Source organism: Rhizobium nepotum 39/7 (assembly GCF_000949865.1).
GTDB lineage: Bacteria > Pseudomonadota > Alphaproteobacteria > Rhizobiales > Rhizobiaceae > Agrobacterium > Agrobacterium nepotum.
Genome location: NZ_JWJH01000023.1, coordinates 1 through 46,764, shown reverse-complemented (window position 1 = coordinate 46,764; position 46,764 = coordinate 1). Strand labels below are relative to the sequence as shown.

Sequence of the window (46,764 nt, the reverse complement as noted above, 5' to 3'; positions counted from 1 at the left end):
CCTGCCGGACATCTCCCCCACAAGGGGGGAGATCGACCTGCGGCGAGGTCCCGCCCATCTCCACGTTTGAGATTGAAGTGACAAACGAGCGTCTTGCCGATCTCCCTCCTTGTGGGGGAGATGCCCGGCAGGGCAGAGGGGGGTAAGCCCCACCCAGAACCGGAACCCTTGGGAGAGAAACGGTAATGCAGGCAGACTACATCATCGTCGGCTCCGGCTCCGCCGGCTCCGCCATCGCCTATCGCCTGTCGGAAGACGGCCGCTATTCGGTGATCGTCATCGAGGCGGGCGGTTCGGATTTCGGCCCCTTCATCCAGATGCCGGCGGCGCTCGCCTGGCCAATGAGCATGAAGCGCTACAATTGGGGCTATCTCTCCGAACCTGAACCGAACCTCGACAACCGCAGGATTACAGCGCCGCGTGGAAAAGTCATCGGCGGCTCGTCTTCCATCAATGGTCTCGTTTACGTGCGCGGCCATGCGGAGGATTTCAACCGCTGGGAGGAGCTTGGCGCACACGGTTGGGCCTATGCGGATGTGCTGCCGTATTTCAAGCGCATGGAGCACAGCCATGGCGGCGAGGAAGGCTGGCGCGGCACGGACGGGCCGTTGCACGTTCAGCGCGGGCCGATGAGCAATCCGCTGTTCCACGCCTTCATCCAGGCAGGCGCGCAGGCCGGTTTCGAACTGACCGACGACTATAATGGCTCCAAGCAGGAGGGTTTCGGCCTGATGGAGCAGACCATCCATAATGGCCGCCGCTGGTCCGCCGCCAATGCCTATCTGCGGCCGGCGCTGAAACGTGGCAATGTCACGCTGGTCAACGGCTTCGCCCGCAAGATCGTCATTGAGGGCGGCCGTGCCGTGGGTGTCGAAATCGAGCGCAGGGGCGTCGTGGAAACCATCACGGCCAATCGCGAGGTCATCCTTTCCGCATCCTCCTTCAATTCCCCGAAACTGCTGATGCTTTCCGGCATCGGCCCGGCTGCGCATTTGAAGGATATGGGCATCGAGGTGAAGGCGGATCGTCCGGGTGTGGGCGCAAACCTTCAGGACCATATGGAGTTTTATTTCCAGCAGGTCTCCACCAAACCGGTCTCGCTTTACTCCTGGCTGCCGTGGTTCTGGCAGGGTGTGGCGGGCGCGCAATGGCTGCTGTCGAAGGGCGGGCTCGGCGCCTCCAACCAGTTCGAGGCCTGCGCCTTCCTGCGCTCCGCACCGGGCCTGAAACAGCCGGATATCCAGTATCATTTCCTGCCCGTCGCCATCTCCTATGACGGCAAGGCTGCCGCGAAAAGTCATGGTTTTCAGGTGCATGTCGGCTACAATTTGTCGAAATCGCGCGGCAACGTCGCGCTGCGCTCCGCCGATCCGCATGACGACCCGGTCATCCGCTTCAACTATATGAGTCACCCGGAAGACTGGGAGAAATTCCGCCATTGCGTGCGCCTGACGCGTGAGATTTTCAACCAGAAAGCCTTCGATGATTTTCGCGGGCCCGAAATCCAGCCGGGCGAAAATGTCGCGACGGATGAGGAGATCGACGCGTTTTTGCGGGAGCATCTGGAAAGCGCTTATCACCCTTGCGGCACCTGCCGGATGGGCGATCGCGACGACCCGATGGCGGTCGTCGATCCCGAATGCCGGGTGATCGGCGTGGAGGGCCTGAGGGTCGCCGACAGCTCGATCTTCCCGCATGTGACCTATGGCAACCTGAACGGCCCGTCGATCATGACCGGCGAAAAGGCGGCGGATCACATTCTTGGAAAGACGCCGCTGCCGCGTTCCAATCAGGAGCCTTGGGTAAACCCGCGCGCGGCCGTCAGCGACCGGTGAGGATCAATGGTAATCGTCTTCGCGCTGGTGGCGGATCGCGAGGATGGAGACCGTTTCTGCGTCTTCGATTTGGATGAGAGCGATGTAGCCGGAGGACCCGAACGGAATGAGCAGTTCCCGTAAGAGCGCGTTCTCACCCGGTGCTTTGCGTGAGGCGAAGGGAAACTCGCTCAGTCCTTCGACTGTGGCAATAATCCGGTCGACGGCTTTCTCCGCAGTCGAAAAATCCCTCTCCAGAAGAAAATTGTATAGCCGTGTTATGTCCGCTCTGGCTGCAATCGTGTACCGGAGCTTGAACGTCACTTGTTACGCTCGGCTTTCTTTGCCGCGAGCATCGCCCTCAGTTCGGCATGCACCTCTTCTGCGGAGTAAAAAATCCCGGTTCGTTTGGATTCCTCAAGTGAGGCCAATCCACGCGCGATAAACTCCGCCTGCGATTTGCGGATCTCCACCTGCCTGCGCACGGAATCCTCAACGAAGGAAGATAGCGTCTCGCCGTCTTTCAGCACGCTTTCCGCCGCCTCACGAAAATCCGCTGTCACCCGCAGCGAAGGAAGGTTTGCCGTTTTCATGGATCATCTCTTTGCGTTGCAATTGCGATGCATCTTCACTGACCCAAGACGTAAAGTCAAACGCAAAACTTGCAATCAATGCCCGCGCGGCAGATAAACGGGCATCCCGCCGGATACATTGATACCAAAATTACCGATCTGGACCGCCATGCCCGTCGATTACAAGAAGCTGAAGATGCTCCGCCGTTCCCGTGTCGTCTGGGGTTCCTGGCGGGTGTGGAAACCGAGAGCGGTTTTCTGGATCGGCGCGCTCGCAGTGGGGGTCATCAGCGTTGGGTTCGCATGGGCGGCAGACCGTGCCCAGCATCTTTTCTTTGCCGCGACCTCTTCCGGTGAATGGGCGTTCCTGTTGCCGCTTGTCATAACGCCGCTCGGTTTCACGCTTTGCGCCTGGCTGGCATTGACGGTTTTTCCCAATGCCGGCGGCAGCGGTATTCCGCAGGCGATTGCTGCGCGGCACCTGCGTGACGATGAGGATCGTTCGCGGCTTCTGTCATTGAAACTCGCCTTCGGAAAGGTCGTGCTGACGGTGGCCGGTCTTTTGTGCGGGGCCTCGATCGGGCGTGAGGGGCCGACGGTTCAGGTCGGTGCCTCCATCATGTTACAGGCGGCGCGCTGGGGCGGCATGGCGCAGGCGAAAGGTCTCATTCTGGCCGGATCGGCGGCGGGCATTGCCGCCGCCTTCAACACGCCGCTCGCGGGCATCGTCTTCGCCATCGAGGAGATGAGCAAGACCTACGAATCCCGCGCCAACGGTCTCGTCCTGACCGCCGTCATTCTGTCCGGCCTCGCCTCGCTGGCGCTGGTTGGCAGCTATACCTATTTCGGCGCGAGTTCCGTCATGGCGCAAACGATGCGGGACTGGCTTCTGGTGCTGATCTGCGGCGTTGGCGGCGGTGCGTTCGGCGCGCTTTTCAGCGCCGGGGCGTTGCGTCTTTCCGCCCGCATCCGCCGCTTCGCGCAGACCATGCCGTTGAGGCGGATGCTGGCGGTCGCCGCAGCCTGCGGCCTTGCCTCCGCCGTTATCGGTATAGCGACAGGCGGTGCAACCTTCGGAACGGGCTACGAACAGGCACGGGCCGCGATCGAGGGACAGGCCGCGCCGGCCTTCTTCTTCATCGAAAAGCTGGCCGCGACTTTCCTTGCGATGATGTCGGGTATTCCCGGCGGCATTTTCGCGCCGTCGCTATCGGTGGGCGCGGGCTTCGGCAGCACCATGGCCACCTTGCTCGGCACCAGCATCGGCCTTGGCGCCATTGTCGGCATGGCGGGGTATTTCGCAGGCGTGGTGCAGGCGCCGATGACGGCTTTCGTCATCATCCTCGAAATGACCGGCAATCACGAAGGGGTAATCCCGATCATGGCGGCATCGATGCTCGGATATCTGACCTCCCGCCTGTTTTCCCGCGAGCCGCTCTATCACGGCCTGTCGCGTGTTTTCATCGCTCAGGCCATCCGCGCAAAAAGGGCCAGTCATGCCGCCGATGCCTGAGGGCGTCAGACGCGGCTACCGGCCACTCCGAAATAGCCGAGCCCCGGTATTTTCACGCCAGGGCGGCTGAAATCGACGCCCGCGACCAGACCGAGGAAATTGACCTCGAAGCCGCTGCGCGCACCTGCCGAAATGCCGAACAGGCCGCCAAGCGAAACGCTCGCATCCTTCCAGTCGTCGGCAACATGATAAAACGCGCCGTTCGGCAGATAGTCACGCCCCACCGCGTCTGATGGCAGCACCACGCCGAGTTCCGGCACGCTGCGCAGCACATGGGCGACGAAGGTGTTCGAGTTCGGTCCGGGATAGATGCGGTAACCGCCCGGTCTGCCATAGGGATAATCGGCAATAGCCTGTTCGATCTTCGGGATCAGCTTTTCCGCCTCGGCGCCGTGGATGGCCACGACCTGACGTGGCGTGTTGGAGTACCAGAACGCATCCGCCGCATAGCCATTGCGGCGGATCGGCGTGCCCCAGCCCACCTTGTCGTAGCGGTCATAAGCCGTCGCGCCCGGCTTTTTCAGCACGATCCAGGCATGGCTGGCAACCGAGCCCTTGAAGCCGCCGGTCATGGCGGAGAACACGTAAACCGCTGCCTCACCGTCGGCGCTGGCTTGCGGAAGAGTGCCGGAGGACGACCAGCGGGCGTCGCGCCAGCCCTGCGGATGGTCCCGCATGGCCCACAACCCAGCCGACGCCAGTGCTGGAAGCAGGTAGATAATGGCAATCGCCAGCAGCAGACGTTTTGCAAATTTCACTGATAGCCCCGTGCACCGAAAAATCAATTGCGCTATCAACAGCATGAAATCAGAATTTTTTGAGGCTGCAAAGATGAACAATTCCGTTACCGTCGAAGTCGTCAGGGGAAACCTCGTCGAAAGCCACCATCAGGGCCTTGCCGTGGTGGTGGATGGCGATGGTGGCGTGCTGTTGTCGGTGGGCGATGTCGAGCGCGGCATCTTCCCGCGTTCGGCCTGCAAGGCCATGCAGGCCCTGCCGCTGGTGGAAAGCGGTGCGGCGGACGCCTATGGTTTCGGCAATCGCGAACTGGCGTTTGCCTGTTCCTCCCATTCCGGCGAGGACGCGCATGTGGAACTCGCCGCTGCCATGCTCGCCAAGGCGGGCAGGGATGTCGATACGCTGGAATGCGGCGCGCATTGGTCTTCCGACCAGAAGACCATCATCCATCAGGCCCGCACGCTGGAAAAGCCGACAGCGCTTCACAATAATTGCTCCGGCAAGCATTCCGGCTTCATCTGCGCCTGCTGCCATACCGGCACGGATCCCAAGGGCTATGTCGGTTACGATCACCCCCTGCAGCGGGAAATCCGCGCGACGATGGAAAGCCTGACGGGTGCGGCGCTCGGCCACGACAATTGCGGCGTGGACGGCTGCTCCATCCCAACCTATGCCGTGCCGCTGAAGGGGCTGGCGCATGGTTTTGCCAGGATGGCGACGGGCAGGGGGCTGGAAGCGGAGCGAGCCAAAGCCTCCCGCCGCCTTATCGAGGCCTGCATGGCGGAACCGTTTTATGTGGCGGGCACCGGCCGCGCCTGCACCCGGCTGATGCAGGTTGCGCCGGGCAGGATTTTCGCCAAGACCGGCGCGGAAGGTGTCTTCGTGGCGGCTTTGCCGGAAAAGGGCATCGCCATGGCTGTGAAATGCGAAGACGGCACGACGCGAGCGGCCGAAGCGATGATCTCGGCATTGCTCGCCCGGTATTTCGACGAGGGCAGCGCCGAGCAGCAGGCTCTTAGCGGTATGGCAAACCGGCAGATGCGCAACTGGAACGGCATTCATGTCGGCGATATCCGCGTGGTCGGTCTTTAGAAATAACCTTTGACGCGACCGGTCACCGGCATGATGATGGCCTGCCCCTGCGCGGCATGGCCGAGCCATTTGCCGCTGTCAGGGGGCGGCGTCCGCAATATGAGGAAGTGGGCGTCTTCATTGCTTTGGAGGTCGCACATCCATGTTCACGCTGTTTTTCTCTCCCGGTTCCTGCTCTCGCGCCAGCCATATCGTGCTTGAGGAATCCGGGCTGCCCTACACGGCCCGACGCGTCAATTTCGCCGAGGGCGAGCAACGCTCCGAGACATTCCTGAAGATCAATCCGAAGGGTCGCGTGCCGGCACTGGCAACGGCCAGCGGAGTGTTGACCGAAACGCCCGCCATTCTCGCCTTCATTGCGCAGATGGCCCCGGAAAAGAAACTCGCGCCGCTGGACGACCCCTATGAATTCGCCCTGATGCAATCCTTCAACGTCTTCATCGCGTCGACTGTGCATGTCGCCCACGCGCATGGTCGACGCGGCAGTCGCTGGGCCAGCGAGGACAGCTCGTTGGCGGACATGAAGGCGAAGGTGCCGCAGACCATGACCGATTGTTTCGAACTGATCGAGCACGGCATGCTGCATGGCCCGTGGGTTCTGGGCACCGCTTATTCGGTCGCCGATCCCTATCTTTTCGTCATGTCCGGCTGGCTGGAAAGTGACGGCGTGGATATCGCCCGCTTCCCCAAGGTGCACGACCATTTCCGGCGCATGGGTGAGCGGCCTGCGGTTCAGAGAGCGCTGGCGGGCGAGAAGGGTTGATGTGCTAAAAAGCTTGCTTCGTCATCCTCGGGCTTGTCCCGAGGATCCAATCACATCTCGTAAAATCTAGAGGTTGCAGATCCTCGGGACAGGCCCGAGGATGACGTCGAGTGCGGAGAGAGGTCTGCCAACTATCCCCATCTATCTCCTTCGCTCACGCCGCCTCGGCTGTGCGGCTATCCCACATGGACTTGAAGGCTGTGCGGGCCTGGCAGCGCTCCAGCCAGGCTTTAAGCGCCGGATGGGCGTCAAACAGCGGCTGATGGCCCTGCGCGTAACGGACGATTTCCGCCGCGTTGAGATCGGCGACGGTAAAACGGTCACCCACCAGATAATCATGGCTGGAAAGATGCTGTTCCAGCACCCGGAAGGGTCGCCTGAGCAGACGCGCGGCGACGTCGATCACCGCCCTGCCGGTATCGCCTTCCGACAGCCCTTCGGCGACGGCGGAGGAAATCTTCAGCGAATTGATTTCAACTTCGGTTGCGGCGAAGAAGGACCATTGCAGCATCGCCGCATCTTCCTTCAGATCGACCGGGGCAAGCGGCCCGCCATATTTGCGGGCGAGATAGAGATTGATGGCCATGGATTCGTAAAGCACCATACCGTCATCCTCGATGCAGGGAATGGTGCCCATTGGGTTGATGGCGAGGAAGGCGGGGGACAGTGTGTTGAGCGGCGCGTCCGTGGCCAGGGGATCGGCAAGGCGGCGGGCCTGCACGACAGGCACATGCTTGAATTCCATGCCCAGTTCCCCCGCAAGCCAGAGCGTGCGCGTAGCGCGGGAACGATAGACACCGTAAATCGTCAACATCGAAGTCACCCTTTTATCTTTTCGCTGGCGGCACGTTAAGGTTTCGCCCATTTAAAGTGAAGTTGCGGACGGCGGGGTCAGCTATGATTTTTTCTGATCCGTCAGGAAGTCCGCGTCCGGGGAGAGCCGGTGCTCGAAACGGTCGATGAACCGCTCGAAAAGGCGTGCGAATGTCTCGACATCCTCCGCCGGCCAGCCATCCATCACATCCTTGATGACGCTCATCTTGGTCCGGCGCATCTCCTGCAGCAGGCTGGTGCCAAGCGGGGTGATCTCGACGATGCTGCGGCGGGCATCCTCCTGCGAGACGCCGCGTTTGAGCAGACCGCGCCCGACCATATCCGCCACCACCCGGCTGCCGCGCGAGGGGTCGATGCGCATGCCCTCGGCAATCGCGCCAACGGTTACATCGCCTTCCGCGCGGCGCAATATATCAAGAACGTCGATATGGGAGAGTTCGAGACCCGGAGCCACCTTGGCAAGCGCCATGCGGCCGATCATGCGCCGTCCGATCATGATGCGCATGCGCGTCATCGTATTGCCGATACGCTTTATGTCTTCGGGCAGATCCTCGTTCCAGTCTTCCTCAGTCGCCACGCTCAACCGCTCCTTTCCTTGCCAATTTTGCGATCACATCTAGCGCTATTAGCGCATATGTCAAAAACTTGCTATTGACATATATATGCTAATAGCACACAAATTGTCCCGGCAAAACCGCCGAAACCCTACGAGATTTTTTCATGGATATGTCCGCTGCCCCCGTGGCGCCGCTTGTGTCGGATCATCGGCGCAGGCTCATCGTCTTTCTGTTTCTGATGCTGGCCATGTTCATGGCGACGCTCGACAACCAGATCGTATCGACAGCACTTCCCACCATCGTCGGCGAGTTCGGCGCGCTGGAGCGTTTCGGCTGGATCGGCTCGGCCTATCTTCTGGCGACCAGCGCGGTCATGCCGGTCTATGGCAAGCTCGGAGACCTGTTCGGGCGAAAATACGTGATGATCGCGGCGGTCATCATCTTCACGGTCGGTTCGCTCGCCTGCGGGCTGGCCTGGTCGATGGATAGCCTGATCGCGGCCCGCGTGCTTCAGGGCCTTGGCGGCGGCGGCATCATGGTCTCCATCTTCTCCGTCAATGCGGATCTGTTCGAGCCGCGTGAAAGAGCCCGCTACCAGAGCTATTCCAGTCTCGCCATCATGGCGTCCGGCAGTGTCGGGCCGATCCTCGGCGGCACGATGAGCGATCTGTTCGGCTGGCGGTCGATCTTCCTCATCAACCTGCCGCTCGGGCTTATCGTCATCACCGGCCTGGTCTTCCTGCTGCCCTACCGCCGTCCCGCACGCCAGCCGAAGATCGATTATCTCGGCGCCGTCCTGCTTGCGGCGACGATCGCAAGCGTGGTCTTCTGGGCCGACAGCAGCCAATTGTTCGGTTCGCTTATCGCGGGTCCCAGCCTCGGCATCATCGCTTTCGCCGTCATCGCCGCCTTCCTTTGGGTGCAGGTGGAACGCCGCGCGCCGGAACCCGTGGTGCCGCTCAGGCTCTTCAAGGACAGCACCTTTCCGCTGTTGATGATCGTTTCGCTGACCAGCGGCGGCATCGGCATCGGCATGGTCAATTATTATGCCCTGTTCCTGCAAACGACGACCGGCCTTTCCCCCTCCCATGCCGGGCTTTTCTTCATCGCGGTCACCGGCGGCATCGTCATGGGCTCGCTGTCGGCGGGGCGGCTGATCTCGATCACCGGCGTCTACAAGCCGTTTTCGGTGGCGGGGCTGACGATCAATGTTCTCGCCATGCTTTGTTTCACGCAGGTCCATGCCGGAACGCCGCTGGTGGTGATCGGCGTGCTGATGCTGGTACAGGGTTTCGCCGTCGGCCTCGGCCAGCAGGCACCGATCATCGGTGTACAGAATTCCGCACCGAAGGCGGATATCGGCGCGGCCAGCGGCGCGGTGACGCTGACCCGCATGGGTGGTGCCGCCATCGCCATCTCGGTCTATGGGGCGATCATCACCTCCAGCCTCAAGGGCCTATCCGCCAACATTCCCGGCGTCGGCAGGATTGAGGACTTGACGCCGAAGATGCTGTCCGAACTGCCCGCCGCCTCCCAGACAGCGGTTGCAGCCCTATATTCGGATGCCTTCACGCCGCTGTTCTTCGCAGCCGCCGCAACGGCCGCCATCGGCCTTGCCGCAGCATTGATGCTGAAACCGGTGCGTTTGCCGGCCGCAGTGCAGGCGGCGAAGCCGGCGGAGAGCGCGGGGGAGTGAGGGCGGGGACTTTTGCTTGGACAAGAAAATCCGGAATGCCAGCCCTACGCGGCATTCAACGATTTTTCGACGGCCAAGCGGAAGCCCAGCGCATGCACGACTTTCTGCACGGTTTCGTAGCGAAGCTTCGAGCCCGGCTTGAGGGCCTTGTAGAGGCTTTCTCGACCCAGACCCGAAGCATCCGCAATGTGCGACATTCCTCGAGCCTTGGCGACTGCGCCAAGGGCGGCAATGAAGACATCGGGGTTTTCATCTTCCATCGCGACGGCCAGATATTCAATCATGGTTTCATCGCTGTCGAGGTAGTCTGACACATCGAATTTGCTGAATTCCGTCATGGTCATTTCTTTCCGATTGTTTGTGCCATGTCGATTGCAAGCTTTATGTCCCGCTTATGGGAAGATTTGTCCCCGCCGATCAGAAGAAAATAAACTTTTTTGCCAATGCGGGTGAAATAGACCCAATAACCCGGGCCGTAGTGGATGCGCATTTCTGAAACGCCGCCACCTACCGGCTCGGAATCGCCGAAATTCCCGTGCTCGGCCGCCGTAAGACGGTGAAGGATCCGTACCTTTCCGGTGCGATCCTTCAAAGTCTTCAGCCATTCGTCGAACTCTGCTGATCTCTCGAAACTATTCACAACAATATGTATCCAGCTGGATACGTTTTGCAATCGCAAAAAACATGATTTCCCTCTGAAATAAGCGAACGGATCGTGCGCAGGAGTTCCCCCCTCGATCTCTATACCGGGACTGTGACACACGACCGCCGGTGCAACGCCGGAATGACGGAGAGGTGAGGGCGCAACAAAAACACCAGCCCTGGAAATTTAGCGCTCGTTCCGCGTTATGCTCACAGCACTTTACATTCGCGCGGGCGGCCTTATCTCAATGAATATGAAGCCGGAACAGCTTTTGAATTCCACGCCGAAGGGCCTCTATTGCCCGCCTGGCGACTTTTATATCGATCCCGTGCGCCCGGTGGCGCGCGCGCTGATAACCCACGGCCATTCCGATCACGCCCGTGCCGGCCACGGTGCGGTGCTGGCCACCCGCCAGACGCTCGATATCATGCGCATCCGCTATGGCGAGGATTTCTGCGGCAGCGAGCAGGCGGTCGCATTCGGCGAGACGGTGGAGGTGAACGGCGTGACCGTCGGTTTCCACCCGGCGGGCCATGTGCTGGGCTCGGCGCAGATCTCCGTGGAAATGAACGGCATGCGCATCGTTGCCTCCGGCGATTACAAGCGCGGCATCGATCCCACCTGCACATCCTTCGAGACGGTGCCCTGCGACGTCTTCATCACCGAAGCGACCTTCGCGCTGCCGGTCTTTCACCATCCGCTGCCGCGTGTGGAAATCGGCAAGCTGCTCACCTCCATCAAGCAGTTTCCCGAGCGCACCCATCTCGTCGGAGCCTATTCGCTCGGCAAGGCGCAGCGCGTCATCCGGCTCTTGCGCGACAATGGTTATGCCGAGCCGATCTACATTCACGGCGCGCTGACCCGGCTTTGCGATTATTACGTCTCGCAGGGCATCGATCTCGGTGATCTCAGGCCTGCAACGCTCGAAAAAAGCGATCCCGCCACCTTCAAGGGCGCCATCGTCGTCGGCCCGCCCTCGGCCTTTCAGGAACGCTGGGCGCGGCGCTTCAACGAGCCGCTGATCGCCTTCGCGTCCGGGTGGATGATGGTGCGGCAAAGGGCGAAACAGGGCGGCGTGGAACTGCCGCTGGTCATTTCAGACCATTGCGACTGGCCGGAACTGCTGGAAACCATTAGGGAAATCGAACCGCAAGCCGTCTGGGTCACACATGGCCGCGAAGAGGCGCTGGTGCGCTGGTGCGAGTTGCAGGGCATTGCCGCCAAGCCCCTGCACCTTGTCGGTTACGAGGATGAGGGGGATTGAGATGAAAGCCTTCGCCACCCTTCTCGACCGCCTTGTCCTCACCCCGTCGCGCAACGGCAAGCTGAAGCTTTTGACCGATTATTTCCGAGATACGCCCGATCCAGACCGTGGTTACGGGCTGGCGGCCATTGCCGGCACGCTGGACCTCAAAAGCGTCAAACCCGCCATGCTGCGCGAACTGGTGCTGGAGCGGATGGATGAGGTGCTGTTCCGCTATTCCTACGATTATGTGGGCGATCTTGCCGAAACAATCTCGCTGGTCTGGGGCAATATCGGCGGCGCGGATGATATGCAAGCGCAGGACCCGCGCCTCGGCGAAGTGGTAACGCTGATGAATTCGCTCGGCCGCACCGAGGTGCGCAGCGCGGTGCGCAATCTGCTTGACCGGCTCGATACCTCCTCGCGTTTCGCCTTCCTCAAACTCGCCACCGGCAGCCTGCGCATCGGCATTTCGGCGCGGCTCGCGCGTCAGGCGCTGGCGGATTTCGCCGGTAAGGACATCACCGAGATCGAAACCCTTTGGCACGGGCTGACACCGCCCTATACGCCGCTCTTTGCCTGGCTGGAGGGCAAGTCCGATCGTCCGGTCCTGGCGACACCCGCCATCTTCCATTCGGTGATGCTGGCGACGCCCGTTGCCGATGGCGATCTCGATGCATTGGACCCGGCCGACTATGCGGCGGAGTGGAAGTGGGACGGTATTCGCGTACAATTGTCGCGGGCGGGGGATACGCGCAAACTCTATTCCCGCTCCGGCGATGATATTTCCGGTGCCTTTCCCGATGTGCTTGATGCCATCGATTTCGAAGGCGTGATGGACGGCGAATTGCTGATCGGCGGCACGGCGCGCTCCAACAATCTCACCCGCACCTTTTCCGACCTGCAGCAGCGGCTGAACCGCAAGACGGTGACGGCCAAGATGCTGGACGATTATCCGGCCTTCATCCGCGCCTACGACTTGCTGTTTGACGGCGAGAACGACGTTCGCGCGCAAACTTATCTGCAACGCCGCCGCCGCCTGTCGGATATCATCGAACGCGCCCCGCATGACCGCTTCGACCTGTCGCCGCTTATCGGCTTTTCAAGCTGGACGGAACTCGACAAGCTGCGTGCCACGCCGCCAGATCCGGTGATCGAGGGGGTGATGATCAAGCGCCGCGACAGCGCCTATCAGGCCGGGCGCGCCAAGGGACCGTGGTTCAAGTGGAAACGCGATCCCTATAATATCGACGCCGTGATGATGTATGCGCAGCGCGGTCATGGCAAACGCTCGAGCTATTATTCCGATTTCACCTTTGGCGTCTGGGCGGAAGGTGAGGATGGCGAACAGCTGGTTCCTGTTGGAAAGGCCTATTTCGGTTTTACCGATGCGGAGCTGGAAGTGCTGGACAAGTTCGTGCGCGACAACACCGTGGAACGCTTCGGCCCCGTGCGGGCGGTGCGCGCCACGCCCGATTTCGGTTTCGTGCTGGAGGTGGCCTTCGAGGGCATCAACCGCTCCACCCGCCACAAATCCGGCGTCGCCATGCGGTTTCCGCGCATTGCGCGGCTCAGGGCTGACAAGTTGCCGGCGGAGGCGGATCGCCTGTCGACGCTGATCGCGATGATCGACGGTGTGGAAGGGTAGCAGGGCGCTTCCGTCCAGAAATTGCCACGATGCCTGCGAATACATTGTTGTCATTCGCGAATCCGTGACTGGACAGTATCCCGCCGCAGTGCTGAACTGCTTCTAATGTTTTGATTGCTCAGGTGCGCATATGCCAGACAAACGCTTTCTCTCCTCAACCTTCGGACAGGAAGAGAGCGGCGTGACCTCAAGGAGCCTGACGCGGCGCAATCTGCTGGCCGGCGCCATGGGCCTGTCAGCAGCGGCACTTTTGCCGCCGGGTGCGAAAGCGGGTATTGCCGCGCCCGAGGTTCTGCCGCTGGAAAGGCAGGATTATGGCGAGGCGCGCAAACGTTTCCACACCCATCTGCTGCGCAAAATGGCCGCCCCGGAAAAATCATCGCCGCTCGGCACACCGCCCGGTGCGGAACGGGTGACCTATCGCGGCGGGCCGGATGGCTCCATCGAGCTTGTGGCCTGGCTTTCCCATTATCAGCCCTCGACGGTACTGAAACCCGCAGTGCTTTTCCTGCACGGCGGCAACGCCACCGGGGACGGCCATTGGGCGATGATGAGGCCCTATTGGGAGGCGGGTTTCGTGGTGCTTCTGCCGTCCTTCCGGGGCGAAAACGGCCAGAACGGCAATTATTCCGGTTTCTACGACGAAACATCGGATGCGCTGGCGGCGGCGACCTATCTGGAAAACCTGCCCGGCATCGACAAAAAGCGGTTCTTCATCGCCGGCCACTCCAATGGCGGCACGCTGACGCTTCTGGCCGCCATGAGCCGCAAGTTCCGCGCCGCCGCGCCGATCTCGGCAGGCGTCAATTCATGGCGTTATTTCAACCGCTATTCGGACGAACTTTGTTTCGACGAAACCGACGAGCGGGAATTCATCATGCGCTCCTCGGTTTGTTTCGGCCCCAGCCTCAAATGCCCGGCGCTGTTGCTGCGCGGCACGGAGGAGCGTCCGTTCGATGCCGATCACCAGCTTTTCGTCGATCGCGCTTTTTCCTCGGGGTTCAAGGTCGGCAAAAAACTGCTGCCCGGCACCCACAATGGCGTGGTCCCGGGCGCTGTGGCGGAAAGCATCCGCTTTTTCAATCAATTCACATAAAAGGGCCGAAAGCCGCTCCAGCAGCTTTCGGCCCCTTTCTTAAATCAGGCGCTCTTCTTGAAGTAACCGAGCAGCCGCATGGCATTGGCGGTGACGAGAACCGTGGCGCCGGTATCGGCGAAGACGGCGAGCCACAGGCCGGAAAGGCCGGTGACGGTCGTTACCAGAAACACCGCCTTCAGGCCGAGTGCGATCGTCACGTTCTGGCGGATATTGCGCATGGTGGCGCGCGAAAGGCCGATGAGGCGCGCGGCATCGCCGACATTGTTGCGCATCAGCGCCGCATCCGCCGCTTCCATCGCCACATCCGTGCCGGAGCCGATGGCGACGCCGACGCTGGCCGCAGCAAGGGCGGGCGCATCGTTGATGCCGTCGCCCACCATCACCACGGTCTTCTTTTCGGCCAGCTTGCGGATTTCCTCGACTTTGTTCTGCGGCAAGAGTTCGCCGCGCGCTTCAAGCCCCAGCTTGGCGCCGATGGCCTTTGCCGTGCGGGCATTGTCGCCCGACAACATCAGCGAGGAAATACCCATGTCCTTCAGTGCCTTGATGCCATCAGCCGCATCCTTGCGCGGTTCGTCGCGCATGGCGAAGAGGCCGCTTGCCGCACCCTCGGCCATGACGACGGCCACGGTCTTGCCTTCGCTTTCCAGTGCGGAAATGCGCTCTGCAAGTTCTGTGGAGAGGGTGCCGACCTCGGTTGCAAAGCGCGGCGCGCCGATGAACAGGCGCTTGCCGCCGACGATGCCCTGCATGCCGCGACCGGAAATCGCCTTGATCTCCGAACCGGACAGGGGTTTTACGCCAGCCTTGTTGGCATGGTTGACGATGGCTCTGGCAAGCGGATGGCTGGATTCGTTCTCGATGGTCGCAGCTTGCGCGATCAGCCCGGCCTCGTTGCTGTCGAGCGCCACCACATCCGTCACGACAGGTTCGCCGAGCGTCAGCGTGCCTGTTTTGTCGAAGGCGACGGTTTCGGTGCGCGCCAGCATCTCGATAACCGCGCCGCCCTTCACCAACATGCCGTGGCGCGCCGCAGCAGAAAGGCTGGAGGCGATGGCAGCGGGAACGGAAATGACGAGCGCGCAGGGGCAACCGATCAGCAGCAGCGCCAGACCGCGATAAATCCAGGTGTCCCAGTCGCCAAGGCCGACAAGCGGCGGCACGACGATGGTGAGCGCGGAAATCGCGACGATCAGCGGCATATAATAACGCGAGAAGTTCTGGATGAAGCGCTCGGTCGGCGCGCGGGCGTCCTGTGCTTCTTCAACGAGCGTGATGATGCGGGCAATGGTGTTGTCTTCCGGCGCGCGGTCGACCCGGATGCGCAAAGAACCGTCATGGTTGATCGAACCCGCAAAGACGCGAGCACCCTTTTCCTTGGCGACCGGAATGCTTTCGCCGGTCATCGGCGATTCGTCGACGCTGGATGCGCCTTCCATCACTACGCCATCGGCGGCGATGCGGTCGCCTGGCCGCGCCACGACCACCTGGCCGATGCGCACCTGATCGGCGTCGATCTGCCGAAGCGCGCCGTTCTCCTCCACCAGCGCCGTCTTCGGCAGCAGGGAGCCGAGGGCCTTGATGCCCGAACGCGCACGCGCGGCCGCAAAGCCTTCCAGCAACTCGCCAACGGAGAAGAGCAGCACGACGATGGCGGCTTCTTCCGCCTCGCCGATGAAGATCGCGCCGAGGGCGGCAATCGTCATCAGCATTTCGATAGTGAAGATCGCGCCGAAACGCGCGGCATTGAAGGCATTCCGCGCGATGGGGAACAGCGTGACCAGCGTTGCGACGATGAAGGCGTAGCTGCCCCATGAGGGGAAACTGAGTTCCGCCGCATAGGCGACGGCTACAAGAAGAGTACCGGTGAAGGTGTTGCGGGCCTTTGCGGTGCGCCACCATGCGCCCTTTTCATCCGCGCCATGCGCGTGACCGACCTCAGTGCTCTGGGCTGCCGGTTCCGTCTGTGCGTGATCATGGTCGTGGCCGCCGCAATTTGCGTGGTCGTGTTCATGATCCGAATGGTCATGTCCGGCGTGGTCGTGGCCTGAATGATCGTGGCCTGAGTGGTCATGCCCCGAGTGATCGTGGTCGTGATCATGGCCGCCGCACGATCCGTGGTCATGATCATCTTCCACCTTTCCGCGCGCAGCCTTTTCCTGCGGCAGCAAAGCGGGTTTGAAGCCGAGTTTGCGCAGCGTGTCCTCGATTTTGGCGACCGGGGTTTTGCTTTCGGCGAGCGACAGGTTCAATCTTTCGCGTGCAACGGACACCTTGACATCGGCAACGCCGGGCAGGCGTGAAAGCGCGGTTTCGATCTTCGCCGCGCAGCTGCCGCAATCCATGCCGCCAACCGAAAAGGTCAGGGCATTGTTCTGCTCAATGCTCGGCGCGGCTTCCGCATGGTGGTGGCCGCCGCACGATGAATAGTCGTGGTCATGTCCATGATCTGGTCCATGATCGTGACGTTCCACCGCGACCTTTTCGCGAGGAGCCTTGTCCTGCGGCAGCAGAGCGGGTTTGAAACCCAGCTTGCGCAGCGTGTCCTCGATTTTTTCGACCGAGGTTTTGTTTTCGGCCAGCGACAGGTTCAGTCTTTCGCGGGCAACGGACACCTTGACGTCGGCAACGCCGGGCAGGCGCGAAAGCGCGGTTTCGATCTTTGCCGCACAGCTGCCGCAGTCCATGCCGCCGACCGTAAAGGTCAGGTCTCCTGATTCCCCGTTCAAACTGCCGCGTGTCGAAATATTCATGATTTCCGCTCCTGAATTCCACTCGACAGCCAATCTGGCACCTCTAGCAACTAGAGGTTCAAGAGCAAAAATGCGCCTGTCCGATTTTTTTTGAATGGCACACACCAGCCTCGCGCCAGCCGCGCCATGCATCATGCCGTCAAACTTGGTTTCATGAAGCGGTTCAGATGACAGCACTCCTATTGAAAAACTGCCGCCGGGCGGCCTCTCTGGCGGGCCTTGCACTGCTGCCTTTGCTGAGCGGTTGCCTTTTCGTGACGGATACGAGCCGGATGAACCCGGATGTCTTCGTGCAGGAAACGGCGCCGGTCTTCAATTTCAATTCCGTAAGCTCCAATCGCCCGCCGGAACTGCCGCCGCAGCCGGGCCAGCTTTCGACGCGCCCGCCGGACCTGTTCAGAACCCGCTTCCATCAGGAGTATGGCCCGCCAGTACGCGGACAGGGCCTGAACGCGCCGAGGGCATCGAGCCAAAGTGCGCCGCTGGCGCCGGACCGGACAATGACCTATGGCCTTCCGGTCTCAAACCCGCTGCATCGGGTCATGTATGGCCCGATCCGCGACGACGACCGTTCCCTGCCGGCCATTCCCTATGGTCGCATCGATCCGCGTTATCTGAGGCAAGAGGTGAGTTACCAGACGGCGGAAGCGCCGGGCACCATCATTGTGGATACCAAGCAACATTTTCTCTATCTCGTGCAGTCGGGCGGCAAGGCTATCCGCTACGGCGTCGGCCTCGGGCGGGATGGTTATGCCTGGTCGGGTCGCGGCAAGATCCAGTGGAAGGCGAAATGGCCACGCTGGACACCGCCGGACGAAATGGTCAAGCGCCAGCCGGAACTCACCTCCATCTCCGCTGCCAATGGTGGCATGACGCCGGGTCTCAACAATCCGCTTGGCGCGCGTGCGCTTTATATTTTCAAGGATGGCAAGGACACGCTTTACCGCGTGCACGGAACGCCGGACTGGCAGTCCGTCGGCAAGGCGACCTCGTCCGGTTGCGTACGCATGCTCAATCAGGATGTAATCGACCTCTACGAGCGGGTGCCGCAAGGCGCACAGATTGTGGTTATCTGACCACTTTCTAAAAGAAAGCGCTGTATCGCAGCGCTTCTCCAACGCCTTGTGACTGGCTTTTAGCGGTCGGTTAACTATTTTCGCAATACGCCTGTGCACGTGGAACAAACGATGTACAGCGGCGATTTAGCCGTTCGAAATGTGGGACAATCCGGCCTTATGACAAGCACCGACACAGATCTTTCCAGACGCACTTTCCTTTCCCTTCTGGGTGTTTCCTCCGCTTCGTTGCTGGCGGGTTGCGCTTCCTCCGGCACAGGCGAAGCCATTCGCCAGCAGGCGAGCAGCATCGGCAGCGATTTCCGCCAGATGTTCTCGTCTGGTGTCAGCGATGCGGAATTGGCCGTCATGTACGGTTCGGTCGAGGATGGCGGTTACGTCATTCCGGCAATCCCCTACCAGAAGATCGACCGGCGCTTCTATCGCCAGCGCGTAGTCGATCCGACCGGCGAACGCCCCGGCACCGTCGTCGTGGATACGCGCTCGCGCTTCCTTTACGTCGTGGAGCAGGGCGGCAGCGCCATGCGTTACGGCGTCGGCATCGGCCGCGATGGCTTCGCCTGGTCGGGCGAAGGCGTCATCCAGTGGCGCCAGAAATGGCCGAAATGGACCCCGCCGGACGAAATGGTTGCCCGCCAGCCGGAACTGGTCAAATATTCCTCCAAGAACGGCGGCATGCCGCCGGGCCTGAAGAACCCGCTCGGCGCACGCGCCCTCTATATCTTCCAGAACGGCAAGGACACGCTTTACCGCCTGCACGGCTCGCCGGAATGGAACTCCATCGGCAAGGCCGTCTCCTCCGGCTGCGTGCGCCTGATGAACCAGGACGTCATCGACCTCTACGACCGCGTGCCGCAGAAGGCGCGTGTGGTGGTTTGGCAGTAAGCCAGAGCCCATTCGGAAGAAAAAGGCGGCCTCGTGCCGCCTTTTTTTTGGAACTACGGCCGGGCGATACTATCCTTCAGCGCATTCACCTGGTCTCGCAGCTGCACCAGTTCCTCCAGCCCGCAGCCGGTGGCGTCGCCGATTGCCGCCATGATCTTCACGCCCTCTTTTTTGAGGTCTGCGCCCTTCGGCGTCACAGTCACCAGCACCTGCCGCTCGTCCACGGTGCCGCGCTTGCGGGTGATCAGTCCGGCATGTTCGAGCCTTTTGAGCAGGGGAGAGAGTGTGCCGGAATCAAGGCCCAGCATTTCGCCGAGCGTCTTGACTGTGGCGGTTTCCTTTTCCCATAGCGCCATCATGACCAGATATTGTGGATAGGTCAGGCCGATCGGGTCCAGCAGCGGCTTGTAGGCGCGCGTGAAGGCGTGCGCTGCGCCATAAAGGGCAAAGCATATCTGCTGGTCCAGCCTCAACAGGCTTTCCAAATTGGTGTTGTCGCCCTCTGCGCCCATTGTTTTGCTCCAAAAATCAACCGGGAAGGGAACAATCAGCCCTGCCTTTCGGTTCCTGCCGCATGGATGCGCGGCGAAATTTCGTGAAATTATCGCAAAAAACAATTTTTTATTCAATGCGCAAAATTATATTGCGCACAATTGAATTGCGCGTTATAAGAAGCCCATCACCAACCCGAAGGGAGTAAATGCCATGCCTATTCTCTACACGACCAAAGCATCCGCCACCGGTGGCCGCGCCGGCCACGCCAAGTCCGAGGACGGCGTGCTCGACGTTACGCTGACCGTTCCGAAGGAACTGGGCGGCGATGGCGCCGTTGGCACCAATCCGGAGCAGCTTTTCGCAGCCGGTTATTCCGCCTGCTTCCTGGGCGCGCTGAAATTCGTCGCAGGCAAGGAAAAGGTAGAGATTCCTGAAGACACGACTGTGACGGCGACCGTCGGTATCGGCCCGCGCGAAGACGGCGGCGGTTTCGGCATCGAAGTATCGCTGAAGGCGAATCTTCCGGGCATCGAGCGCGAAGTCGCCGAAAAGCTGGTTGCTGCCGCTCACATCGTCTGCCCCTATAGCCACGCCATGCGCACCTCAACGGAAGTCCCGGTCTCGGTGGCTTGATAAAAGCGGGGCCAGGTTTATTTCGGCCTTGGGGGTGATGACAAAGTTGCCCTCGCACTCGACGTCATCCTTGGGCTTGTCCCAAGGATCCAATCACGTCGCATAAAATCAAGACGTTGCAGATGCTCGGGACAGGCCCAAGCATGACGGAAGAGAGCTTTCAGGATTTTGTCATCACTCTTAGGCCGGGTTCATCCCGGCCTTCTTGTTTATGGAAAGAAATATGCTATATTCTTTCTAAGGAAAGGATGAGCGCCATGAATCTTCACGCTAAGACCGCCAGTGATCCTGCGGCGCAGGGCAGGGTCGTCACCAAGGCCGTTATGACCGCTGCCGAGCGGCTGGGTCTGAATGCTGCCCGCACGGCGGATATTCTCGGCGTTTCCGCCCCTACGGTGTCGCGCATGAAGCGGCTCGATTTCCTGCTGGAACCGGGCGCCAAATCCTTCGAGCTTGCGGTGCTGCTGATCCGGGTTTTCCGCTCGCTGGATGCAATCGCCGGCGGCGACGAGGCGGTGGCCAAAAACTGGCTGCGCAATCACAATACGGCGCTCAACGCCGTGCCTGCCGAGAGGCTAACCACCATTACCGGATTGATCGATGTCCTCTCCTATCTGGACGCCCGACGCGCTCCTGTCTGAAAAACGTTCCGCATCGGGAAAATACTGGCGGCTGGTGGAAGCGCAGCATCAGGTTTCCACCATGAAACTGGTGGATACGGTGGAGGAGCAATCGCTGCTGGAAGATATTCTGGAGGCGAGCAAGCGGCCGTTTCCGCCGGAATGCGCCGGGTTTGACTATCTTCTCGCCACGCCCTTCCGTTATGGCGCTGCCTATCCGCATGGTTCGCGGTTCCGCCGGGCGGGCTTTACCGAGGGCGTTTATTACGCCGCAGCGAAGGTGGAAACCGCACTCGCCGAAATGGCCTTCTACCGGCTGTTGTTTTATGCGGAATCCCCCGGCACGCCGCTGCCCGCCAATCCCGCCGATTACTCCGCCTTCGCCGCCCGTATCTCGACGGATGCGGCGCTGGACCTGACGAAACCGGGGCTGAGCCGGGACGAAGCCGCGTGGACCGATCTGCAAAATTACGAGCCATGTCAGGCGCTGGCCGAACAGGCGCGGCTGGCAAAGGTCGAGGCCATTCTCTATCGCTCGGTGCGCGATCCCGCAGGTGGCCTCAACATCGCCATCCTGTCGCCAAAGGCCTTTGCCGAAAAAATGCCGGTGGAACGGATGAGCTGGCGCATCCGCCTGTCGAAAACCGGGGTGCAGGCGCTCTGCGAATTTCCGATGCGCAGAACGGGGTTTGCGGTCGCGGATTTCGCCGGCGATCCACGCCTCGCCAGCCTGCTGGGTTGACCTGCTGGGCTGGCGGGCGTTTTTAAAAGGCATCATGCCGAGGCGAAAAACTCTTCGGGATCGTCGACTTCCACCAGCTTGCGCCTGTCGATCAGCCAGAAACGGGTTCCCACCGCCCGCACGAAACTCCTGTCATGCGAGACGAGCACGCAACTGGCCTCACGGCTGATGATTTCCGCCTCCAGCGCTTCCTGCCCGTCTATATCAAGATGGTTGGTGGGTTCGTCCAGCAGGTAGAAATTCGGTTCCGCGAGCCGCAGCGCCAGCATGGCAAGCCGCGCCTTCTGCCCGCCGGAAAGCGTGGCGATGCGGCGTTTCTGCATTTCCATGTCGATCCCGGCGCCCGCGAGCAGACCGTGCATGCGCTGGTCGCCAATGTCGAAACGGCGTGTCAGTAGCGTCATCGGCGTGCTGTTGTCATCGATTTCGGCCAGCGATTGGTCGACATATCCGGCCACCAGCGAGGGCGTGGCCTTTATGCCGTCCTGTATTTGGCCCGCACCCGTCACCGCTGCCTTCAGAAGCGAGATCAGCCGCGTTTTGCCGACACCATTGCGGCCAAGAATGACGATGCGGTCACCCTGGCGGACAAAATGACGGCCGGTGCGAAACAACAATGTCCCGTCCGGTGTCGAGACAGGCACATCTTCCAGAGTGACCAGAACCTTGGCGTGGGTGCCGCGATTGGCGAGCTGGATCTTGCCGGCGGATCGCTCGCTATGGGCGGGCCGCGCATTTTCCTCCAGTTTCTCGGCACGCTGGCGCAATTGCTTGGTCTTGACGGTCAGAAGATCGCTGCCCGAATTGATGCCGATATTGTTGAGCTTCGCGGCCTGCCGGCGCAATTGCTGCGCGGTTTTCATGTCGCGCTGGAAACGCCGCTCATCGGCGGCGTCCTCCTCTTCAAGTGCTAGCCGCGCGTGGCCATAGGGCAGCCGGAACAGCGCTGAATTTTCCGGCCGCAGGAACAGCGTGGTTTTCGTGACATTGTCGAGAAAGGCGCGGTCGTGGCTGACGATGACGACCGCGGTATCGCGCGGCAATTGCGCGAGCCAGCTTTCCAGCACGTTGATTTTTTCGAGGTCGAGATGGTTGGTCGGCTCATCGAGCAGGAGAACGTCAGGCTCGGTGATCCATGCCCGCGCCAGCATGGCAAGCCTCTGCCAGCCACCGCTCAACTCTTTCAGACGGCGCTGACGATACGGTTCCGGCACCAGCATCGCGTCGAAAATAATGTCGGCGCGCCAGCTCTCGCTGTCGATCGTGTCCACCGGCAGGGCGGAAAGCACGGCGTCCCGCATTGTCTGCTCCATAAGCGCAGAAGGCAGATGCTGGTGGACGATGGACTGCGTCAGCCCGCGCAGCCGGGTGAGATCGCCACTGGTGGCGTCCAGGTCTCCGGCAAGGCAATTGAGCAGGGTGGATTTGCCGTGGCCATTCGCAGCGACGATGCCGATGCGGTCCCCGGCATTCACGGTGAGGTTGAGATTGGAAAAAAGCGGCTTGCCCAGAATGATTCCGAGGTTTCGAAGCGTGATAAGGGTCATAAAATTGTCTCTGGCAAAACGGACCCGTAACGAACCGTGGTCTGCAATATGCAGTACGGGGTTTCGGTTCGCGGTGATCCGTCGTGAAAACATGCGCAGTGGCGGACAAGCTGCATCCTGCGCGGCCTTTTGGGCAAACCAGAGTTTTGGTGTTCCGGTCAGCCCTGCAAACGCGTCTGCAGGGCAAAAAGGTGGCAGAGCTGACGATTGCGCCAGAAGCAGGAAATATCCATGCGAAGCCTCCTTTCTTGATACGGGTTGAACCGCTCAATGATTAACAGCGGCGGCTGTTCGAGGCAATGGCTTTTGAAGCAGGTGACCGGGCTGGAGAATGCGGCAAGCCGCACCCTCCCGTTTCAATCCAGCCCTTAACCTCTGCGACCTTATTGCTTCGCCACACGCTCGCGCAGTTTTTCCACATGTTCGGCGATTTCAGGTGTCACCGCATCGCCGAAATCTTCCATTTCGAACATCGGGCGGATTTCGATTTCACTGCGCTCCAGCATCGGGTTGGGGCAACGTTTCACCCATTCCACGGCCTCGTCCATATCCTTCACATTCCAGAGCCAGAAGCCGGCAACCAGCTCGTTGGTGTGCGGGAAGGGGCCGTCGACGACGGTGCGGCTGTCGCCGTCGAAAATAACCCTCTTGCCCTTGGAGGAGGGGTGCAGGCCGTCACCGGATTGCATGATGCCGGCATTGACCAGCTCCTCGTTGAATTTCCCCATTGCCTCCATGAGTTCGGTCGTGGGCATGACGCCATCTTCGCTGCTCTTGGTGGCTTTTACAAAAACGATTGCACGCATGATCTTTCCTCCTTGATCGCGTTTTCCGTAGTTTCGCTCCCCGGCACGACGGCCAGATGACATTCTTGTCGACAAAAGTGGCGTTATGCCGGCCTCCTGTCAGCCGAGATCGATAAGATCGCGGCGCAGCCGGTCGGGGTCGCCGCTGCCGATGCGGCCCTCTATTTCGGCATGGGTCTGCTGCCAGATGGGAAAGCCGGCGGCGAGCACGGCCATGCCTTCCGCCGTCAGCCGCAGGCGCTTGCCGCGCTTGTCCTTGGGGTCCTGTTCGATGCTGACCAGCCCGCGCCGTTCCAGCGGTTTCAGCGCTGCCGTCAGCGTCGTACGGTCCATGGCGAGAAGATTGGCGACCGGTCCCATCGGTGGCGGCTCCGGCCGGTTGAGCGACATCAGCAGTGAAAACTGGCCATTATTGATGCCGACAGGTTTCAGCGCATTGTCGAACAGCCGCGCCAAAGCCCGGGCAGCGCGTTGCGCATGCAGGCAGAGACAGGCGTCCCGCACGAAAAGAGTTGTCGAAAAAGGAATCACGCTGGTGTTTGACATGGTATGAATATGTTGATATCAACCTAAATAGTCAAGCGGAACTTGTCGCCTTGCTGATGGTTTCCTTGGCTTTCAATGCGAAAATATGCGGCGCCCACCGTTTGAGCGGAACGGCGCCATGGTGAAAGACGGATCCAAGGAGGAAAGATCATGTCTCATCCCGTCGTTTCGAATGAGGAGTGGCTTGCGGCCCGCCGCGATCTGCTGGTGAAGGAAAAGGAACTGACCCGCGCCCGCGACAGGCTGAACGACGCGCGGCGCGCATTGCCCTGGGAAGAGGTGACGAAGGATTATATTTTCGATGCGCCTTCCGGCCCGAAATCGCTGAAGGAACTGTTCGGCGATTGCAGCCAGCTCATCGTCTATCACTTCATGCTGGCGCCCGACTGGGAGGAGGGCTGCACCGGCTGTTCCTTTTTCGCGGATCATGTCGATGGCGCGCTCATTCACCTCAAGCATGGCGATGCGAGTTTCGCGGCAGTTTCGCGCGCGCCGCTTGAAAAGATCGAAAGCTACAAGCGGCGCATGGGATGGAAATTCCCCTGGGTTTCGGCGGAAGGCACTGATTTCAATTATGATTATCAGGCCTCGTTTCGGGACGACGATATGGCCAACCGCGCGATCACTTACAACTACCGCGAAATGGAGCCCTATGGCGACCTGAAGGATCTGCACGGTATCAGTGTGTTTGCCAAGGGTGAGGACGGCAAGATCTACCACACCTATTCCACTTACGCCCGCGGCGCGGAACAAACGCTTGGCACGCTGATGCTACTCGATCTGGTGCCAAAAGGCCGTAATGAAGAGGGTGTAATGGATTGGGTGCGCCGGCACGACCAGTATGAGGACGCGCCGAAGGCAGCAGCCTGCTGCCACTGAACCATGGACGAGGAGGAGACGAAAATGGAGAATGCCAAGCCACAGAAAGAGCACGAGTTCCTGTCAAGGATCGTCGGCGACTGGGTCATGACCTCCAGTACCGGCCATGACGGTTACGATCCCGACGATCCCGCCCAGCGGTTCACCGAGACTGTCAGTTCCATTGGCGGGCTGTGGATCATCGGGCATGGCAGCGGCAAGATGCCTGATGGCACGGAGATGACGGCCGTCATCACGGTGGGTTTCGACCCGGCCAAGGGAAATTTCGTCGGCACCTGGGTGGGATCGATGATGACCAATCTCTGGGTCTACAAGGGCTGGCTGGAAGATGACGGCAAGACCCTGACGCTTGAGGCGGAAGGACCGGCCTTCGACGGTTCCGGCCGCATCGATACCTATCACGATGTGCTGGTGCTGCATGACGATAACAACCGCAGCTTTTCCGGCAGCGTCCGGCAACCGGACGGCACCTTCAAGACCTTCATGACATCGGAGTTCCAGCGCAAGGCGTGATGCCCCGCCGGAACCACGCCGAATAACGCGCCGCCGCGTCCTGCGGCGGCCGATCGCCCGAAAACCCACGCCATTACTCCGGAGAGAGAAAATGTCCGATACACACGGAAAATTCATATGGGTCGAACTGATGACACCTGACATGGAGGCGGCCGCCCGCTTTTATGGCCATGTCGTCGGCTGGCAGACCAAGGATTTCGGTTCGCCGGAAATGCCTTATCTGGTGCTTGAGGCCGATGGCAAAGGCATGGGCGGTATCATGGAACTGACCGAAGAGCACAAGGGCCAGGGCATTCCACCGAACTGGACCGGCTATGTCGAAGTTGACGATGTGGACGCCACGGCGGAACAGTTCGCGCAAAAGGGCGGCTCGGTCATGCGTCCGCCGCAGGATATTCCCGAGATCGGCCGTTTCGCCGTGGTGGCGGATCCTTTCGGTGCGGTTATCTGCATCATGACGCCGCAGCCGATGGAAACCGGCGGCTTCCCCGAGGATGCCCAGAACAAGCAGGGCCACGTCGGCTGGCACGAACTCTTCACCGACAATGTCGATGAGGCGGCCGCCTTTTACGGCGAGGTGTTCGGCTGGACCAAGGACCATGATTTCGACATGGGCGAAATGGGCCCGTATCGCATCTTCGCCCATAATGGCAAAGCCATCGGCGGCATGATGAAACGTATGCCGCAGATCCCCGTCTGCCATTGGGGTTATTATTTCAATGTCGACGGCATCGATGACGCCATCACCCGCATCAGCACCGGCGGCGGCAAGGTCGTCAACGGTCCGATGGAAGTTCCCGGCGGAAGCTGGATCGTTAATTGCCAGGACCCGCAGGACGCCTTCTTCTCGCTGGTCTCGCTGAAGAAGTAACCTTCTTCTCCTGACATACCGATCTGCCGGAGGCCGCTCCGGCAGATTACCGGTTTCCCGGCAGGCGAACGTGATCGATAAACGCGCGGAGCTTCGGTGCAAGATTGCGACGATTGGGATAATAGAGATAAAATCCCGCAAAGGTCGGGGAATGGTCTTCCAGCATGGAAACGAGTTGGCCGCTCTCCAGATAGGGGCGGAACGTCTCTTCCATTCCGAAGGTGATTCCGGCACCGGAGCAGGCCAGCTTTATCATCAGCTGCATGTCGTTGGTGGTGAAATCGGGCTGAACCGCGACGGCGAATTCGCGGCCATTTTCCGCAAACTCCCACCGGTAGGGTGCGACGCCCGGACGAGGCCGCCAGCCGATACATCGGTGATCGACCAGCTCGCGCGGCTGCGTCGGTAGAGCGAAGCGAGCGCGATATTGCGGCGAGCAGACGGCGAGCTGCCGCTGCGGACCGGAAACCGGAACGGCGATCATATCCTGCGCGATCAACTCCCCAAGGCGCACGCCGGCATCGTAATGTTCGGCGACGATATCGAACTCCTCATCCGTCACGACGATATCGAGCTGCACCTCGGGATGTGCCTCGGCGAAGCTCGCAAGCAATTGCCCCGACAAAAAGCGTTCCGCTATGGAGGAAACCGCAAGCCGCAATTGGCCTCGCGGGGTTCCGCTCAGCGAAGAGGCGGCCTGTGCCGCCTGCACGAGATTGTCGATGGACGGCGAAACATCCGCGTAAAGCTGTTGTCCCGCTTCCGTCAGGCTGACGCTGCGCGTCGTGCGCTGCACAAGCGCTATTCCCATTGTTTCTTCAAGTCTGCGGATGGTCTGGCTGACGGCGGACCGCGTAACGCCGAGCCTGTCCGCCGTGGCGCGGAAACTGCGCTCCTCGGCAACCATGCAGAAAATGGAAAGTGCGTTGAGATCGACATTCATTGGTTAGAAAATCTATCCATAAGGTTCATGATTGAGGCTGTTATCACGACAATGGCAAAGCTTTATCTTTCCTGCAACGGCCGCTCCTCAAAAAAGCGGGCCGTAACGCGAAGGAGAAAACCATGACATTGAACAAAGTTGTTCTCATCACCGGTGCGTCGAGCGGGATAGGCGAGGGTATCGCAAGGGAACTTGCCGCCGCCGGCGCGAAGCTGGTTCTGGGCGCACGTCGCATGGACCGTTTGCAGGCCCTGGCCGATGAACTGCGCCAGACGGGCGCCGAGCTTGTCGTCCATCCGCTTGATGTAACGGAAAGGCGCAGCGTTGAAGCTTTTGCCGAGGCGGGCCGCGAGGCGTTCGGCCGGATCGACGTCATCGTCAACAATGCCGGCATCATGCCGCTTTCGCTGATGTCGTCTCTCAAGGTCGATGAATGGGACCGGATGATCGACGTCAACATCAAGGGTGTGCTTTACGGGGTTGCCGCCGTTCTGCCTGAGATGACCGCGCGTGCTTCCGGCCACATCGTCAACATAGCGTCCATCGGCGCACTGGCCGTTTCGCCGACGGCTGCCGTCTATTGCGCAACGAAACATGCGGTACGCGCCATTTCGGATGGCCTGCGGCAGGAAAACCGCAACCTGCGCGTCACCTGCATTCATCCCGGCGTGGTGGAAAGCGAACTCGCCGATACCATCACCGACCCGGCCGCCGCCGAATTGATGCAGACCTATCGGGCCATAGCGTTGAAGCCCGACGCCATCGGGCGTGCCGTTCGTTACGCCATCGAGCAACCCGACGACGTCGACGTCAATGAAATCGTCGTTCGTCCGACCGCAGTTTAAGGAGGCTGAAATGAAAGCGATTTTTCCAACCGTGCTTGCGATCGCCATGCTTGCGGGAAATGCCGCCGCAGTCGCAAATCCGCAGCGCCTGGACGACCGGTTGAGGCGTGGCGATGAAGTCATACGCAGCCTCAATAACGGCAAGCCGCAGCCCAATCTGGAAGGTCTGCGGCAGGAGTTCCCCTTCCTTGCCGAAGCGACCGAGGGTTACGCCCTGGGGGAGGTCTGGTCCCGGCCGGGACTGGATAACCGGACCCGCCAGCTGGCCGCCGTTGCGGTCATGGCAGCCCTTGGCGAGCGCGATCTGATGAAGGTGCACGCGGCTTACGCGCTCAATGTCGGCGCGACCGACGAGGAACTGAAGGAAATGATCTATCTGATCACGGTTCCCGCAGGTTTCCCCAAAGCCATCGCCGCATCCCGGACGCTTGCGGAACTGTTCGAGGAACGCCGCGCCGACGCCGCAGCGGGAGGGCTGATGGAATGAACATCCTCTCGACATCCGTCGCTCTTGTGCTGGCAACGGCCGCTGTCGATACAAGTCCCCACAAAGGGAGTGGTGTCGTGAAAGCGAATACGGCCGAAATGGCGGACCTCAAAAGCCACCCCTATATCGGCATGTGGGTCACCGGCGATGGCCATGTTCGCCAGGAGCTTTTGCCTGATGGCCGGTATGATGAGGCGCGCGGCCAACGCAAAAGCGCTTATCAGGGGCGTTACGAGGTGAAAGGCAGCCATATCGACTATTGGGACGATACCGGCTTTACCGCCGACGGCGAATTCGTCGACGATGTGCTCTACCATGGCGGCATGATCTTCTATCGCGAGAAGTAAACCTTCACGTCAACGAGCAGAAAGCGCCACCCGGCCCCATCAAGGCCGGGCGGTATATCTGTTTTACCGTTTCAGGCTTCCCAGAATTCCACGCACGAGGGCGCGGCCGACCGAGGTGGCGACGGAGCGGGCAGCACTTTTCATTGCCGCCTCGACGACCGATTCGCGCTGGTAACCGCTCGTCTTGCGGGCGCCGGTGGTGGAGGCCTTCGTTGGTTCCTCGTCGCCGAAGCCCGGCAGGCGCCAGCGTCCCGAGGCGCTGTCGGACTGGCCGGCGGCGTTCTCCTCCTCCGCACGCTTGGCGGCTTCGGCTTCCGCCGCCTTCTGAGTGCGGGCAGCAAGGATTTCGAAAGCCGATTCGCGGTCGAGATCCTCGTCGTATTGACCGGCGACCGGACCCGTATCGATCAGCGATTTGCGCTCCGCATCGGTGAGCGGCCCGACTCGGCCCGATGGCGGCCGCACAAGGGTGCGTTCCACGATGGAGGGCGCGCCTTTGTCGTGCAGGGTGGAAATCAGCGCTTCGCCCGTGCCGAGCGTGGTGATGATGTCGGCCGTGTCGAAGGCCGGGTTCTGACGGAACGTGTCGGCGGCCGTGCGCACCGCCTTCTGCTCGCGCGGTGTATAGGCGCGAAGCGCATGCTGCACGCGGTTGCCCAGCTGGGCGAGGACGGTTTCCGGCACATCCAATGGGTTCTGCGTCACGAAATAGACGCCGACGCCCTTGGAGCGGATAAGCCGCACGACCTGCTCCACGCGCTCCACCAGCACCCTTGGCGCATCGTTGAACAGAAGGTGCGCCTCATCGAAAAAGAACACCAGACGCGGCTTTTCCGGGTCGCCTACTTCCGGCAGTTCCTCGAAGAGTTCCGAGAGCATCCACAACAGGAAGGTGGCGTAAAGGCGCGGGTTCATCATCAGCCTGTCGGCGGCGAGAACCGAAACCGTGCCGCGCCCATCCGTGCCGACGCGCATGATATCGGCAATCTTGAGCGCGGGCTCGCCGAAGAAGTTTGCTGCACCCTGCTGTTCGAGAACCAGCAGTCCGCGTTGCAGCGAACCGACCGATGTCTTGGAAATCAGGCCGAACTGGCTGGAGAGCGCACTGGCGTTCTCGCCCATGTAGTTCAGCAGCGATTGCAGGTCTTTCAGATCGAGCAGCGGCAGTCCGCCCTGGTCGGCGATCTTGAAGGCGATGTTGAGCACGCCTTCCTGCGCTTCCGAAGCATCCATCAGCCGGGCCAGCAGCAGCGGGCCCATTTCGGCGATGGTGGCGCGCACGCGGTGGCCTTTTTCACCGTAGAGATCCCAGAAGATCACCGGCGACTTGCCATAGGAAAAATCCGTGAAGCCGATCTGTTCGGCGCGTTTCTGCACCCAGTCCTTGGCTTCGCCCTGCGCGGCAATGCCGGAAAGGTCGCCCTTGATATCGGCGCAGAAGACGGGAACGCCGGCCTGCGAAAAACCTTCGGCGAGAACCTGCAGGGTCACGGTCTTGCCCGTTCCCGTCGCGCCGGTGATCAGGCCGTGGCGGTTGCCGAATTTCAGCTCCAGATACTCACCCTTGTTCAGGCTGTCGTCCGGATTACGGCTGGTCCCGATATAGATCTGTCCGTCCTGCAACATCGACCATTTTCTCCTGCGACTGACGCATGACCCTTAAAATCGGGATCGATTTAACGAAGGCCATGTCGAATTGAACGTTTTTCGGCATCCTTTGGCCGCTGCTGCCAAAGCGGCCTTTTCATAGTTTGGTTGTGATGATCTTATAAGGACAGTTTCAAGGCGCAACAACTGCTTGATGGCGATGAGGAAAAACCGCTTCATGAAAGTTGCCGCGCCGCCCGCTTGAATGCGGAATGAGATTGTTTTACGTTGACGTTAACGTCAGTTATTCGATGTTGGCGTCGTTTTTCAACAGGAGGCAAGAATGAACGAAGTCGTGAGCCAGATCGCCGAGAAGGCGGGAATTAGCCCGGAACTGGCCGAGAAGGCCGTTGGCATGATTCTCGGTTTTCTCCAGCGCGAGGCGGCAGACGGTCCGATCGCCCGGATGATCGAAGCCATTCCGGGCGCCAGCGATCTCGTGGCGCAGTATAATGGCGAGGGCGCCGGTAACGGCGGCGGTCTGCTGGGCGGCCTGATGAGCGCGATCGGCGGCGGCGGCATCATGGGCCTCGGCCAGCAGCTCATGAGCCAGGGCATCGGCATGAGCGAAATTTCCACGCTCGCCAAGGAAACCATCTCCGTTGCCCGCCAGCACGCCGGTGATGAGGTCGTCGATCAGGTGATCGCCTCGGTTCCGGGCCTCAGCCAGTTCGCGTAAGGCGGATTTTTACTCGATAGCGGGGCGCGGCGGTTGTTCGTTGAACAGGCGTCGCGCCTCTTCTATTTCCGCATGGTGGGTTTCCGCCCATATCCACACGCCGCAAAAAGCGCTGCCGAGCGTCTTGCCGAGAGAGGTGAGATCGTAATCCACATGTGGCGGAATGACGGGATGCACGGTGCGGCGCACCAGCCCGTCGCTTTCCATCTGCCGCAGCGTTTTTGTCAGCATCTTCTGGCTGATGGTGCCGACCAGCCTGCCGATCTGCGTGAAGCGAAGCGTGCCGTGCTCTTCCAGCACTTCCAGAATCAGCATCGTCCATTTGTCCGCCACTTTCGCGATGATATCCTGAACCAGCGCCTCGATGACCGGATCGGTTTCAGTGGGCGGCGGAACCTTGCGCCTGTTCTCGATCATGGGATCGGCGGCGTGCCGTTTCATCTTACACTCTCCTTTGGGTAAGTATAATTCTTTTGGGTGCCTACTTACGAATGGAGAGTATGGCCGCTAATTTCCTTTCATCCAACAGCGATAAGGATTTTCCGATGAAAACGACAGGCAACACCATTCTCATCACCGGCGGCGGCTCTGGCATCGGGCGCGCGCTGGCGGAAGCGTTTCACCGGCTGGGCAACAGGGTTGTCATCTCCGGCCGCCGCCAGAATGTGCTGGACGAAGTGACGACCGCCAATCCCGGCATGGCCTCGATGGTGATGGACGCGACCGACGCCGAAGGCATCCGCGCTTTCGCCGATAATCTCGTCAAGGCGCATCCGGCGCTCAACGCCGTCATCAACAATGCCGGCATCATGCGGCCTGAAGAAATCGCCTCCGCGCCGGATTATCTGGATACGGCGGAAGAAACCATCGCCACCAACCTGCTCGCGCCCATTCGTCTGACGGCGGCGCTCCTGCCGCATTTCCTCAAGCAGCCCGACGCGACGGTGCTGACGGTGTCCTCCGGTCTCGCCTTCGTGCCCATGGTGGTGACGCCCACCTACAGCGCCACCAAATCGGCTATCCACGCCTATTCGGTCGCTCTGCGCGAACAGTTGAAGGAGACGTCGGTGGATGTCATCGAAATCGTGCCGCCCTATGTGCAGACGACGCTCATGGGCGAAGGTCAGGCAAGCGACGAAAGAGCCATGCCGCTCGAGGCCTTCATTTCCGAAGTGATGGATATTCTTGACCGCCGCCCGGACGAGAAGGAAGTGGTGGTGGAGCGCTGCAAGCCGCTGCGTTTCGCGGCGCAAAACGGTAATTTCGATCAGGTGTTTTCCATGGTCAACGGCATGCATCCCTGAGGGTTTCTGGATGCTGAGCGCACTTTGTTTTGACCGGGCCGAGAAACCCCCGGTCAAAACCAGGCTGTCAAAATGCAAAACGGGAGGAGACGGCGAATGACGGGTCGTTGTCGACGACGGCTCCGTCGTCACCAAAGCGGTTCACTAGATCCATGAAATTTGGAGAATACTAACTGGAGTAACTGACGCAAAACTTACGGTGGCCCCGCTCATATAGCTATAAGCGAGGCCGTCCCCGCCTCAATCGTCCCAATCGGGCGCGAGGTGGCCGGGGTTGACGATGCGGCCATCCGGTTTGGCGAGTGCGTGGATCGCCCGCATCTCCTCTTCCGTCAGGGTGAAATCGAATATGTCGAAGTTCTCTTTGAGACGGCTTTCCGTCGCGGTTTTGGAAAGCGCCACGACATCCGGCTGCTGGACGGCCCAACGTAGCGCCACCTGCGCCGCCGTCTTGCCGTGCTTCGCGCCGATATCCTTCAGAACAGGATCGTTAGGCACCCGGCCATCGGCCATCAGGTAATAGGCGGTGATCGAAAGCCCGTGTTTGCGTGCAGCGGCGATCACCTTCGTCTGGTCGAGATAGGGGTGGTATTCGATCTGGTTGGTGGCAAGCGGCGTATCGGAGAGTTTCACCGCCTCTTCCGTCAGCGCCACGTTGAAGTTGGAGATGCCGATATTGCGCACCTTTCCGGCCTTGCGCACGGCGTTCAGCGCGCCGATCCTTTCGGCTAGCGGCACATCGCTTTGCGGCCAGTGCAGCAGCAGGAGGTCGACATAATCCGTCTTCAGCTTCTGAAGGCTTTCATCGACCGAGGCGAGGAAATCGGCGTGGCGGTAGCGGTCTACCCAGACCTTGGTGGTCAGGAAAATATCGTGCCGGGAAATGCCTGATTGCGCGATCACCTCACCGACGGCACCTTCGTTCTTGTAGATCTGCGCGGTATCGACATGGCGGAAACCGAGTTTCAGCGCTTCCGGCAGAATGCGCCTGACATCGTCTTCCGGAATGCGGAAGGTGCCGAAACCGAGGGCGGGAATATTCGCGCCGTTCGCGTTGACGTGATACATGGATGTCTCTCCTGTTTCCTGAAAACATGGCCGGCAAGGAATGCCGGGTGGTGAAGCCGTCTTTTATTAACTGGTGTCCGCGCCATCGGTTTCAAGCATTTCGACCTATCGTTTCCAAGACGCCATTGCGAGCGGCCGCGCACGACGTTACCAGTCGGTCGTAAAAAGACATGATCGGAATGTGGAGGATTGTCGCGTGTCGCGCTCACAACGGCTTCTTGATCTGTTGCAGATCCTGCGCTCCCACCGCATGCCGGTCAGCGGTACGACGCTTGCGGCGCAGACCGGCGTCAGCCAGCGCACGCTTTACCGCGATATAGCGACGCTTCAGGCGCAGGGTGCTGACATCGAGGGCGAGGCGGGTGTGGGATACGTGCTGCGTCCCGGCTTCCTGCTGCCGCCACTGATGTTTTCGCCGCAGGAGATCGAGGCGCTGGTGCTCGGATCGCGCTGGGTGGCAGGTCGTGCCGATGAGGGGCTGGCCGAGGCCGCCCGGGCCGCACTCGTCAAGATCGGCGCTGTCTTGCCCGATGCCCTGCGCGAGGAGCTCGACAATTCCACACTGCTGATCGGCCCCGGGCAGGCCATGGTGGCCATCCGCGTCGATCTGGCGCTCATTCGCGATATTATCCGTAAGGAGAGCAAGGTCGCGATGACCTATCGCGACGAAAAGGGCGAACTGACGGAGCGGGTGATCTGGCCCTTCGCACTCGCTTTTTTCGATCTCGTGCGGGTGGTGCTGGCATGGTGCGAGACGCGGCAGGATTTCCGCAGTTTCCGTGCGGACCGCATCGAGAGTTTCCACCCGCTGGACATGCGGTATCCCTGCCGCCGCCAGGCTCTGCTGAAAGAGTGGCGCGAGCGGGAAAAACAAAGACGGCGGCAAGACCATGCTGACAGAAACTGACAGTATGCGGGTCTAGAACCTGTTCATCCGCAACAAGGAGAACAGCCATGACGACCCACCCCGATTTCACCATTCTCTACGTCGACAACCCGCCCGCCAGCACGGAGTTCTACAAGGTCCTGCTGGGTGCGGAGCCGGTCGAAGCGTCTCCGACATTCTCCCTGTTCGTGCTTCAAAACGGCATGAAGCTCGGCCTCTGGTCGCGGCATACGGTGGAGCCAAAGGCATCCGTCACGGGTGGCGGCGGCGAGCTTGCCTTCCGCGTTGAAAGTGATGCGCAGGTGGATGAAGCCTTTGCCGACTGGAAGACAAAGGGCATTACCATTTTGCAGCAGCCCGGCACGATGGATTTCGGCTACACCTTCACCGCCAGCGACCCCGATGGCCACCGCCTTCGGGTCTATGCCTTTGCGGGTTAGAGATAATGCATTGAGGCCGATTGGCCAAATCTAAGATCGGCCTCCGCGTTCTCCTCACCCCTGTGCTTGTCACAGGGATCCAGCCAGCCCAAGTCTTTGGGCTGAGAGGACTTTTTTCGCCGCGCAGACGCGCGTCGGCTGGATTCCTGTGACAGGCACAGGAATGAGGGGAGGCGAAAACGACGCTACTTCTTCACCGCCATCACGAACAGGCGGGGAAAACGCAACAGCAGCCGGCCGTCCGCCATGGGCGGATAGGCGGCTGCGATGCGCCTTGTATAGTCGGCAAGGAAGGCTTCGCGGTGTTCCTCTCCGGCGCCGGCAAGATAGGGGCGCAGGCCGGTGCCCTTGACCCATTCCACGATGCTTTCCGCATCCTTCATGGGGTGGTTGTAGATGGTGTGCCACACATCCACCCGCGCGGATTTCGGCGCCAGCGCCTCGAAATAGGCTGATGGGGCGGGCAGGGGGGTGCGGTGCAGCCTGCCGTCTGAGAACGTGTCCTTCCAGGGGCCGTCCGCCGCCGTCTCGTGCATGGCGCGATGCGTCGGCTCCTCCAGATTATCAGGCATCTGCACGGCAAGAACGCCGCCGCTTTCCAGCTGATCCATCAGTTGCGAAAGAACGGCGAGATGATCCGGCACCCACTGGAAAACCGCATTGGCGTAAAGCAGGTCCGCCTTCTGGGTGGGTCGCCATTTGCCAAGGTCGGCCTTGCCGAAACGGGTGTTGGGCAGCCGGTCCGCCGCCTTTTCCAGCATATCGTCGTCGCTGTCGATGCCGGTGATGACGTTGACGCCGTAACGGTCGGTCAAAAGCTCGGTGGAATTGCCAGGGCCGCAGCCGAGATCGTAGCCGTTCAACACGCGCTCCAGCGGCACCTGCGCCAGAAGATCCCTTGCGGGACGTGTCCGCTCGTCTTCAAATTTCAGATATTGGTGGGCGGACCATGCCATGATTTCCTCCTGCGGAAACGTCGCATCCGAATGGGCGAACGGGGACGGGCAGAGGGCGCTGCAAACGCCGTCAGACCATCAGCATCGCATGTGCGAAATCGCGCCGCCATCATCCGATGCATGAATTATTGTGATGGATCTATTCATCAACCTTTTGTTTCGCCTCATAAAACGTCTTTGTCAGGGCCCCCGTTTGTTATTTTCCATCAAAATCAGACATAGCAGCAATTAAAACTTGACCTCATTCGGTCGTAGGCATTCACTCCGGCCGATTTTCAAAGCATTGCCAGCAAAAGTGCGAAGCGATTTTGTGCCCGGACATGCGCCAAAGCAAAATAGATGGAGCGTTTTCGCTTTTCGGAAGAAAATGCGGGAGCGTTCAAGACAGGAGACCATTATGAGCGTCGATACCGCACCCCGATCAACCACCTGGACCTATGTTGACGGTCAATGGCTGCCCGGCAATCCGCCGCTCATCGGCCCGACCTCGCATGCCATGTGGCTGGCCTCCACGGTGTTCGACGGCGCGCGCTGGTTTGATGGCGTGGCTCCCGATCTCGATCTGCATTGCCAGCGCATCAACCGCTCGGCCACCAATATGGGCATGAAGCCGACCATGACGGCGGAAGAGATCGAGGTGCTGGCGCTCGAAGGCGTCAATAAATTCGACGGCAAGACCGAAATCTACATCAAGCCGATGTATTGGGCCGAACACGGTTCGCCGGGCAGCGTTGTCGCGCCCGATGCCAATTCCACCCGTTTTGCGCTGTGCCTTTTTGAAGCGCCGATGAATGCCGGCCAGCCGCTGACACTCACCGTCTCGCCGCTGCGCCGCCCTTCGCCGGAAACCGCGATGACGGATGCCAAGGCCGGCAGCCTTTACCCCAATAGCGGCCGCGCCATTCTGGAAGCCCGCTCGCGCGGTTTCGACAACGCCCTGATGTGCGACATGAACGGCAATGTCGCCGAATCGGCCTCTTCCAACATCTTCATGGTCAAGGACGGCGTCGTCTTAACCCCGGTTCCGAACCGCACCTTCCTTGCCGGCATCACCCGTTCGCGCGTGATGGGCCTGCTGCGTCAGGCCGGTTTCGAAGTGCGCGAAGCGACGCTGTCGGTCGAGAATTTCCGCGAGGCGGACGAAATCTTCTGCTCGGGCAATTATTCCAAGGTTTCGCCAGTGGTGAAGCTGGATGACCGCGAGCTGCAGGCAGGCCCGGTCGCCCGCAAGGCGCTCGATCTTTACATGGATTGGGCGCGTCTGGGCGCGGACGTCTGAGGCCGGCAATCATCTCGTTCAGGCCATGGCAGACGCTCGGTCTGCCATGGCCTTTTATTTTATTGCAGCGCAATATTTTCCCCTCAAAAACAGGGGAGTTTAATCCAATTTTAGACAAACGAATTGTAGTTTGAGGCATCTTCAGTTCCGGCTAACGAGGGCCGCCAGATGTCTTTCAGCATTCGCAATGTACTTATTGGATTTTTCCTGACTATCAGCCTTGCACTGGCCGGTTTGGTCGGCAACGAATTGTGGCGATCGGCCAATCGCGCAGGCACCTTTTCAGAGGTCGCCCAACTCGTTTCGCTCGACAAGCTTCTTTTCAATGCGCTGTTGAATTTCCGCAGTGAACGCGGCGACAGCGCCACGGCTCTTACACTCGATCCCTCGAAATCGGCAGGCAGCATCGCCAGCGTGCAGGCGGCGCGCCAGAGGGTGGACGCCGCCATGACGGCATTCCTCGAACAATCCCTGTCGCTGGAAGACGCGCAGCTGCAAGCGCCGCTCAAGCGTGTGAAAGATGTCTACGCGCAGTTCGTCGAGCTGCGAAAGAAGGTTGACGCCAATATCTCGCAGCCGCTCGACCGGCGCGAAGGTGGGCTCGATAAGACGGTCATGACGCTCGGCGGCGATTTCCTCGCCTCGCTCGAGGCCGGTTCGACGGCGCTTGAAGGCACTGTCCGCTCTCTCGATCAGGGCCAGACTGGTTTGATCCAGCTGCGCTCCTATGGCTGGTCCGCTCGCGCGCTTGGCGGCAGTGCGACCGTCATTCTCAACGCTGCCGTCGCGCAGAACCGGCCATTGACGGCGCAGGAAATGCAGCAGCTTGGCGCCTATGATGCCGGTGCGGCTTTCGCGTGGAAGGCGACCGGCGATCTGGTCGCGCATGAATCGACGCCGCAATCGCTGAAGGACATCTACGCCACTGCGGACAAGACCTATTTCAAGGGCGATTTCAGCACCCAGCGCGCCAAGCTCATTGACGACCTGACGAACGGTCGCACGCCTGCCTTCACCATGGATAGCTGGCGCACCACCGTTACCGAAAATCTCGGCACGATCGCGAAAATCGCCTCCGCCGCCATGGATGTGCTCGATGCCAACGCCGCAAAGGCAAAGCAGGGCGCCTTCATCGGTGCGATGATCTATCTCGCCGTCTTCATCGCCACGCTGGCGCTCTGCATCCTCTCGCTCGCTGTCATCGTCGGCCGTGTCACCCGGCCGATCAGCCGCCTGACCAATGCGATGATGGAGCTTTCGGGCGGTAATCTCGCAATCGATGTCGCCGGCGCAAAGCGCTCCGACGAGATCGGCGAGATGGCCCGCGCCGTGGAAATCTTCCGCGAGGCGGCAATCCGCAACAAGCAGCTGGAGGCGGACGCCGTCGCCAACCGCGAGCGGGCCGAGCGGGACCGTATCGAGTTGCAGCAGCGCGCCGAGGCCGAGGCCGACGAGCGGCTCAATCAGGCCACGGGTTCGCTGGCCGGTGGTCTTCGCCGTCTCGCCTCCGGCGACATGGTCTGCGAGATCGCCACGCCGTTCGCCCCGCAATTCGAGGCGCTGCGTCACGATTTCAACAGCTCCGTGCATCAGCTGCGTGAGGCGCTCGCGAGTGTCGGCCAGTCCGTGCAGACGGTGAATGGCGGCGCGCACGAGGTGTCGTCGGCATCCGACGATCTTTCCCGCCGCACCGAGCAGCAGGCAGCCTCTCTGGAAGAGACAGCCGCCGCGCTGGAAGAGATTACCGCCAATGTTTCCGCCACCTCCAAGCGGGCGGGCGAGGCGCGCGACACGGTGCGTGAGGCGAGGGCAAAGGCCGATCTTTCCGGCAGGGTGGTGCGCGATGCCGTTTCCGCCATGGAACGCATCGAGCATTCCTCGCGCCAGATCGGCCAGATCATCGGCGTCATCGACGAAATCGCCTTCCAGACCAACCTTCTGGCCCTGAATGCGGGCGTCGAGGCGGCGCGGGCGGGCGATGCGGGCAAGGGCTTCGCTGTCGTTGCGCAGGAAGTGCGCGAACTGGCTCAGCGTTCCGCCAATGCGGCCAAGGAAATCAAGCAGCTCATCAACACCTCAGCCGTTGCGGTGGGTGAGGGCGTGAAGCTGGTCGCCGACACCGGCGTCGGGCTTTCCGAGATCGAGCAGCTGGTGCTTTCCGTCAACACCCATATGGACGCCATAGCCACTGCGGCGCAGGAACAGTCCGCCGGTCTTTCTGAAGTCAACACCGCCGTCAACCACATGGATCAGGCCACGCAGCAGAACGCCGCGATGGTTGAGGAAATGAATGCGGCCGGTGCGGGCCTTGCACAGGAATGCGCCAATCTGCACGCCCTTCTCGCGCAATTCCAGCTCGGTCAGCAGGCCTCGGCATTGCGGGAGACGGCAAGGCATATGCAGCGGGCCGCAAGCCCGGCGCGTACTCCGGCCGCATCTGTCACCCCACCGTCCAAGTCCCGCCCGGTCGCCACCTGGCGCGGCAATGCGGTGCTGGCCGTGAAGGGTGACGACTGGACGGAGTTTTGAGAGCGGCGGATAGTCCTCTCAATTGAAGTCCCTAAAAGTTAGACGCTTCGTAGGATGGAACGATCTAAGGGCTGAATTCTGAATTGAACAGGATTTGGCTCTTTCGTCCGCATCTCATCGTCGCCAAGCAGACGCTGGCCTCACATGAAACCCAGAAACTCCGCATTTCGCTACCGGGAAAGACCCCGTGAACTCGTCGTGTAGCAATTGATGGAGATCGATGAAGGGGAGTATAGGTTTTAAGTGTTTTTGACTTAGATATTAATGTAAGAAAACTGAATTATGAATATAAATATTTATGAATTCGTCATATTGATATGTTTTTATTGATCTATATTTCGTATTTATTATTTATAGAAATTCTGGATGGTTCAATTGAGTGAGCGAAAACGAGCAGCGATCTATGTATCGGATGCAGGATTTTTGTACCCGACTTTGGTTTCAGCTTCGCAATTGGAGCAGAATGCTTCGGATAATTTTTGCGATATTCTTATATACCTGATTAATGTCGATGCCGACACTATGGAGGTCGTCCGACAGGAGTTTCCGGAATTCCGCATATTTGGCTTGAGCGATGCGCAGTTTGCCTTTCCCGACGATGTTTATTTCAAGAAAGACCACGTAGCCGCTGCAACTCTTGGCCGTTTGGTCCTGTATGAACACATTCCTACCCAGTACGAACACATTGTTTATATCGATGGCGATACGCAAATATTGGGCGATGTTCGTGGTCTCCTGATCAAAGACGTTCCGCCAGGAAAAATCGCTGCGGGACGAGGAGGGCTATGGCTTTCACGTTTTGAGAATGGACCTGGCGCAAGAGCGGATAGGGCATATGTGGGCACTATTGGGACAAGCGTAGACGACTATTTCAACGCGGGAGTGCTGGCACTTCGGCGTGAAAGTCTTGCCCAGATAGGACAGGATGCACTCCGCTTTTTTTTCCAACATTCAAGGTTATGCCGGCAACATGATCAAAGTGCACTAAATGCAGTTAGCCGGGGGAAAGTGGAGTTTCTTTGGCCTGGGTACAATTTTCATGGATCATACGATGTTTTAAGAGCACCAGTCAGTCGGCGGCCGGCTATCGTACATTTCACTGGCCCATATAAACCTTGGCTTGTCGATTTTGGTCCAGCCGCTCGATACGCAGCCGCGTATGACGAATTTGACATTCGTCATCCCCTCATCTCCCGATATCGCTTTCGCATTACCCCCGCCAAAAGAGGCATATTGGCCAGCGAGTGGCAAAAGAGCGTACTACGCACGCGCGTTTTTTTCTGGAGATCGTGGATTAGACGCTGGCTTTTGACGAGCTACGAAAAATCTTTCAAGAATCTAACTTAACGCTGGTAATCGCAATTGGATCCGCCCCTTAGCGTTGGCCTGCTGTTCGTCCGACCGGACGTGCTGGTGGAGTTCTTGCTACCAGGCTCCGTCACCCGGACTAGATCCGGGGTCTAGCGCGATCAAGTCCTTGATCGCGTAGGAATCATCTCACGGCGCAGACGCGCCGTGGCTGGATGCCGGATCTAGTCCGGCATGACGGAAAAAAAAGTCGCACTCATCAACAGACCGAAGCCCGCGTCATCAATCGACGCGGGCCTCGTCGTTTCTGCAGGTTCGGCAATGCAGCGGCGAGCGCCCGCAGCGGCGCGGTCATGTGCTTGTCGCGCCTGAGCGCAAGGGCTATCCGCCGTTCGAGCGGCGGTTCGAGCGAGCGCCATTCAAGCCCCGAGGCCGCGCTCTCATGCTCCATCGCCATGCGCGGCACGATGGCAAGGCCAAGGCCAGCACCCGCCAGTTTCTTGATGGCCTCGACGCTGCCCAGCTCCATGGCGGGCTGCACGGTGCGTCCGCTGGCTGAAAACCATTGATCCACGAGTTTGCGGGTATTGCCGCCCTCGTAGAGCAGCAGGGGCTGTGTCGAAAGTGTCTCCGCGTTCAGCACCGTTGCGTCAGGAACGGAGCCACGCGGGAAAACCGCGACCAGTTCGTCGAGATGGATATTGCTGATATCGAGGCTGCGGCCGCTGGCGGGCAGGGCCACCACCGCTGCGTCGATCGTATTGGCCTCCAGAAGCCTCAGTATATCGTGGGTATTGCCGGTCTGCACGACGATTTCGATACCCGGCATCGCCTGGCGGATTTTGCCCAGCACCGGCGGCAGCAGATAGATGCAGGCGGTGGCGCCTGTGCCGATACGCAGGCGTCCGGTCACCCCGCTGCGATGTGGCGCTACGGTGTCGATGGCATGCGCCACTTCTTCCGCAATTCGTCTAGCATGGATGAGAAAATCCCGACCCGCCGCCGTCGGTTGCGCGCGCCTGCCGACCCGTTCGATCAACCGCACGCCGAGCTGCTTTTCGAGAAGCCGGATATGCAGGCTGATGGCCGGCTGCGTCAGCCCCGCCTTGTCGGCGGCGGCGGAAAAACTGCCGAGATCGGCTACATCCATGAAGCTGCGCACCTGCCGCAGATCGAGGTCCATCATCAAAGAAAACCTTATCGTTTGTATAAGATAGATAATCTTTATTTTGATTGAGCCGCAATGCACAATGATGCCGTGAATGACCACAGGACAAGAGAATGACCCTTCCCACAGTTTCAAGCCTTATCATCCGCCCTTGCGAGGAAGCGGATATTCCAGCCATTACCGAAATTTACCGGGACGCCGTGCTGCACGGCCGCGCCAGCTTCGAGATCGATCCGCCGGGCGTGGAGACGATGCTTGAGCGCCGCCGTCTGTTGGTGGAGGGCAAGTATTCCTATCTCGTCGCCGAAATCGACGGAAAGATAGCCGGATACGCCTATGCCGGGGCCTATCGTCCGCGCCCGGCCTATGGTGCTGCGGTGGAGAACTCCGTTTATGTCGATCCGGCCATGAAAGGCATGGGGATTGGCCGCAAGCTGCTCGATGCGCTGATCGAGGACGCGACCGCGCGTGGCTTCCGGCAGATGATTGCGGTCATCGGCGATAGCGCCAACGCCGCCTCCATCGGCGTGCACCGCGCCGCCGGTTTCGAGCATGTCGGCACGTTCAAGTCGATCGGCTGGAAACACGGCCAATGGCTGGATACGGTACTGATGCAGCGTGCGCTGGGCGAGGGCGATACCACGCCGCGCTATTGAGACTTCAGGGCTTGGTGGAGCCGGGAATTTCAACCTTCAGTGTATCGCCGGCAAGCTCGCTGCCGAGTTCGACGGCCTTGGCTTTCTTGTCGTAGACGCAGATATGGCTGATCGTCGCATCCGCGCCTTTGGCCTTGCCGGTGAGGATGGCGAGGCCGTAATTCTCGCTGCCGACCGGATCGACAACCACCTTGGCGTCCTCGATCATGTCTTTGCTGGCGCTGAGGCACGCCGTCTGCACATCCGCGACGAATTCCTTCCACGCATCGTCCGACGACGCGGCGGCGGGTAGGGCCAGCGAGGAGAAGGCGGCGAGGAGCAGCGCGCGCTGGATCATGGGGCGGGTCATGGAATTTCCTTCCTGCAATTTCATCAAAAAGCGAACCGATAGGGTGGAAAACGGTACGCCTGGGTTGTGAAACAAATGTGGTGGCGGCTGCCACAGGAGGAATTTTCTCTTTTGGCGGAACATTTTGATATTTCACAGGTTGCCCAAACAGAGCTTCGCTCCTATGGTCCGCTCACACGGTTTCTAGGAGCGGTAACCCGCTGCAAAAAGGAGTAAAAACCATGGCCTTCGAACTTCCTGAACTCCCATACGACTACGACGCGCTTGCACCCTACATGTCGCGCGAGACGCTCGAGTTCCATCACGACAAGCACCACAAGGCATATGTCGACAACGGCAACAAGCTGGCAGCGGAAGCCGGTCTTTCCGACCTTTCGCTCGAGGAAGTCGTGAAGAAGTCCTTTGGCACCAATGCCGGTCTCTTCAACAATGCGGCCCAGCATTACAACCACGTCCATTTCTGGAAGTGGCTGAAGAAGGACGGCGGCGGCAACAAGCTGCCGGGCAAGCTGGAACAGGCATTCGCTTCCGATCTCGGCGGTTACGACAAGTTCAAGGCTGATTTCATCGCTGCCGGCACCACACAGTTCGGCTCCGGCTGGGCATGGGTTTCCGTCAAGAACGGCAAGCTCGAAATCTCCAAGACTCCGAACGGCGAAAACCCGCTGGTTCATGGCGCAGAACCGATCCTCGGCGTCGACGTATGGGAACATTCCTATTACATCGATTACCGCAACCTGCGTCCGAAGTACCTCGAAGCCTTCGTTGATAACCTTATCAACTGGGACTACGTCCTCGAGCGTTACGAAGCGGCTTCCAAGTAAGTTTTGGGAACTGAAATTTTTCGAATACCCGGCCGCAAGGCCGGGTATTCTGCTTTTGGGACCTGACATTCCAATGTGTCGCCCTGGCTTGTCACAAGCCTGTCATCAGCCCGGTTTATCGCGGCGCATCATGACTGAAAAAACCAGCCCTCTCTTCTCCTTCGGCATCGTTGCCGATCCCCAATATGCCGATGCCGATCCCCGCCCGGAAATGGGCCGGTATTATGCCGAAAGCCCGAAAAAACTTGCTGAGGCCATCGATGCCTTCAACCGCGAGGAACTGGTCTTCGTGGTGACGCTCGGCGACATCATCGACCGTGGCTTTGAAAATTTCGACGCGATCCTCAGTGTTTACGACAGGCTTCGTCACCCCTCGGTGATGCTGCCGGGAAATCACGATTTTGCTGTTGCCGCCGAACACCTGTCCACCATCCATGCCCGCCTCGGCATGGCGTCGCCCTGGCACGATTTCACCATCGGTGAGATACGTTTCGTGGTGCTTGACGGTAACGAAGTCAGCCTTTTCGCCCCGCCGCCCGGCGATCCGCGCCACGCGCTTGCGCAGGACCGGCTGAAGCACCTGCAAGAAGCGGGCGCGATCAATGCGCAGGACTGGAACGCGTCGCTCAGCGACGAGCAATTCGAATGGCTGCGGAGCGTTCTGCAAAAGGCGGATGCAGCGGGCGAAAAAGTGGTCGTTCTCTGCCACTATCCGATCTATCCGGAAAACGCCCATAATATGTGGGATGCGCCGCGCATCCTCGATCTTCTGGGCGCGCATCCTTCGGTTGCCGCATGGTTCAGCGGCCATAATCACGATGGTAATTACGGCCTGCTGGGCAACACTCACTTCGTCAATTTCAAGGGCATGGTGGATACGCCGGACCAGAACACCTTCGCCATCGCCGATGTCTTCGCCGACCGAATCGCAATACGCGGTTTCGGGCGTGAAGCGGATCATGTTCTACGGTTGTGAGGCGGGGCTTGCCGGCTGGTTGCTCTGCCAGCCGCTCATCCACAATTGGCGCAGTCTTTCGCCTTCCATCTTGAAAAAACTGCCCGTTGTTTCGCAGACGAGCACCCGGTCCGAACGGAAGTTGCGGATCGCTTGTCGCAATTCGCACCAGGCGACGACATTGGTCGTTTCCGAATAATAGATCACGGCAATGGGCCGGATCTGCCGCCGGGTTTCTGCACCCGCCTCATCGCGATAGGTAATGTCCAGCCTCTCCTCGTCGCGCACCGCCCGCCTGACGGTGGCAAGATCGATGCCGGCGGGTGAGGGTGCAACGCTGCCCCAGGCATGCAGGGCATTGGCGGACAAGGTTTTCGACAGGGGTTCGGGCAGGGAGGCGGCGATCTTGTCGCTGACCTTTTTCGCCGCCTGCCGCAATTCGCTATCGCCCGTGCGGGCAACCATGGCGAGCGCCAGCACGATCGCCTCCGTCTCCTCGATGGAAAACATCAGCGGCGGCAGGTTGAAGCCGGGACGCAGGATGTAACCGACGCCGCGCTCCCCTTCGATCGGTACGCGCATGGTCTGAAGCGCCGAGATATCGCGATAGACCGAGCGCACCGTGACCTCCAGTGCCTCGGCGATGGTCTGCGCGGTGACCGGCCTGCGCGCCACCCGCAGGATCTGGATGATCTCGAACAGTCTCGATGCCTTGCGCATTGCCGTTTTTCCGGGTTGCTTCACCACGCAACTGACACAACGCTGTCAGTTGGCTTTTCCTATAAGCAGCAAAACACATTGAGAAACTTAGGTTTTCCCGAATGTGCCGCAAACTGTCTTGGGAGATACTGACATGAGTTACGCTGAAAATCTCTGGCTTTTCTTTCTGGTCCTGTTCGGCATCATCATCCTGCCGGGCATGGATATGCTATTCGTGCTGGCAAGCGCGCTGACCGGCGGCCGTAAAACCGGCCTTTCCGCCGCAAGCGGCATGAGCGCCGGCGGCATCGTACATTCGCTTTACGGCGCGGTCGGCGTCGGCATGCTTGCCGCCTGGATGCCGTCGCTGTTCCTGCCGCTTCTCGTCGCAGGTGCGGCTTACATGGTCTGGATCGGCATCGGCCTGATGCGCAGCGCGATCATCGTCAATGGTGACGAGGCGCAGGCGAGCGCCTCGGTCAGAAAGGCGTTCTGGCGGGCGGTGCTGACCTGCCTTTCCAATCCGAAAGCCTATCTGTTCATGATGGCGATCTATCCGCAATTTCTCAAACCCGCTTATGGTCCGATCTGGATGCAGGGGCTGGTGATGGGCGCGATGGTGGCGGTTACGCAGTTTACGGTCTATGGCGCGCTGGCGCTGACGGCGGATAAGAGCCGGGCATGGCTCGTTTCCTCGCCTGCCGCCACGATCTTCATCGGCCGCGCTGCCGGTTTCATGCTGATTGCCGCAGCCCTGCTGACACTCTTTGAAGCCCTGTCCTGGAGCGGCGGGAGATGAAATGGATCAGGTCCCGCC

General features: G+C 60.2%; 51 protein-coding genes. 30 read left to right on the top strand and 21 right to left on the bottom strand.

Translation table 11 applies throughout. The features are described from left to right. Positions 1–185: 185 nt before the first annotated feature. Positions 186–1,835 carry a choline dehydrogenase gene (gene betA / locus RS75_RS21315; RefSeq protein WP_045024214.1) on the top strand — a complete coding sequence of 550 codons (1,650 nt, stop codon included), beginning with the start codon at positions 186–188 and terminating at the stop codon, positions 1,833–1,835. Positions 1,836–1,838: 3 nt separating this feature from the next. On the opposite strand, the gene RS75_RS21310 is transcribed toward betA, so the two are convergent. Together RS75_RS21310 and RS75_RS21305 are read right to left on the bottom strand one after the other, a co-directional pair. After that, on the bottom strand, positions 1,839–2,138 hold the full coding sequence (locus RS75_RS21310) for a type II toxin-antitoxin system RelE/ParE family toxin (protein WP_045024212.1): 300 nt from the start codon (positions 2,136–2,138) through the stop codon (positions 1,839–1,841). Next, positions 2,135–2,407, bottom strand: a complete 273-nt coding sequence (locus tag RS75_RS21305) for a YlcI/YnfO family protein (protein WP_045024210.1) — start codon at positions 2,405–2,407, stop codon at positions 2,135–2,137. Before RS75_RS21305 ends, RS75_RS21310 begins: the two co-directional genes overlap by 4 nt. A 148-nt stretch (positions 2,408–2,555) precedes the next feature. Here RS75_RS21305 and RS75_RS21300 point away from each other — a divergent pair, with 148 nt between their 5' ends. Next, entirely contained in the window at positions 2,556–3,899 is a 1,344-nt protein-coding gene (locus tag RS75_RS21300; protein ID WP_045024208.1) for a chloride channel protein, read from the top strand. Between the two features lie 5 nt (positions 3,900–3,904). Here RS75_RS21300 and RS75_RS21295 read toward each other — a convergent pair whose 3' ends face one another. Then, positions 3,905–4,657 carry a DUF3750 domain-containing protein gene (locus tag RS75_RS21295; RefSeq protein ID WP_045024235.1) on the bottom strand — a complete coding sequence of 251 codons (753 nt, stop codon included), beginning with the start codon at positions 4,655–4,657 and terminating at the stop codon, positions 3,905–3,907. A 73-nt stretch (positions 4,658–4,730) separates the two neighbouring features. On the opposite strand from RS75_RS21295, the gene RS75_RS21290 reads away from it, so the two are divergent. Then, positions 4,731–5,729: an asparaginase gene (locus RS75_RS21290; protein ID WP_045024233.1), complete on the top strand. Its 999-nt coding sequence runs from the start codon at positions 4,731–4,733 to the stop codon at positions 5,727–5,729. Here RS75_RS21290 and RS75_RS26695 read toward each other — a convergent pair. Beyond that, positions 5,726–5,869 carry a hypothetical protein gene (locus RS75_RS26695; RefSeq protein ID WP_160297198.1) on the bottom strand — a complete coding sequence of 48 codons (144 nt, stop codon included), beginning with the start codon at positions 5,867–5,869 and terminating at the stop codon, positions 5,726–5,728. The genes RS75_RS21290 and RS75_RS26695 overlap by 4 nt on opposite strands. 2 nt (positions 5,870–5,871) lie before the next feature. Here RS75_RS26695 and RS75_RS21285 point away from each other — a divergent pair, with 2 nt between their 5' ends. Next, positions 5,872–6,492 carry a glutathione S-transferase family protein gene (locus tag RS75_RS21285; RefSeq protein WP_045024207.1) on the top strand — a complete coding sequence of 207 codons (621 nt, stop codon included), beginning with the start codon at positions 5,872–5,874 and terminating at the stop codon, positions 6,490–6,492. A 154-nt stretch (positions 6,493–6,646) separates the two neighbouring features. Here the strand turns inward: RS75_RS21285 and RS75_RS21280 are convergent, their stop codons facing one another. Both RS75_RS21280 and RS75_RS21275 read right to left on the bottom strand, forming a co-directional pair. Further along, positions 6,647–7,306, bottom strand: coding sequence for a glutathione S-transferase family protein (locus RS75_RS21280; RefSeq protein WP_045024205.1), 660 nt, complete (start codon positions 7,304–7,306; stop codon positions 6,647–6,649). An 81-nt stretch (positions 7,307–7,387) separates the two neighbouring features. Continuing rightward, entirely contained in the window at positions 7,388–7,903 is a 516-nt protein-coding gene (locus RS75_RS21275; protein WP_045024231.1) for a MarR family winged helix-turn-helix transcriptional regulator, read from the bottom strand. A 143-nt stretch (positions 7,904–8,046) separates the two neighbouring features. Between RS75_RS21275 and RS75_RS21270 the strand changes: the two genes are divergently transcribed. Continuing rightward, positions 8,047–9,579 carry an MDR family MFS transporter gene (locus RS75_RS21270; RefSeq protein ID WP_045024203.1) on the top strand — a complete coding sequence of 511 codons (1,533 nt, stop codon included), beginning with the start codon at positions 8,047–8,049 and terminating at the stop codon, positions 9,577–9,579. Between the two features lie 44 nt (positions 9,580–9,623). On the opposite strand, the gene RS75_RS21265 is transcribed toward RS75_RS21270, so the two are convergent. Continuing rightward, entirely contained in the window at positions 9,624–9,923 is a 300-nt protein-coding gene (locus RS75_RS21265) for an addiction module antidote protein (RefSeq protein ID WP_200893653.1), read from the bottom strand. Further along, the gene (locus tag RS75_RS21260; protein WP_045024201.1) at positions 9,920–10,219 is read right to left on the bottom strand and encodes a type II toxin-antitoxin system RelE/ParE family toxin; all 300 of its coding nucleotides are present in this window, start codon (positions 10,217–10,219) and stop codon (positions 9,920–9,922) included. Before RS75_RS21260 ends, RS75_RS21265 begins: the two co-directional genes overlap by 4 nt. A gap of 250 nt (positions 10,220–10,469) precedes the next feature. On the opposite strand from RS75_RS21260, the gene RS75_RS21255 reads away from it, so the two are divergent. The 3 genes from RS75_RS21255 (at position 10,470) to RS75_RS21245 (ending at position 14,209) form a co-directional block, all read left to right on the top strand. Then, positions 10,470–11,486 carry a ligase-associated DNA damage response exonuclease gene (locus RS75_RS21255; RefSeq protein ID WP_045024227.1) on the top strand — a complete coding sequence of 339 codons (1,017 nt, stop codon included), beginning with the start codon at positions 10,470–10,472 and terminating at the stop codon, positions 11,484–11,486. Between the two features lies 1 nt (position 11,487). After that, positions 11,488–13,113 (top strand): cisplatin damage response ATP-dependent DNA ligase, encoded by a 1,626-nt coding sequence (locus RS75_RS21250; protein WP_045024199.1) that lies wholly within the window; start codon positions 11,488–11,490, stop codon positions 13,111–13,113. Between the two features lie 130 nt (positions 13,114–13,243). After that, positions 13,244–14,209: an alpha/beta hydrolase family protein gene (locus RS75_RS21245; protein WP_045024198.1), complete on the top strand. Its 966-nt coding sequence runs from the start codon at positions 13,244–13,246 to the stop codon at positions 14,207–14,209. Positions 14,210–14,253: 44 nt separating this feature from the next. On the opposite strand, the gene RS75_RS21240 is transcribed toward RS75_RS21245, so the two are convergent. Then, positions 14,254–16,965: a heavy metal translocating P-type ATPase gene (locus RS75_RS21240; RefSeq protein ID WP_045024196.1), complete on the bottom strand. Its 2,712-nt coding sequence runs from the start codon at positions 16,963–16,965 to the stop codon at positions 14,254–14,256. A gap of 167 nt (positions 16,966–17,132) precedes the next feature. Between RS75_RS21240 and RS75_RS21235 the strand changes: the two genes are divergently transcribed. Both RS75_RS21235 and RS75_RS21230 read left to right on the top strand, forming a co-directional pair. Further along, positions 17,133–18,041: a L,D-transpeptidase gene (locus RS75_RS21235; protein ID WP_045024193.1), complete on the top strand. Its 909-nt coding sequence runs from the start codon at positions 17,133–17,135 to the stop codon at positions 18,039–18,041. A gap of 159 nt (positions 18,042–18,200) precedes the next feature. Beyond that, a complete protein-coding gene (locus RS75_RS21230) occupies positions 18,201–18,926 on the top strand; it encodes a L,D-transpeptidase (RefSeq protein ID WP_045024225.1) in 726 nt (241 codons plus the stop codon). 53 nt (positions 18,927–18,979) lie between these two features. Here the strand turns inward: RS75_RS21230 and RS75_RS21225 are convergent, their stop codons facing one another. Continuing rightward, positions 18,980–19,438 carry a MarR family winged helix-turn-helix transcriptional regulator gene (locus RS75_RS21225; protein ID WP_045024192.1) on the bottom strand — a complete coding sequence of 153 codons (459 nt, stop codon included), beginning with the start codon at positions 19,436–19,438 and terminating at the stop codon, positions 18,980–18,982. Between the two features lie 193 nt (positions 19,439–19,631). Between RS75_RS21225 and RS75_RS21220 the strand changes: the two genes are divergently transcribed. The 3 genes from RS75_RS21220 (at position 19,632) to RS75_RS21210 (ending at position 21,416) form a co-directional block, all read left to right on the top strand. Continuing rightward, positions 19,632–20,054 carry an organic hydroperoxide resistance protein gene (locus RS75_RS21220; RefSeq protein WP_045024191.1) on the top strand — a complete coding sequence of 141 codons (423 nt, stop codon included), beginning with the start codon at positions 19,632–19,634 and terminating at the stop codon, positions 20,052–20,054. Positions 20,055–20,311: 257 nt separating this feature from the next. Further along, entirely contained in the window at positions 20,312–20,695 is a 384-nt protein-coding gene (locus RS75_RS21215) for an MbcA/ParS/Xre antitoxin family protein (RefSeq protein ID WP_045024223.1), read from the top strand. Then, entirely contained in the window at positions 20,655–21,416 is a 762-nt protein-coding gene (locus RS75_RS21210) for an RES family NAD+ phosphorylase (RefSeq protein ID WP_045024190.1), read from the top strand. The genes RS75_RS21215 and RS75_RS21210 overlap by 41 nt, the downstream gene beginning before the upstream one ends. Before the next feature lie 32 nt (positions 21,417–21,448). Here the strand turns inward: RS75_RS21210 and RS75_RS21205 are convergent, their stop codons facing one another. The 3 genes from RS75_RS21205 to RS75_RS21190 form a co-directional block, all read right to left on the bottom strand. After that, entirely contained in the window at positions 21,449–22,963 is a 1,515-nt protein-coding gene (locus RS75_RS21205; protein ID WP_045024188.1) for an ABC-F family ATP-binding cassette domain-containing protein, read from the bottom strand. A gap of 383 nt (positions 22,964–23,346) precedes the next feature. Further along, a complete protein-coding gene (locus RS75_RS21195; RefSeq protein WP_045024184.1) occupies positions 23,347–23,769 on the bottom strand; it encodes a YciI family protein in 423 nt (140 codons plus the stop codon). Between the two features lie 99 nt (positions 23,770–23,868). Beyond that, a complete protein-coding gene (locus tag RS75_RS21190) occupies positions 23,869–24,315 on the bottom strand; it encodes a MarR family winged helix-turn-helix transcriptional regulator (protein WP_045024181.1) in 447 nt (148 codons plus the stop codon). A 150-nt stretch (positions 24,316–24,465) separates the two neighbouring features. Here RS75_RS21190 and RS75_RS21185 point away from each other — a divergent pair, with 150 nt between their 5' ends. From RS75_RS21185 to RS75_RS21175, 3 genes are all read left to right on the top strand, one after another. Continuing rightward, positions 24,466–25,194: a DUF899 domain-containing protein gene (locus RS75_RS21185; protein ID WP_045024179.1), complete on the top strand. Its 729-nt coding sequence runs from the start codon at positions 24,466–24,468 to the stop codon at positions 25,192–25,194. Between the two features lie 24 nt (positions 25,195–25,218). Beyond that, positions 25,219–25,707 carry a DUF1579 domain-containing protein gene (locus RS75_RS21180; protein WP_045024220.1) on the top strand — a complete coding sequence of 163 codons (489 nt, stop codon included), beginning with the start codon at positions 25,219–25,221 and terminating at the stop codon, positions 25,705–25,707. A gap of 91 nt (positions 25,708–25,798) precedes the next feature. Then, positions 25,799–26,578: a VOC family protein gene (locus tag RS75_RS21175; protein WP_045024177.1), complete on the top strand. Its 780-nt coding sequence runs from the start codon at positions 25,799–25,801 to the stop codon at positions 26,576–26,578. 46 nt (positions 26,579–26,624) lie between these two features. Here RS75_RS21175 and RS75_RS21170 read toward each other — a convergent pair whose 3' ends face one another. Then, positions 26,625–27,521 (bottom strand): LysR family transcriptional regulator, encoded by an 897-nt coding sequence (locus tag RS75_RS21170; RefSeq protein ID WP_045024175.1) that lies wholly within the window; start codon positions 27,519–27,521, stop codon positions 26,625–26,627. A 122-nt stretch (positions 27,522–27,643) separates the two neighbouring features. Here RS75_RS21170 and RS75_RS21165 point away from each other — a divergent pair, with 122 nt between their 5' ends. From RS75_RS21165 to RS75_RS21155, 3 genes are read left to right on the top strand one after another with little or no spacing between them, the layout of a single operon-like run. Continuing rightward, on the top strand, positions 27,644–28,366 hold the full coding sequence (locus RS75_RS21165; RefSeq protein WP_045024173.1) for an SDR family oxidoreductase: 723 nt from the start codon (positions 27,644–27,646) through the stop codon (positions 28,364–28,366). A 10-nt stretch (positions 28,367–28,376) separates the two neighbouring features. Further along, entirely contained in the window at positions 28,377–28,853 is a 477-nt protein-coding gene (locus RS75_RS21160; protein ID WP_045024171.1) for a carboxymuconolactone decarboxylase family protein, read from the top strand. Beyond that, positions 28,850–29,200 carry an Atu4866 domain-containing protein gene (locus tag RS75_RS21155; RefSeq protein WP_045024169.1) on the top strand — a complete coding sequence of 117 codons (351 nt, stop codon included), beginning with the start codon at positions 28,850–28,852 and terminating at the stop codon, positions 29,198–29,200. The genes RS75_RS21160 and RS75_RS21155 overlap by 4 nt, the downstream gene beginning before the upstream one ends. 63 nt (positions 29,201–29,263) lie before the next feature. Here RS75_RS21155 and RS75_RS21150 read toward each other — a convergent pair whose 3' ends face one another. Beyond that, a complete protein-coding gene (locus RS75_RS21150) occupies positions 29,264–30,826 on the bottom strand; it encodes a helicase HerA-like C-terminal domain-containing protein (protein ID WP_045024166.1) in 1,563 nt (520 codons plus the stop codon). Between the two features lie 304 nt (positions 30,827–31,130). Between RS75_RS21150 and RS75_RS21145 the strand changes: the two genes are divergently transcribed. Continuing rightward, positions 31,131–31,526 carry a hypothetical protein gene (locus RS75_RS21145; protein ID WP_045024164.1) on the top strand — a complete coding sequence of 132 codons (396 nt, stop codon included), beginning with the start codon at positions 31,131–31,133 and terminating at the stop codon, positions 31,524–31,526. A 9-nt stretch (positions 31,527–31,535) separates the two neighbouring features. Here the strand turns inward: RS75_RS21145 and RS75_RS21140 are convergent, their stop codons facing one another. Further along, positions 31,536–31,967 (bottom strand): winged helix-turn-helix transcriptional regulator, encoded by a 432-nt coding sequence (locus tag RS75_RS21140; RefSeq protein WP_045024162.1) that lies wholly within the window; start codon positions 31,965–31,967, stop codon positions 31,536–31,538. 104 nt (positions 31,968–32,071) lie between these two features. Here RS75_RS21140 and RS75_RS21135 point away from each other — a divergent pair, with 104 nt between their 5' ends. Then, entirely contained in the window at positions 32,072–32,830 is a 759-nt protein-coding gene (locus RS75_RS21135) for an SDR family oxidoreductase (RefSeq protein WP_045024218.1), read from the top strand. Between the two features lie 240 nt (positions 32,831–33,070). Here RS75_RS21135 and RS75_RS21130 read toward each other — a convergent pair whose 3' ends face one another. Continuing rightward, positions 33,071–33,898, bottom strand: a complete 828-nt coding sequence (locus RS75_RS21130) for an aldo/keto reductase (protein ID WP_045024160.1) — start codon at positions 33,896–33,898, stop codon at positions 33,071–33,073. Between the two features lie 196 nt (positions 33,899–34,094). On the opposite strand from RS75_RS21130, the gene RS75_RS21125 reads away from it, so the two are divergent. Then, positions 34,095–34,805 carry a helix-turn-helix transcriptional regulator gene (locus tag RS75_RS21125; RefSeq protein ID WP_045024159.1) on the top strand — a complete coding sequence of 237 codons (711 nt, stop codon included), beginning with the start codon at positions 34,095–34,097 and terminating at the stop codon, positions 34,803–34,805. 47 nt (positions 34,806–34,852) lie between these two features. Continuing rightward, on the top strand, positions 34,853–35,224 hold the full coding sequence (locus tag RS75_RS21120) for a VOC family protein (protein ID WP_045024157.1): 372 nt from the start codon (positions 34,853–34,855) through the stop codon (positions 35,222–35,224). 185 nt (positions 35,225–35,409) lie between these two features. On the opposite strand, the gene tam is transcribed toward RS75_RS21120, so the two are convergent. After that, complete coding sequence (gene tam, locus RS75_RS21115) at positions 35,410–36,180, bottom strand: trans-aconitate 2-methyltransferase (RefSeq protein ID WP_045024155.1); 771 nt, start codon at positions 36,178–36,180, stop codon at positions 35,410–35,412. 397 nt (positions 36,181–36,577) lie between these two features. On the opposite strand from tam, the gene RS75_RS21110 reads away from it, so the two are divergent. The 3 genes from RS75_RS21110 to RS75_RS25880 all read left to right on the top strand — a co-directional run bounded on the left by RS75_RS21110 (position 36,578) and on the right by RS75_RS25880 (position 41,335). Next, on the top strand, positions 36,578–37,459 hold the full coding sequence (locus RS75_RS21110) for a branched-chain amino acid aminotransferase (RefSeq protein ID WP_045024154.1): 882 nt from the start codon (positions 36,578–36,580) through the stop codon (positions 37,457–37,459). A gap of 168 nt (positions 37,460–37,627) precedes the next feature. After that, a complete protein-coding gene (locus RS75_RS21105; protein WP_045024152.1) occupies positions 37,628–39,988 on the top strand; it encodes a methyl-accepting chemotaxis protein in 2,361 nt (786 codons plus the stop codon). A gap of 366 nt (positions 39,989–40,354) precedes the next feature. After that, entirely contained in the window at positions 40,355–41,335 is a 981-nt protein-coding gene (locus RS75_RS25880; protein WP_084687136.1) for a glycosyltransferase family 8 protein, read from the top strand. Positions 41,336–41,555: 220 nt separating this feature from the next. Here the strand turns inward: RS75_RS25880 and RS75_RS21095 are convergent, their stop codons facing one another. Continuing rightward, positions 41,556–42,482, bottom strand: a complete 927-nt coding sequence (locus RS75_RS21095; protein ID WP_045024216.1) for a LysR family transcriptional regulator — start codon at positions 42,480–42,482, stop codon at positions 41,556–41,558. 95 nt (positions 42,483–42,577) lie between these two features. On the opposite strand from RS75_RS21095, the gene RS75_RS21090 reads away from it, so the two are divergent. Beyond that, the gene (locus RS75_RS21090) at positions 42,578–43,120 is read left to right on the top strand and encodes a GNAT family N-acetyltransferase (RefSeq protein ID WP_045024149.1); all 543 of its coding nucleotides are present in this window, start codon (positions 42,578–42,580) and stop codon (positions 43,118–43,120) included. A gap of 4 nt (positions 43,121–43,124) precedes the next feature. Here RS75_RS21090 and RS75_RS21085 read toward each other — a convergent pair whose 3' ends face one another. Then, on the bottom strand, positions 43,125–43,469 hold the full coding sequence (locus tag RS75_RS21085) for a hypothetical protein (RefSeq protein WP_045024147.1): 345 nt from the start codon (positions 43,467–43,469) through the stop codon (positions 43,125–43,127). A 221-nt stretch (positions 43,470–43,690) separates the two neighbouring features. Between RS75_RS21085 and RS75_RS21080 the strand changes: the two genes are divergently transcribed. After that, positions 43,691–44,293 carry a superoxide dismutase gene (locus RS75_RS21080; RefSeq protein ID WP_003511955.1) on the top strand — a complete coding sequence of 201 codons (603 nt, stop codon included), beginning with the start codon at positions 43,691–43,693 and terminating at the stop codon, positions 44,291–44,293. Positions 44,294–44,423: 130 nt separating this feature from the next. Further along, a complete protein-coding gene (locus tag RS75_RS21075; protein WP_045024145.1) occupies positions 44,424–45,269 on the top strand; it encodes a metallophosphoesterase in 846 nt (281 codons plus the stop codon). On the opposite strand, the gene RS75_RS21070 is transcribed toward RS75_RS21075, so the two are convergent. Beyond that, complete coding sequence (locus RS75_RS21070) at positions 45,258–45,968, bottom strand: helix-turn-helix transcriptional regulator (protein ID WP_045024143.1); 711 nt, start codon at positions 45,966–45,968, stop codon at positions 45,258–45,260. The two genes, RS75_RS21075 and RS75_RS21070, sit on opposite strands and share 12 nt — an antisense overlap. A gap of 133 nt (positions 45,969–46,101) precedes the next feature. On the opposite strand from RS75_RS21070, the gene RS75_RS21065 reads away from it, so the two are divergent. Then, a complete protein-coding gene (locus RS75_RS21065) occupies positions 46,102–46,746 on the top strand; it encodes a LysE family translocator (RefSeq protein ID WP_045024141.1) in 645 nt (214 codons plus the stop codon). Positions 46,747–46,764: the final 18 nt, after the last annotated feature.

What these genes read in the sequence shown, in the direction of transcription:
- RS75_RS21290 (WP_045024233.1), top strand. Translation starts at nt 4,731, where the DNA reads ATGAACAATTCCGTTACCGTCGAAGTCGTCAGGGGAAACCTCGTCGAA.
- RS75_RS25880 (WP_084687136.1), top strand. Translation starts at nt 40,355, where the DNA reads ATGGTTCAATTGAGTGAGCGAAAACGAGCAGCGATCTATGTATCGGAT.
- RS75_RS21120 (WP_045024157.1), top strand. Translation starts at nt 34,853, where the DNA reads ATGACGACCCACCCCGATTTCACCATTCTCTACGTCGACAACCCGCCC.
- RS75_RS21240 (WP_045024196.1), bottom strand. Translation starts at nt 16,965, where the DNA reads ATGAATATTTCGACACGCGGCAGTTTGAACGGGGAATCAGGAGACCTG.
- RS75_RS21180 (WP_045024220.1), top strand. Translation starts at nt 25,219, where the DNA reads ATGGAGAATGCCAAGCCACAGAAAGAGCACGAGTTCCTGTCAAGGATC.
- RS75_RS21265 (WP_200893653.1), bottom strand. Translation starts at nt 9,923, where the DNA reads ATGACCATGACGGAATTCAGCAAATTCGATGTGTCAGACTACCTCGAC.
- RS75_RS21140 (WP_045024162.1), bottom strand. Translation starts at nt 31,967, where the DNA reads ATGAAACGGCACGCCGCCGATCCCATGATCGAGAACAGGCGCAAGGTT.
- RS75_RS21175 (WP_045024177.1), top strand. Translation starts at nt 25,799, where the DNA reads ATGTCCGATACACACGGAAAATTCATATGGGTCGAACTGATGACACCT.
- RS75_RS21255 (WP_045024227.1), top strand. Translation starts at nt 10,470, where the DNA reads ATGAATATGAAGCCGGAACAGCTTTTGAATTCCACGCCGAAGGGCCTC.
- RS75_RS21215 (WP_045024223.1), top strand. Translation starts at nt 20,312, where the DNA reads ATGAATCTTCACGCTAAGACCGCCAGTGATCCTGCGGCGCAGGGCAGG.
- RS75_RS21080 (WP_003511955.1), top strand. Translation starts at nt 43,691, where the DNA reads ATGGCCTTCGAACTTCCTGAACTCCCATACGACTACGACGCGCTTGCA.
- RS75_RS21070 (WP_045024143.1), bottom strand. Translation starts at nt 45,968, where the DNA reads ATGCGCAAGGCATCGAGACTGTTCGAGATCATCCAGATCCTGCGGGTG.
- RS75_RS21150 (WP_045024166.1), bottom strand. Translation starts at nt 30,826, where the DNA reads ATGTTGCAGGACGGACAGATCTATATCGGGACCAGCCGTAATCCGGAC.
- RS75_RS21105 (WP_045024152.1), top strand. Translation starts at nt 37,628, where the DNA reads ATGTCTTTCAGCATTCGCAATGTACTTATTGGATTTTTCCTGACTATC.
- RS75_RS21135 (WP_045024218.1), top strand. Translation starts at nt 32,072, where the DNA reads ATGAAAACGACAGGCAACACCATTCTCATCACCGGCGGCGGCTCTGGC.
- RS75_RS21165 (WP_045024173.1), top strand. Translation starts at nt 27,644, where the DNA reads ATGACATTGAACAAAGTTGTTCTCATCACCGGTGCGTCGAGCGGGATA.
- RS75_RS21155 (WP_045024169.1), top strand. Translation starts at nt 28,850, where the DNA reads ATGAACATCCTCTCGACATCCGTCGCTCTTGTGCTGGCAACGGCCGCT.
- RS75_RS21230 (WP_045024225.1), top strand. Translation starts at nt 18,201, where the DNA reads ATGACAAGCACCGACACAGATCTTTCCAGACGCACTTTCCTTTCCCTT.
- RS75_RS21110 (WP_045024154.1), top strand. Translation starts at nt 36,578, where the DNA reads ATGAGCGTCGATACCGCACCCCGATCAACCACCTGGACCTATGTTGAC.
- RS75_RS21065 (WP_045024141.1), top strand. Translation starts at nt 46,102, where the DNA reads ATGAGTTACGCTGAAAATCTCTGGCTTTTCTTTCTGGTCCTGTTCGGC.
- RS75_RS21170 (WP_045024175.1), bottom strand. Translation starts at nt 27,521, where the DNA reads ATGAATGTCGATCTCAACGCACTTTCCATTTTCTGCATGGTTGCCGAG.
- betA (WP_045024214.1), top strand. Translation starts at nt 186, where the DNA reads ATGCAGGCAGACTACATCATCGTCGGCTCCGGCTCCGCCGGCTCCGCC.
- RS75_RS21075 (WP_045024145.1), top strand. Translation starts at nt 44,424, where the DNA reads ATGACTGAAAAAACCAGCCCTCTCTTCTCCTTCGGCATCGTTGCCGAT.
- RS75_RS21305 (WP_045024210.1), bottom strand. Translation starts at nt 2,407, where the DNA reads ATGAAAACGGCAAACCTTCCTTCGCTGCGGGTGACAGCGGATTTTCGT.
- RS75_RS21280 (WP_045024205.1), bottom strand. Translation starts at nt 7,306, where the DNA reads ATGTTGACGATTTACGGTGTCTATCGTTCCCGCGCTACGCGCACGCTC.
- RS75_RS21225 (WP_045024192.1), bottom strand. Translation starts at nt 19,438, where the DNA reads ATGGGCGCAGAGGGCGACAACACCAATTTGGAAAGCCTGTTGAGGCTG.
- RS75_RS21090 (WP_045024149.1), top strand. Translation starts at nt 42,578, where the DNA reads ATGACCCTTCCCACAGTTTCAAGCCTTATCATCCGCCCTTGCGAGGAA.
- RS75_RS21190 (WP_045024181.1), bottom strand. Translation starts at nt 24,315, where the DNA reads ATGTCAAACACCAGCGTGATTCCTTTTTCGACAACTCTTTTCGTGCGG.
- RS75_RS21250 (WP_045024199.1), top strand. Translation starts at nt 11,488, where the DNA reads ATGAAAGCCTTCGCCACCCTTCTCGACCGCCTTGTCCTCACCCCGTCG.
- RS75_RS21085 (WP_045024147.1), bottom strand. Translation starts at nt 43,469, where the DNA reads ATGACCCGCCCCATGATCCAGCGCGCGCTGCTCCTCGCCGCCTTCTCC.
- tam (WP_045024155.1), bottom strand. Translation starts at nt 36,180, where the DNA reads ATGGCATGGTCCGCCCACCAATATCTGAAATTTGAAGACGAGCGGACA.
- RS75_RS21185 (WP_045024179.1), top strand. Translation starts at nt 24,466, where the DNA reads ATGTCTCATCCCGTCGTTTCGAATGAGGAGTGGCTTGCGGCCCGCCGC.
- RS75_RS21195 (WP_045024184.1), bottom strand. Translation starts at nt 23,769, where the DNA reads ATGCGTGCAATCGTTTTTGTAAAAGCCACCAAGAGCAGCGAAGATGGC.
- RS75_RS21220 (WP_045024191.1), top strand. Translation starts at nt 19,632, where the DNA reads ATGCCTATTCTCTACACGACCAAAGCATCCGCCACCGGTGGCCGCGCC.
- RS75_RS21270 (WP_045024203.1), top strand. Translation starts at nt 8,047, where the DNA reads ATGGATATGTCCGCTGCCCCCGTGGCGCCGCTTGTGTCGGATCATCGG.
- RS75_RS21160 (WP_045024171.1), top strand. Translation starts at nt 28,377, where the DNA reads ATGAAAGCGATTTTTCCAACCGTGCTTGCGATCGCCATGCTTGCGGGA.
- RS75_RS21145 (WP_045024164.1), top strand. Translation starts at nt 31,131, where the DNA reads ATGAACGAAGTCGTGAGCCAGATCGCCGAGAAGGCGGGAATTAGCCCG.
- RS75_RS21235 (WP_045024193.1), top strand. Translation starts at nt 17,133, where the DNA reads ATGACAGCACTCCTATTGAAAAACTGCCGCCGGGCGGCCTCTCTGGCG.
- RS75_RS21245 (WP_045024198.1), top strand. Translation starts at nt 13,244, where the DNA reads ATGCCAGACAAACGCTTTCTCTCCTCAACCTTCGGACAGGAAGAGAGC.
- RS75_RS21210 (WP_045024190.1), top strand. Translation starts at nt 20,655, where the DNA reads ATGTCCTCTCCTATCTGGACGCCCGACGCGCTCCTGTCTGAAAAACGT.
- RS75_RS21095 (WP_045024216.1), bottom strand. Translation starts at nt 42,482, where the DNA reads ATGATGGACCTCGATCTGCGGCAGGTGCGCAGCTTCATGGATGTAGCC.
- RS75_RS21130 (WP_045024160.1), bottom strand. Translation starts at nt 33,898, where the DNA reads ATGTATCACGTCAACGCGAACGGCGCGAATATTCCCGCCCTCGGTTTC.
- RS75_RS21205 (WP_045024188.1), bottom strand. Translation starts at nt 22,963, where the DNA reads ATGACCCTTATCACGCTTCGAAACCTCGGAATCATTCTGGGCAAGCCG.
- RS75_RS21285 (WP_045024207.1), top strand. Translation starts at nt 5,872, where the DNA reads ATGTTCACGCTGTTTTTCTCTCCCGGTTCCTGCTCTCGCGCCAGCCAT.
- RS75_RS26695 (WP_160297198.1), bottom strand. Translation starts at nt 5,869, where the DNA reads ATGTGCGACCTCCAAAGCAATGAAGACGCCCACTTCCTCATATTGCGG.
- RS75_RS21300 (WP_045024208.1), top strand. Translation starts at nt 2,556, where the DNA reads ATGCCCGTCGATTACAAGAAGCTGAAGATGCTCCGCCGTTCCCGTGTC.